Origin of the sequence: Pseudomonas sp. 5P_5.1_Bac1 (genome assembly GCF_025466015.1) — a bacterium.
Lineage (GTDB): Bacteria > Pseudomonadota > Gammaproteobacteria > Pseudomonadales > Pseudomonadaceae > Aquipseudomonas.
Genome location: NZ_JANLNX010000050.1, coordinates 113665 through 170401, shown reverse-complemented (window position 1 = coordinate 170401; position 56737 = coordinate 113665). Strand labels below are relative to the sequence as shown.

Annotated in this window: 55 protein-coding genes and 1 pseudogene (2 of these 56 running past the window's edge); 35 read left to right on the top strand and 21 right to left on the bottom strand. The window is 63.3% G+C overall.

Annotated elements, in window-relative coordinates:
- Nucleotides 1–649 carry the 5' portion of a glucokinase gene (locus NTD82_RS10530; RefSeq protein ID WP_095154264.1) on the bottom strand. It extends 308 nt beyond the left edge of the window, so only the first 649 of its 957 coding nucleotides appear in the window; it begins with the start codon at nt 647–649; its stop codon lies off the left edge, out of view.
- Nucleotides 646–2472: a phosphogluconate dehydratase gene (edd, locus tag NTD82_RS10525; protein WP_110968135.1), complete on the bottom strand. Its 1827-nt coding sequence runs from the start codon at nt 2470–2472 to the stop codon at nt 646–648. The genes NTD82_RS10530 and edd overlap by 4 nt, the downstream gene beginning before the upstream one ends.
- Nucleotides 2473–2692: 220 nt before the next feature.
- Between edd and gap the strand changes: the two genes are divergently transcribed.
- From gap to NTD82_RS10485, 9 genes and pseudogenes are all read left to right on the top strand, one after another.
- The gene (gap, locus tag NTD82_RS10520) at nt 2693–3694 is read left to right on the top strand and encodes a type I glyceraldehyde-3-phosphate dehydrogenase (RefSeq protein ID WP_095154266.1); all 1002 of its coding nucleotides are present in this window, start codon (nt 2693–2695) and stop codon (nt 3692–3694) included.
- A 126-nt stretch (nt 3695–3820) separates the two neighbouring features.
- Nucleotides 3821–4339 (top strand): RNA polymerase sigma factor, encoded by a 519-nt coding sequence (locus NTD82_RS10515; protein WP_262128697.1) that lies wholly within the window; start codon nt 3821–3823, stop codon nt 4337–4339.
- A gap of 74 nt (nt 4340–4413) precedes the next feature.
- Nucleotides 4414–5376 (top strand): FecR family protein, encoded by a 963-nt coding sequence (locus NTD82_RS10510; protein WP_262128696.1) that lies wholly within the window; start codon nt 4414–4416, stop codon nt 5374–5376.
- Nucleotides 5377–5636: 260 nt separating this feature from the next.
- Nucleotides 5637–8213 carry a TonB-dependent receptor gene (locus NTD82_RS10505; protein ID WP_095154268.1) on the top strand — a complete coding sequence of 859 codons (2577 nt, stop codon included), beginning with the start codon at nt 5637–5639 and terminating at the stop codon, nt 8211–8213.
- A gap of 143 nt (nt 8214–8356) precedes the next feature.
- Nucleotides 8357–8965: a biliverdin-producing heme oxygenase gene (locus NTD82_RS10500; RefSeq protein ID WP_262128695.1), complete on the top strand. Its 609-nt coding sequence runs from the start codon at nt 8357–8359 to the stop codon at nt 8963–8965.
- A 58-nt stretch (nt 8966–9023) separates the two neighbouring features.
- A complete protein-coding gene (locus tag NTD82_RS10495; protein WP_095154271.1) occupies nt 9024–9449 on the top strand; it encodes a YbaN family protein in 426 nt (141 codons plus the stop codon).
- 95 nt (nt 9450–9544) lie between these two features.
- Nucleotides 9545–10825: pseudogene (locus NTD82_RS29285) on the top strand (HAMP domain-containing protein); the annotation flags it as partial.
- Nucleotides 10826–10927: 102 nt separating this feature from the next.
- Nucleotides 10928–11683, top strand: coding sequence for a methyl-accepting chemotaxis protein (locus NTD82_RS29280; protein ID WP_371864268.1), 756 nt, complete (start codon nt 10928–10930; stop codon nt 11681–11683).
- A 54-nt stretch (nt 11684–11737) separates the two neighbouring features.
- The gene (locus tag NTD82_RS10485; RefSeq protein WP_262128693.1) at nt 11738–13108 is read left to right on the top strand and encodes a CoA transferase; all 1371 of its coding nucleotides are present in this window, start codon (nt 11738–11740) and stop codon (nt 13106–13108) included.
- Between the two features lie 115 nt (nt 13109–13223).
- Here NTD82_RS10485 and arcD (NTD82_RS10480) read toward each other — a convergent pair whose 3' ends face one another.
- Nucleotides 13224–14651 carry an arginine-ornithine antiporter gene (gene arcD / locus NTD82_RS10480; RefSeq protein ID WP_262128692.1) on the bottom strand — a complete coding sequence of 476 codons (1428 nt, stop codon included), beginning with the start codon at nt 14649–14651 and terminating at the stop codon, nt 13224–13226.
- 413 nt (nt 14652–15064) lie between these two features.
- On the opposite strand from arcD (NTD82_RS10480), the gene arcD (NTD82_RS10475) reads away from it, so the two are divergent.
- The 6 genes from arcD (NTD82_RS10475) (at nt 15065) to NTD82_RS10450 (ending at nt 21924) form a co-directional block, all read left to right on the top strand.
- Entirely contained in the window at nt 15065–16492 is a 1428-nt protein-coding gene (gene arcD, locus NTD82_RS10475) for an arginine-ornithine antiporter (RefSeq protein WP_095154275.1), read from the top strand.
- A gap of 32 nt (nt 16493–16524) precedes the next feature.
- Nucleotides 16525–17781 carry an arginine deiminase gene (arcA, locus tag NTD82_RS10470; RefSeq protein WP_095154277.1) on the top strand — a complete coding sequence of 419 codons (1257 nt, stop codon included), beginning with the start codon at nt 16525–16527 and terminating at the stop codon, nt 17779–17781.
- Between the two features lie 69 nt (nt 17782–17850).
- Entirely contained in the window at nt 17851–18861 is a 1011-nt protein-coding gene (locus NTD82_RS10465) for an ornithine carbamoyltransferase (RefSeq protein WP_095154279.1), read from the top strand.
- Between the two features lie 103 nt (nt 18862–18964).
- Nucleotides 18965–19894 carry a carbamate kinase gene (arcC, locus tag NTD82_RS10460; RefSeq protein ID WP_095154281.1) on the top strand — a complete coding sequence of 310 codons (930 nt, stop codon included), beginning with the start codon at nt 18965–18967 and terminating at the stop codon, nt 19892–19894.
- Between the two features lie 57 nt (nt 19895–19951).
- Nucleotides 19952–20314, top strand: coding sequence for a DUF5064 family protein (locus NTD82_RS10455; protein ID WP_262128691.1), 363 nt, complete (start codon nt 19952–19954; stop codon nt 20312–20314).
- A 101-nt stretch (nt 20315–20415) separates the two neighbouring features.
- Nucleotides 20416–21924 carry a sigma-54-dependent transcriptional regulator gene (locus NTD82_RS10450; protein WP_095154285.1) on the top strand — a complete coding sequence of 503 codons (1509 nt, stop codon included), beginning with the start codon at nt 20416–20418 and terminating at the stop codon, nt 21922–21924.
- 138 nt (nt 21925–22062) lie between these two features.
- On the opposite strand, the gene NTD82_RS10445 is transcribed toward NTD82_RS10450, so the two are convergent.
- Nucleotides 22063–22203 carry a hypothetical protein gene (locus NTD82_RS10445; RefSeq protein WP_262128690.1) on the bottom strand — a complete coding sequence of 47 codons (141 nt, stop codon included), beginning with the start codon at nt 22201–22203 and terminating at the stop codon, nt 22063–22065.
- Here NTD82_RS10445 and gcvH point away from each other — a divergent pair.
- From gcvH to NTD82_RS10415, 6 genes are all read left to right on the top strand, one after another.
- On the top strand, nt 22202–22585 hold the full coding sequence (gcvH, locus tag NTD82_RS10440; RefSeq protein ID WP_262128689.1) for a glycine cleavage system protein GcvH: 384 nt from the start codon (nt 22202–22204) through the stop codon (nt 22583–22585). The two genes, NTD82_RS10445 and gcvH, sit on opposite strands and share 2 nt — an antisense overlap.
- Before the next feature lie 11 nt (nt 22586–22596).
- Nucleotides 22597–25452 (top strand): aminomethyl-transferring glycine dehydrogenase, encoded by a 2856-nt coding sequence (gene gcvP, locus NTD82_RS10435; RefSeq protein ID WP_095154289.1) that lies wholly within the window; start codon nt 22597–22599, stop codon nt 25450–25452.
- 70 nt (nt 25453–25522) lie between these two features.
- On the top strand, nt 25523–26899 hold the full coding sequence (locus NTD82_RS10430) for an L-serine ammonia-lyase (RefSeq protein WP_262128688.1): 1377 nt from the start codon (nt 25523–25525) through the stop codon (nt 26897–26899).
- Nucleotides 26900–26926: 27 nt separating this feature from the next.
- On the top strand, nt 26927–28051 hold the full coding sequence (gcvT, locus tag NTD82_RS10425) for a glycine cleavage system aminomethyltransferase GcvT (protein WP_262128687.1): 1125 nt from the start codon (nt 26927–26929) through the stop codon (nt 28049–28051).
- A 348-nt stretch (nt 28052–28399) separates the two neighbouring features.
- Nucleotides 28400–28612, top strand: a complete 213-nt coding sequence (locus NTD82_RS10420) for a cold-shock protein (RefSeq protein WP_095154295.1) — start codon at nt 28400–28402, stop codon at nt 28610–28612.
- A gap of 92 nt (nt 28613–28704) precedes the next feature.
- The gene (locus tag NTD82_RS10415; RefSeq protein WP_095154297.1) at nt 28705–29193 is read left to right on the top strand and encodes an RDD family protein; all 489 of its coding nucleotides are present in this window, start codon (nt 28705–28707) and stop codon (nt 29191–29193) included.
- A 138-nt stretch (nt 29194–29331) separates the two neighbouring features.
- On the opposite strand, the gene lptG is transcribed toward NTD82_RS10415, so the two are convergent.
- Entirely contained in the window at nt 29332–30393 is a 1062-nt protein-coding gene (gene lptG, locus NTD82_RS10410; RefSeq protein ID WP_262128686.1) for an LPS export ABC transporter permease LptG, read from the bottom strand.
- Entirely contained in the window at nt 30386–31501 is a 1116-nt protein-coding gene (lptF, locus tag NTD82_RS10405; protein WP_262128685.1) for an LPS export ABC transporter permease LptF, read from the bottom strand. The genes lptG and lptF overlap by 8 nt, the downstream gene beginning before the upstream one ends.
- Before the next feature lie 289 nt (nt 31502–31790).
- Between lptF and NTD82_RS10400 the strand changes: the two genes are divergently transcribed.
- From NTD82_RS10400 to rlmF, 5 genes are all read left to right on the top strand, one after another.
- The gene (locus NTD82_RS10400; protein ID WP_095154303.1) at nt 31791–33284 is read left to right on the top strand and encodes a leucyl aminopeptidase; all 1494 of its coding nucleotides are present in this window, start codon (nt 31791–31793) and stop codon (nt 33282–33284) included.
- A gap of 51 nt (nt 33285–33335) precedes the next feature.
- The gene (locus tag NTD82_RS10395) at nt 33336–33764 is read left to right on the top strand and encodes a DNA polymerase III subunit chi (RefSeq protein ID WP_095154305.1); all 429 of its coding nucleotides are present in this window, start codon (nt 33336–33338) and stop codon (nt 33762–33764) included.
- Nucleotides 33765–33769: 5 nt separating this feature from the next.
- Nucleotides 33770–34135 (top strand): DNA polymerase III subunit chi, encoded by a 366-nt coding sequence (locus tag NTD82_RS10390; RefSeq protein WP_095154307.1) that lies wholly within the window; start codon nt 33770–33772, stop codon nt 34133–34135.
- A gap of 135 nt (nt 34136–34270) precedes the next feature.
- Nucleotides 34271–37117: a valine--tRNA ligase gene (locus tag NTD82_RS10385; protein WP_262128684.1), complete on the top strand. Its 2847-nt coding sequence runs from the start codon at nt 34271–34273 to the stop codon at nt 37115–37117.
- A 114-nt stretch (nt 37118–37231) separates the two neighbouring features.
- Nucleotides 37232–38188, top strand: a complete 957-nt coding sequence (gene rlmF / locus NTD82_RS10380; RefSeq protein WP_262128683.1) for a 23S rRNA (adenine(1618)-N(6))-methyltransferase RlmF — start codon at nt 37232–37234, stop codon at nt 38186–38188.
- A gap of 71 nt (nt 38189–38259) precedes the next feature.
- Here rlmF and NTD82_RS10375 read toward each other — a convergent pair whose 3' ends face one another.
- Nucleotides 38260–38541: an HU family DNA-binding protein gene (locus tag NTD82_RS10375; RefSeq protein ID WP_095154313.1), complete on the bottom strand. Its 282-nt coding sequence runs from the start codon at nt 38539–38541 to the stop codon at nt 38260–38262.
- Between the two features lie 409 nt (nt 38542–38950).
- Here NTD82_RS10375 and yejK point away from each other — a divergent pair, with 409 nt between their 5' ends.
- Entirely contained in the window at nt 38951–39958 is a 1008-nt protein-coding gene (gene yejK / locus NTD82_RS10370; RefSeq protein ID WP_095154315.1) for a nucleoid-associated protein YejK, read from the top strand.
- Nucleotides 39959–40084: 126 nt separating this feature from the next.
- Complete coding sequence (locus NTD82_RS10365) at nt 40085–40363, top strand: hypothetical protein (RefSeq protein WP_262128682.1); 279 nt, start codon at nt 40085–40087, stop codon at nt 40361–40363.
- Here the strand turns inward: NTD82_RS10365 and NTD82_RS10360 are convergent.
- Together NTD82_RS10360 and NTD82_RS10355 are read right to left on the bottom strand one after the other, a co-directional pair.
- The gene (locus NTD82_RS10360) at nt 40360–40647 is read right to left on the bottom strand and encodes a GIY-YIG nuclease family protein (RefSeq protein ID WP_262128681.1); all 288 of its coding nucleotides are present in this window, start codon (nt 40645–40647) and stop codon (nt 40360–40362) included. The two genes, NTD82_RS10365 and NTD82_RS10360, sit on opposite strands and share 4 nt — an antisense overlap.
- Nucleotides 40648–40744: 97 nt before the next feature.
- Nucleotides 40745–41212, bottom strand: coding sequence for a nuclear transport factor 2 family protein (locus NTD82_RS10355; RefSeq protein WP_095154319.1), 468 nt, complete (start codon nt 41210–41212; stop codon nt 40745–40747).
- Between the two features lie 231 nt (nt 41213–41443).
- Here NTD82_RS10355 and NTD82_RS10350 point away from each other — a divergent pair, with 231 nt between their 5' ends.
- Complete coding sequence (locus NTD82_RS10350; RefSeq protein WP_262128680.1) at nt 41444–42772, top strand: DUF2599 domain-containing protein; 1329 nt, start codon at nt 41444–41446, stop codon at nt 42770–42772.
- 4 nt (nt 42773–42776) lie between these two features.
- Here NTD82_RS10350 and NTD82_RS10345 read toward each other — a convergent pair whose 3' ends face one another.
- The 12 genes from NTD82_RS10345 to NTD82_RS10290 form a co-directional block, all read right to left on the bottom strand.
- The gene (locus tag NTD82_RS10345; RefSeq protein WP_262128743.1) at nt 42777–44054 is read right to left on the bottom strand and encodes a CynX/NimT family MFS transporter; all 1278 of its coding nucleotides are present in this window, start codon (nt 44052–44054) and stop codon (nt 42777–42779) included.
- A 13-nt stretch (nt 44055–44067) separates the two neighbouring features.
- Nucleotides 44068–44718 (bottom strand): FadR/GntR family transcriptional regulator, encoded by a 651-nt coding sequence (locus NTD82_RS10340; RefSeq protein WP_262128679.1) that lies wholly within the window; start codon nt 44716–44718, stop codon nt 44068–44070.
- 163 nt (nt 44719–44881) lie between these two features.
- Nucleotides 44882–45928: a histidinol-phosphate transaminase gene (gene hisC, locus NTD82_RS10335; RefSeq protein ID WP_262128678.1), complete on the bottom strand. Its 1047-nt coding sequence runs from the start codon at nt 45926–45928 to the stop codon at nt 44882–44884.
- A gap of 2 nt (nt 45929–45930) precedes the next feature.
- On the bottom strand, nt 45931–47256 hold the full coding sequence (hisD, locus tag NTD82_RS10330; protein WP_095159622.1) for a histidinol dehydrogenase: 1326 nt from the start codon (nt 47254–47256) through the stop codon (nt 45931–45933).
- Nucleotides 47257–47381: 125 nt separating this feature from the next.
- Nucleotides 47382–48017 (bottom strand): ATP phosphoribosyltransferase, encoded by a 636-nt coding sequence (hisG, locus tag NTD82_RS10325; protein ID WP_095159621.1) that lies wholly within the window; start codon nt 48015–48017, stop codon nt 47382–47384.
- 99 nt (nt 48018–48116) lie between these two features.
- A complete protein-coding gene (gene murA, locus NTD82_RS10320) occupies nt 48117–49382 on the bottom strand; it encodes a UDP-N-acetylglucosamine 1-carboxyvinyltransferase (protein WP_095159620.1) in 1266 nt (421 codons plus the stop codon).
- 25 nt (nt 49383–49407) lie between these two features.
- Nucleotides 49408–49647, bottom strand: a complete 240-nt coding sequence (locus NTD82_RS10315) for a BolA family protein (RefSeq protein WP_095159619.1) — start codon at nt 49645–49647, stop codon at nt 49408–49410.
- A gap of 115 nt (nt 49648–49762) precedes the next feature.
- On the bottom strand, nt 49763–50068 hold the full coding sequence (locus NTD82_RS10310) for a lipid asymmetry maintenance protein MlaB (RefSeq protein ID WP_095159618.1): 306 nt from the start codon (nt 50066–50068) through the stop codon (nt 49763–49765).
- Complete coding sequence (locus tag NTD82_RS10305; RefSeq protein ID WP_095159617.1) at nt 50065–50715, bottom strand: phospholipid-binding protein MlaC; 651 nt, start codon at nt 50713–50715, stop codon at nt 50065–50067. Before NTD82_RS10305 ends, NTD82_RS10310 begins: the two co-directional genes overlap by 4 nt.
- 9 nt (nt 50716–50724) lie before the next feature.
- A complete protein-coding gene (mlaD, locus tag NTD82_RS10300) occupies nt 50725–51192 on the bottom strand; it encodes an outer membrane lipid asymmetry maintenance protein MlaD (protein ID WP_095159616.1) in 468 nt (155 codons plus the stop codon).
- Nucleotides 51192–51989 carry a lipid asymmetry maintenance ABC transporter permease subunit MlaE gene (gene mlaE, locus NTD82_RS10295; RefSeq protein ID WP_095159615.1) on the bottom strand — a complete coding sequence of 266 codons (798 nt, stop codon included), beginning with the start codon at nt 51987–51989 and terminating at the stop codon, nt 51192–51194. Before mlaE ends, mlaD begins: the two co-directional genes overlap by 1 nt.
- Nucleotides 51990–52799 (bottom strand): ATP-binding cassette domain-containing protein, encoded by an 810-nt coding sequence (locus NTD82_RS10290; protein ID WP_095159614.1) that lies wholly within the window; start codon nt 52797–52799, stop codon nt 51990–51992.
- Between the two features lie 291 nt (nt 52800–53090).
- Between NTD82_RS10290 and NTD82_RS10285 the strand changes: the two genes are divergently transcribed.
- From NTD82_RS10285 to NTD82_RS10260, 6 genes are all read left to right on the top strand, one after another.
- Complete coding sequence (locus tag NTD82_RS10285; protein ID WP_095159613.1) at nt 53091–54065, top strand: KpsF/GutQ family sugar-phosphate isomerase; 975 nt, start codon at nt 53091–53093, stop codon at nt 54063–54065.
- On the top strand, nt 54065–54586 hold the full coding sequence (locus tag NTD82_RS10280) for a KdsC family phosphatase (RefSeq protein WP_177454494.1): 522 nt from the start codon (nt 54065–54067) through the stop codon (nt 54584–54586). Before NTD82_RS10285 ends, NTD82_RS10280 begins: the two co-directional genes overlap by 1 nt.
- A gap of 8 nt (nt 54587–54594) precedes the next feature.
- Complete coding sequence (gene lptC, locus NTD82_RS10275) at nt 54595–55167, top strand: LPS export ABC transporter periplasmic protein LptC (RefSeq protein WP_262128677.1); 573 nt, start codon at nt 54595–54597, stop codon at nt 55165–55167.
- Complete coding sequence (gene lptA / locus NTD82_RS10270) at nt 55154–55678, top strand: lipopolysaccharide transport periplasmic protein LptA (RefSeq protein ID WP_095159610.1); 525 nt, start codon at nt 55154–55156, stop codon at nt 55676–55678. Before lptC ends, lptA begins: the two co-directional genes overlap by 14 nt.
- Nucleotides 55678–56403, top strand: a complete 726-nt coding sequence (gene lptB, locus NTD82_RS10265; RefSeq protein ID WP_095159609.1) for an LPS export ABC transporter ATP-binding protein — start codon at nt 55678–55680, stop codon at nt 56401–56403. The genes lptA and lptB overlap by 1 nt, the downstream gene beginning before the upstream one ends.
- 177 nt (nt 56404–56580) lie before the next feature.
- Nucleotides 56581–56737: the beginning of an RNA polymerase factor sigma-54 gene (locus NTD82_RS10260; protein ID WP_095159608.1), read on the top strand. It continues 1337 nt past the right edge of the window; only the first 157 of its 1494 coding nucleotides appear in the window; the start codon lies at nt 56581–56583; the stop codon falls past the right edge of the window.

Sequence of the window (56737 nt, the reverse complement as noted above, 5' to 3'; positions counted from 1 at the left end):
CGGGTGTGGTCAGCGTCGGCGTGTGGCCGTCGAGGGTGCAGATGGCCTGGTACAAGCGCAGCAAGCCGCCGCCGCTGAGTACGGTTTCGGCGCTGACGTGGCCGGTCTGTTCGGCAATGACTTCGCGGATCGCCGCCTCCCGTGCGTTGCCCACCGGCAGGTCGACATGCCCGCCCTCGCCCGGCATCGCCAGCCAGCGCCCCTCTTCGAGGCGCAGCAGGCTGCCGACACCGAGGCCGGTGCCCGGACCGATGATCAGCGCCGGGCGCGTCAGGTCCGCCTCGCCTTCACAGACCGTGGTGCGCTCGTTGTCGCGCAGCCGGGTCATGCCCAGGGCCATGGCCGAGAAATCATTGATCAGCAGCAGATGCGGCACCTGCAACGTCGCGCAAAACGCCTCGCGGCTCAGGCGCCAGTGGCTGTTGGTGAAACGGAATTCGTCGCCGGACACCGGCCCGGCCACCGCAAGACACACGGCATCCAGCTCACCACGGGCAATGCCCTGTTCGGCCAGGTACACGCCGATGGCCTGTTCGGGGCTGGTGTAGTCCGCCGTCGCAAAGACCCGCACGGCGTGCAGGGCATCGTCGCGCCACAGGGCGAAACGGGCATTGGTACCGCCGATATCACCGACCAGCGCGACCTTCATTTGCAACCCTCCAGTGCCGAGGTGAAGGCGCTGGCGCCCTTCTCCGCCGGGCTCAGTGCCTGACGCAGGAAACCGAACAGTTCGCGGCCGCAGCCCAGGTCATTGCCCAGCGGTGCCGCCGGCAGTTCGCGGCTGGCCAGTTCTTCTTCCGAGACCCGCACGAGCAACGTGCCGCTGTTGCCATCGACGCGCACGATATCGCCGTCGCGCACCCGCGCCAGCGGCCCGCCGTCATAGGCTTCGGGGCAGACGTGAATGGCTGCGGGGATCTTGCCCGAGGCGCCGGACATGCGCCCGTCGGTGACCAGCGCGACCTTGAAACCACGGTCCTGGAGCACCCCGAGGAACGGCGTCATCTTGTGCAGTTCGGGCATGCCGTTGCAGCGCGGGCCCTGGAAACGCACCACGGCGACAAAGTCCCGCTCCAGCTCACCGGCCTTGAAGGCGTCGGCCAATTCCTGCTGGTCGTGGAACACCCGCGCCGGCGCTTCCACCACTTGGTGCTCGGCGGCCACTGCGGAAACTTTCATCACCCCGCGGCCGATATTGCCTTCCATCACCCGCAAGCCGCCTTCCGGCGAAAACGGCCGCGCCACCGGACGCAGGATCGATTCGTCGAGGCTCTGCGCCGGCCCCTCGCGCCAGACCAGGCGCTCGCCGTCGAGAAACGGCTCCTGGGTGTAGCGGCGCAGGCCGTGGCCGGCGATGGTGTTGACGTCTTCGTGAAGCAGCCCGGCGTCGAGCAGTTCGCGGATCAGGAAGGACATGCCGCCCGCGGCCTGGAAGTGATTGATATCGGCCTTGCCGTTGGGATAGACGTGGCACAGGGTCGGCACCACCTCGGACAGCTCGGCCATGTCCTGCCAGGTCAACTGGATGCCAGCGGCCTGGGCAATGGCCGGGATGTGCAGGGTGTGGTTGGTGGAACCGCCGGTGGCGTGCAGCGCGACGACCGAGTTGACCAGCACCTTCTCGTCGACGATCTCGCCCAGCGGCGTGAACGCGCCGTTGGCCTTGGTCAGGCGGGTGACCTGCTGCGCGGCCTCGACGGTCAGGGCATCGCGCAGCGGCGTGTACGGATTGACGAAGGACGCGCCCGGCAAGTGCAGGCCCATCACTTCCATCAGCAACTGGTTGGTATTGGCGGTGCCGTAGAAGGTGCAGGTGCCGGGGCTGTGATAGGACTTCATCTCCGATTCGAGCAACTGCTCGCGGGTGGCCTTGCCCTCGGCGTAGCGCTGGCGCACTTCGGCTTTTTCCTTGTTGGAAATCCCCGAAGGCATTGGCCCACCGGGGACGAACAGCATCGGCAGATGGCCGAAACGCAGCGCACCCATCAGCAGGCCGGGGACGATCTTGTCGCAGATCCCCAACAACAGCGCCGCATCGAACAGGTTGTGCGACAGCGCGATGGCGGTGGACATGGCGATCACTTCGCGGCTGGCGATGCCCAGTTCCATGCCCGGCTCGCCCTGGGTGACGCCGTCGCACATGGCCGGCACCCCGCCGGCGAACTGACCCACCGAGCCGACGTCGCGCAGGGCGCGCTTGATCTGCTCGGGGTAGTGCTCGTAGGGCTGGTGCGCGGACAACAGGTCGTTGTAGGCGGAAATGATGGCGACGTTGGCGGCGTTGGTCAGGCGCAGGCTCTGCTTGTCCTCGGTGCCGCAGCCGGCCACGCCGTGGGCGAAGTTGGCGCATTGCAGGCGGGCACGCATCGGGCCATCGCTGGCCGCGCCACGAATCAGTTGCAGGTAGCGTTCTCGGGTGGGACGACTACGGGCGATCAACCGTTCGGTGACCTCAAGGATGCGCGGATGCATGAACTGGACTCCAGGCTAAACGGTGGTTGCAAACACTGCGGCGGTTTCCCTTCCAAACGATTGCGGCCTAGGCTCAAGAAGAGGGGGCAATCAAGGTATCCACCGATCATAGGTAGTATTTAAAACAAAATATTGCCGACACTGCAGCTTGTTTTCTGGCTGTTACTGAATAATCTAGTTATTCAAACAACAAAAATCAGCGCGACGCATGAGGTGTCCCATGACCATCCGGATCGCAATCAATGGCTTTGGCCGTATCGGCCGCAACCTGCTCCGCGCACTCTATACCCAAGGCTACCGCCAGGGCCTGCAAGTCGTCGCCATCAACGACCTCGGCGACAGCGCCATCAACGCCCACCTGCTCCAGTACGACAGCGTCCACGGCCACTTTGCTGGCACCGTGGAATTCGATCAGGAGAGCCTCACGGTCAATGGCGACCGGATCGCCGTCAGCGCCATCCGCAACCCGGCGGAGTTGCCGTGGAAAGCCGAGGCCGTCGATGTGGTGTTCGAATGCACCGGGCTGTTCACCGACCGCGCCAAGGCGGCCGGCCATCTTGCCGCCGGGGCGCGCAAGGTGATCATCTCGGCGCCGGCCAAGGGCGCGGATGCCACTGTAGTCTATGGCGTCAACCACGACATCCTGCGCGCCTCGCACCAGATCATCTCCAACGCCTCCTGCACCACCAACTGCCTGGCCCCGGTGGCCCAGGTGCTGCACCGCGAACTGGGCATCGAGCAAGGGCTGATGACCACCATCCACGCCTACACCAACGACCAGAGCCTGACCGACGGCTACCACAGCGACCCGTTCCGCGCCCGCGCCGCGACCCAGTCGATGATCCCGAGCAAGACCGGCGCCGCCGAAGCGGTGGGCCTGGTGTTGCCGGAACTGGCCGGCAAACTGACCGGCATGGCGGTGCGGGTGCCGGTGATCAACGTGTCGCTGGTGGACCTGACCGTCACCCTCGCCCGCGAAACCACCGCCGAGGAGGTCAACGCGCTGTTCAAGGAAGCCAGCCGCAACTCACCGATCCTCGGCTACAACGACCTGCCGCTGGTGTCGTGCGACTTCAACCACAACCCGCTGTCGTCCATCTTCGACGCCAACCACACCAAGGCCAGCGGCAAACTGCTCAAGGTGATGGCGTGGTACGACAACGAGTGGGGCTTTTCCAACCGGATGCTGGATAACTGCCTGGCGCTGTGGAGCGCGCGGTAGACGGGGCTTTGCGGGTGTCAGCCGGGGAATTTTCATACGACGACTGACACCCTTGTCGTACTTCGTGCTTGACCAACGGGGTTGATGATAAGCATTATCATTAGCAAATTCCGCTCGGGTATCGCCGTGAGCCAGTCCCACTTCAACTCCGTTTTCCTTGCCCAGCGGGTCACCCTGCTGCGCACTTTGCAGCGCATGGTGGACAACCCCAGCACCGCCGAAGACCTGCTTCAGGAAACCTACCTGCGGGTCACCCGCGCCCTTGGCGAGCGGCCTATCGAACACCTGGAGCCCTTCGTGTTCCAGACCGCGCGCAACCTTGCCCTCGATCACCTGCGCGCGCGCCGGGTGCAGTCGCGCACCGTGGTCGATGACGTGCCCGAACAAATCCTGCACAACGTCGCCGCTCCCGTGGGCAGCGCCGAAGACGCCGCCCATGCCGCGCAACTGCTCAAGCGCCTGAGCAGTTCGCTGGCGCAACTCACCCCGCGCCAGCAGCGCATCTTCATCCTCAGCCGCCTGCACGGCGCCAGTTACCTGGAGATCGCCGAGCAACTGGACGTCTCGGCCAGCACCGTGCAGAAGGAACTGAAACTGATCATGGCGATCTGCATGGGTGTGGCCGATCGACTCAACGGTAACTGATGGCCGCTTGCCTGATCCGTCGTTAGCCCCGATCATGACGTCCATCTACGCCCGCCTCGCCGCAAGGATCACCCGTGACAGACCACCCCTCTCATAGCCCTTCGCCGCCGGACCCGGCTGCCTGCGACAGAGCCATGGGCGAGGCCCTGGACTGGCTGATCCGCCTGCAATGCGCCAGCGCCGAAGACACCCAGGCCTTCGAAGCCTGGCTCGAAGCCGACCCCGCCAACGCCCCCGCCTACGTCGAAGCCGAAGCATTGTGGAACGGCAACACCCTGCGCCAGGCTGCGGGCCAGTTGCATGAAAAACGCAAACCTTCGCCTCTCGCCCGCCTGCGTCCACACTGGAAACCGCTGGCGACGGCGGCGGTGTTGTTGGTCGGCGTGTTTACCGTCGGCAACCTGCCCGTGCGTTTGCAAGCCGATCACCTCACCGTGGTCGGCGAGCGCCAGCGCGTGCAACTGGACGATGGTTCGCGGGTGCTGCTTAACACCAACTCGGCGTTCTCCAGCGACATCGACACCCGCCAGCGCGTTGCCCGCCTGTATCAGGGCGAAGCCTTCTTCGAAGTGACTGCCGGGCGTACCCAGCCGCTTGAACTGCAGGCCGGGCCGTTGCGTGCCAGCGTGCGCGACAGCGATTTCGCCGTGCGCTATCTCAATGGCGAAGCCCAGGTGCGGGTCCAGCGCGGCGATGTCGACCTGCTCGCCAGCAGCGACCAGCGCATTCGCCTGAGCAGCGGCGACAGCATCCGCGTCGGCCCCAACGGTTTCAGCCAGCGCGAACGCGCCGACCTGCAGAAAGACCTGGCCTGGGTCGAAGGCCGGCTGATCTTCGAGAACTGCCCGCTGAGCCAGGTGCTCGCCGAACTGCGCCGCTACTACCCCGGCTGGATCATCAGCACCAACGGCGCGCTCGATCAGGTCGCGGTGACCGGCAATTATCGCCTCGACCAGCCGCTCGAAGCCGTGCGTTCCCTGGCCCATATCACCTCGGCGCAGGTCCGGGAATTTCCTGCCGTTGTGATCCTCAACTGATCCGCTGATTTTTTAGGGTTGGGCTTTGGGGGGTCTAGGTGGCCACGCTGCCGGCCCCTTCCGCCGCCACGGCAGGTTCAACCACCCACCGTGTGGGGTGGCCTTCGCGAGCAAGCTCGCTCCTACAGCGTCATCAGAGAACAGAAACCTTTTTTTACGCGATCCCCTGCCGTCACACGTCTCGTTATAGCCAATGCAACTGATTCTTATTTTTGAGTCGGACGCATCCTATAACAACGCGCGACAGGGAGCGCTTTTCGATGTCTACCGGATCCACCCGTCGAGTCACCCCACGTACACCAGGCCTGCAGCGTTGCACGCTGTCCCTGTTGACCCTGGCCATGCTCGCCAGCGGCGCCTGCAGCCTGCCGGCCCTGGCCGCCGAACCGGCGCAAGCCCCGGCCCAGCGCATGGGTGACTACCGCTTCGCCATCGCCCAGCAACCACTGGTTTCGGCACTGAACGCCTTCACCGCGGTCACCGGCTGGCAGATCGGCCTGTCCGCCGAACTGGCCGAAGGCGTCGCCTCGCCGGGCGTGCAAGGCTCCCTGTCGCCCGAGCAAGCCCTGCAGCGCCTGCTGACCGGCACCGGCCTGAACTACCGCAAGCTCAGCAACAACAACGTGGTGATCGAGCGCACCCGATCCCAGGCCATCGCCCTGCAACAGGTGACCGTCAGCGCCACCCGCAGCGCCCAGGACGTCAGCCAGGTGCCCAGCACCGTCACCGTGCAGACCCGCGAACAGCTCGACCGGCAGAACGTCAACAGCATCAAGGATCTGGTGCGCTACGAACCGGGCGTGTCGGTCAGCGGCACCGGCCAGCGCAGCGGCCTGAACGGCTACAACATCCGCGGCATCGACGGCGAGCGAATCCTCACCCAGATCGACGGCGTGGCCATTCCCGACAGCTACTTCTTCGGCCCGTACGCGCAAACCCAGCGCAATTACGTCGACCCGGAAATCGTCAAGCGCGTGGAAATCCTCCGCGGCCCGGCCTCGGTGCTCTACGGCAGCAACGCCATCGGCGGCGCGGTGAGCTATTTCACCCTCGACCCGGACGACATCATCAAGCCCGGCCAGGACGTCGGCGCCCGCCTGAAAACCGGCTACAGCTCGGCCGACAACAGCTGGCTCAAATCCGGCACCGTGGCCGCCCGCCAGGGTGACTTCGACGGCCTGCTGCACCTGAGCCGTCGCGACGGTCACGAGACCGAGTCCTACGCCGACCACGGCGGTACCGGCCTGAACCGCACCGCCGCCAACCCCGAGGACGTGCAAACCACCAACGTGCTCGCCAAGCTGGGCTGGAACTACGCCGACGACGCACGCCTGGCGCTGACCTACGAGCACTACAAGGACGACCGCGACCTCAACCAGAAAAGCGCCGTCGGCGGCCCGTTCACCCCGAGCCCGCTGAACTTCTACCAGAACCGCACCGGCAGTGACGTGGTCACCCGCGAGCGCATCGGCATCGCCAACGAGTTCGGCCTCGACAGCCTGCTGGCCGACCACGTGAAGTGGAGCCTTAACTACCAGATCGGCAAGACCGACCAGCGCACCGAAGAAATCTACCGGCCGATGGTCTACACCCTGTACCGCGATCGCAAGACCACCTACAAGGACCGTCAGTGGATCCTCGACGCCCAGTTGGACAAGGCCTTCAGCCTTGGTGAAACCGAACATCTGCTGACCTATGGCGCGACCTTCAAGCAGAACAAGGTCACCGGCTCGCGCAGCGGCACCGCCACCTGCCTGACCACCGGTTTCGGCTGCGTCGCCGGGCGTCCGCTGGCGTCCAGCGCGCTGGTCGAAGTCAGCGACTTCCCGGACCCGACCGTCAACACCTACAGCGCCTTCGCCCAGGATGAAATCCGCTGGAACCAGTGGACCTTCCTGCCGGGCGTGCGCTACGACCAGACCCGCCTCAAGCCTCGCGCCACCGACGAGTTCCTGCGCGGCATCGCGTCCACCAACGAGCCGGTCAACCTGGAAGAAAAGAAATGGCACCGCGTCTCGCCCAAGTTCGGCGTGACCTACGCCTTCAACGACAACTACACCTGGTACGGCCAGTACGCCGAGGGCTTCCGCACCCCGACCGCCAAGGCGCTCTACGGTCGCTTCGAAAACCCGGGCCAGGGCTACAGCGTGCAGGGCAACCCGAACCTGGAACCGGAGAAGAGCAAGAGCTACGAAACCGGTCTGCGCGGCAACTTCGACGCGGGCAACTTCGATGTGGCGGTGTTCTATAACAAGTACCGCGATTTCATCAACGAAGACGCGGTGCAGGGCTCTGACATCAACAAGGACTTCGAAGCCAACAACATCAAGAACGCCACCATCAAGGGCGCGGAGTTCAAAGGCCGTCTGAACCTCGATCACTTCGGCGCACCTGCCGGCCTGTACACCCAGGCCTCGCTGGCCTACGCCTGGGGCAAGAACGAAGACACCGGCCAGCCGATCAACAGCGTGAACCCGCTGACCGGCGTGTTCGGCCTGGGCTACGAGCAGGAGCAGTACGGTGCACTGGTCAGCTGGACACTGGTCAAGCGCAAGAACCGGGTCGACGACCAGAGCTTCTTCGCCCCGGACGGCACCAGCAAACAGTTCCGCAGCCCGGGCTACGGCGTGCTCGACCTGACCGGGTTCTACAAGGTCACCGACGACGTCACCGTCAACGCCGGCCTGTACAACCTGACCGACAAGAAATACTGGCAGTGGGATGACGTCCGCGGCTACGACGGCCTGGGCGAAGCTGCCGCCACCGCGCCGGCCAACATGGATCGCCTGACCATGCCGGGTCGCAACTTTGCGATCAATCTGGTGTGGGATATCTGATCTGAGGTAATTCGAGGCCATACCGGCCTCATCAAGCCGGCCCCGCCAAAAAACCTCACCCCGCAAAGGTGAGGTTTTTTTACTGTCGCGCGTCTCCTTGCACGTCTAGTTACAAGGCCCGCCCCATTCGCAAGGAATTCTCAATGACAGCCAACACCGAACGCGCCGCCCTGCGCTCGCAACGCCTGAACCAGGTTACCCACGCACCGCACGCCGAACTGGACGCTCTGGTCAAATCCCACGCACCGTTCGAAACCCGCGAGAACTTCGCCCGCTTCGTGGTCGCCCAGTACCTGTTCCAGAACGAACTGAAAGCGCTGTACACCGATCCGAAACTGATCGCCATTTTCCCTGACCTGGCCGACCGCTGCCGCGCCGACGCCGCACGCCTGGACCTGGCCGACCTCGACACCGCCGTGCCCGCCGATTTCCCTGGCGCCCTGCAGAACCCGAGCCTGGGCGCCGCCCTGGCCTGGCTGTTCGTCTCCGAAGGCTCCAAGCTCGGCGCCGCCTTCCTGATCAAGCGCGCCGCCGCCCTTGAGCTGTCCGACAGCTTCGGCGCCCGTCACCTCGGCGAACCTGCTGGCGGCCGTGCCGAAGGCTGGAAGAGCTTCACCCGCACCCTCGACAGCCTGGAACTGAGCCCGGAAGAAGACGCCGCCGCCGAACAGGGCGCGGTCGCCGCCTTCGAGCGTTTCACCCAGTTGCTGAAACACGCTTACGCAACTGCGCCTAAAGCCGAACTGGCCTAAGTGTGCGCCGGCCATCATCATGATGGCCGGATCACCCAACCGTGCCGTCGACGAGCCCATGACCCAGCCACTCCGCTCCAAACTGTCCCGTCTGCTCTATGGCCTGCTGGCCTACGTCAGCCTGGGCATCGGCCTGATCGCCATCGTCGTGCCCGGCCTGCCCACCACCGAATTCATTCTCCTCGCCGCCTGGGCCGCCACCCGCAGCTCGCCGCGCTTGAGTGCCTGGCTGGAAAACCACCGGCTGTTCGGCCCGATCCTGCATAACTGGCGCAACGGCAAGGTGATCCAGCGCCGCGCCAAAGTCAGCGCCACCCTCAGCATGCTGCTCTGCGCCACCGTGATGCTGGTGTTCCTCGAGCACCGCTGGCCGGTGTTTCTCGCCATCGGCGGCATGAGCCTGGGCAACCTGTGGATCTGGTCGCGCCCGGAATCGGTACCCATTGACCTGAAAAACCGCTCGTCGGCGCGCGCTCACGGCTAAAGTTTCCGGGCCGATGGCCTGATACCGCTAAGAGGGACCTGGCGAATCGAACCGTCAGGCTTAAAAAAATAATTGCCCATTTAGCGAGTACGTCCATGTTCGACACGCTCTCCATCCGCCTGAAAATCATCCTGCTGTCCGGGATAAGCCTGTTGGGCGTGGTCGCCCTGATCGTTGGTATCAACCTCTACCAGTCACGCCAGAACGATGCTCTGGTGGGCGAGGCCAGCAGCGCCATGCTCACCCGCAACGTCCAGGCCCTGCTGCTGGCCCGCGCCAGCGAAAAAGCCGAGTTGCTGCAACGCACCTTCAGCGACAGCCAGACGGTGGCCACCGCGCTCGCCGACCAGGTTCTCGACCTGCGGCGCCTGGGTCAGCGCCAGTCGATCCCGGCCGGTGACCTGCGCCAGGCGATCAACCAGGCATTGCGCACCACCTTCGAGCGCAACCCCGAGCTGCTCGGCGTCTGGATGGCCTTCGAGCCCGATACCCTCGACGGTCGCGACAGCGAATTCGCCAACGACGAGGCCCGCCTGAGCGGCGCCAGCGGCCGCTTCGGCAGCTACTGGAGCCGGGCTCAGGGCAGCGCCCTGAACACGGTCATCGGCAACACCGAACTGAACAACACCGAGCTCACCCTCAGCGGCTCGCCGTTCAACGTCTGGTACACCTGCTCCCGCGACAGCGGCAAACCCTGCCTGCTGGAGCCCTATGCCGATACGGTCGGCGGCAAACGGGTGCTGATGACCAGCATCACCCTGCCGCTGGTGGAAGGTGGCAAGGTCATCGGCGTGACCGGCGTCGATATCGCTCTCGACTCGCTGCAAAGCGCTGCGGTGAAAGCCCAGCAATCGCTGTTCAACGGCGCCGGGCACCTGACCATCGCCTCGTCCAGCGGTGTGCTGGCAGCCAACAGCAACGATCCCGCGCTGGTCAGCAAGAAAATCGAAGACGCCTTCGGTGAACACGGCAAGCAACTGCTGCAGGCGTTCGCCAGCGGCCAGCCGCAAGTGTTCGAACGCGACGCGAATGTGCGCGCCCTGTTCCCGGTGCAGCCGATCAGCGACAGCAAGCCCTGGGGCATCGTGATCGACCTGCCGCGCAACGTACTGCTGGCCGACGCCATCAGCCTGCAGAAAACCCTCGATGACGCCCGCACCGCCGGCACCCTGAAGGTGCTGCTGTTCGCCACCCTCGCCGGCCTCGGCGGGCTGTTGCTGATGTGGCTGACCGCTACCGGCGTGACCCGCCCGATCAATAGCGTGGCGCACATGCTCGAAGATATCGCCAGCGGCGAAGGCGACCTGACCCAGCGCCTGAACTACAGCCGTCGCGATGAGCTGGGCCGCCTGACCCAGGGCTTCAACCGCTTCCTCGACAAGCTGCAACCGACCATCGCGCAGATCAAGCAGAGCATCACCCAGGCCCGCGCCACCGCCGACCAGTCTTCGGACATCGCCCGCCGCACCAGCGAAGGCATGCATGTGCAGTTCCGCGAAATCGATCAGGTAGCCACCGCCTCCAACGAGATGAGCGCCACCGCCCACGACGTTGCCAACAGCGCCTCCAGCGCCGCTGAAGCCGCCCGTGGCGCTGACCGTTCGGCCCGCGAAGGCATGGCGATCATCGAGCGCAGCACCCGCGATATCGCTCACCTGGCCGACACCGTCAGCCTGGCGGTGGGCGAAGTGGAAACCCTGGCCAGCACCAGCGAGCAGATCGGTTCGGTACTGGAAGTGATCCGCAGCATCGCCGAGCAGACCAACCTGCTGGCCCTCAACGCCGCCATTGAAGCGGCCCGCGCCGGCGAGAGCGGTCGCGGCTTCGCGGTGGTCGCCGACGAGGTGCGCAACCTGGCCAAGCGCACGCAAGACTCAGTGGAAGAAATCCGCCATGTGATCGAGCGCCTGCAAACCCACACCCGCGACGTCGTCGCGACCATGCACGCCAGCCACGAGAAAGCCCAGGAAAACGCCGGCCAGATCACCCACGCAGTTAAGGCGCTGGACCGCATCAGCGAAGCGGTGACGGTGATCAGCGACATGAACCTGCAGATCGCCAGCGCCGCCGAAGAACAGAGCGCGGTGGCCGAGGAGGTCAACCGCAACGTCTCGGCAATCCGCAGCGTGACCGAGACCCTGACCCATCAGGCCGACCAGTCGGCGCAGGTCAGCAGCCAGCTCAACAGCCTGTCGTCGCAGCAGATGAAGCTGATGGATCAGTTCAAGGTTTGACCGACGCGCCGGGATGTACTGCACTTGTCCCTTCGACTCAAGGAGGGACAAACGATGCTGAACAGGCTCGGCACCATCGCCCACGACCTCGCCCTGGCGCCTCCCACGGAGGACGCCGTGCGCTTTTGCGCCGCGGGCGCCCTGCCCTCGGCCTTCGCCGTGACCGAAATAGCCGCCGTGAGCATCGCCGCAGCAGGGATCGCTATCGCCGATCTCCTGGAACAGCAGACCGGCGAATACCCCAGCGTCCAGGTAGACCGCCGCCTGAGCGCCTTCTGGTTCGCCAGCAGCCTGCGCCCGCGCGGCTGGCAGGTGCCACCGTTGTGGGACCCGATCGCCGGCGACTATCAGACCCGCGACGGCTGGATCCGCCTGCACACCAACGCCCCGCACCATCGCGCCGTGGCGGAACGGGTGCTGGGCCCTGCCAGCGACCGCGAAGCCATGGCGCGGCAGGTGCTGGGCTGGTCGGCGGGGGAACTGGAAGACGCCATCGTCGAGTCTGGCGGCTGCGCGGCGCAGATGCGCGGTTGCCAGGACTGGTCGAACCATCCGCAGGGGCTGGCGGTAAACGCCGAGCCGCTGATTCATCGCCAGACCTTCGCCAGCGACAGCCGCAGCCTCTGGACTGGAAACCCCGGACGGCCGCTGGCCGGGGTGCGGGTGCTGGACCTGACGCGGATCCTCGCCGGCCCCACCGCCACCCGCCTGCTGGCCGGTTTCGGCGCGGATGTATTGCGTATCGACCCGCCCGGCTGGGACGAACCCGGCGTCGCCGCCGAAGTCACCCTGGGCAAGCGCTGCGCGCGGCTGGACCTGCACTCGACTGCCGACCGGGCCGTGTTCGAACGGCTGCTGAGTGAGGCCAACATCCTGATCCACGGCTATCGCGCCGATGCGCTGGAGCGCCTGGGTTACGGCGACGAACAGCGGCGCCGGTTGAACCCCGGCCTGATCGACGTCAGCCTCAACGCCTACGGCTGGACCGGGCCCTGGCGGTTGCGGCGGGGTTTCGACAGCCTGGTGCAGATGAGCACCGGCATTGCCCGCGAAGGCATGCGCTGGCAGCAGGCAAGTCGCCCGGTGCCGCTACCGGTGCAGGCGCTGGATCATGCCACCGGCTACCTGATGGCCGCCGCGGCGATTCGCGGCCTGAGCGAGCGCCTGGCCAGCGGAGCGGGCAGCCAGGCGCGGCTATCGCTGGCGCGGACGGCGAAATGGCTGGTAGAACAGGGGACGGTGTCGGCGGATTTGCCGTTGGCAGCGGAGACGGTGGATGACCTCGATGCGTGGCCGGAGCACACCGCCTGGGGCCCGGCGCGACGGCTCAAGCCGCCGCTGCTGGTGACCGGCGCACCGCTGAAATGGGATCGGCCGGCTTCGGGGTTGGGGTCGGTTGAAGCCGGATGGTCCGACAGTTGCTGATCGCGAGCAAGCTCGCTCCTACACGCTCAGAGGTCCTGTGGAGGCTATGCCCCAACTACTTCCGGTGTAGGAGCGAACGTGTCGGGGCGCCTAACCGTCGCGATAAGGCCAAACCTCACAGACTCAACACCCCGCTATACAACCCGAACGCCGCCAGCCCCGCCCCCGCCAGCACCGCCGCAAAGATCAGTTTTTCCCAGCCGGTGAACAGCGGCTGGCCCTGTTCTCTCTTGGCCCTGGCGAACAGGATCACCCCCGGCGCATACAGCAGCGCCGAGAGCAGCAGGTATTTCAGCCCACCGGCATACAACAGCCAGACCGCATACAACAGCGCCACCAGGCCCACCGCCAGATCCTTGCGCCGCGCGCCGGCGAATCCCTCGTACGTTTCGCCCCGCAGCGCCAGCAGCACGGCATAGGCCGCCGACCACAGGTACGGCACCAGGATCATCGACGAGGCGAGGTAGATCAGGCTGGTGTAGGTCCCGGCGGAGAACAGGGTGATCAACAAGAACACCTGGATCATGCAGTTGGTCAGCCACAACGCATTGGCCGGCACCTGGTTGGCGTTTTCCTTGGTGAGGAAGCGCGGCATGGTCTTGTCCCGCGCCGTGGCAAAGAGGATCTCGGCACAGAGCAAGGCCCACGACAGCAACGCCCCCAGCAGCGACACCGCCAGCCCCAGGCTGATCAGCAAGGCGCCCCAGGGCCCGACGATATGCTCCAGCACCGAAGCCAACGACGGGTTGTGCAGCGCCGCCAGTTCCGGCTGGGTCATCACCCCCAGCGACAGCACGTTGACCAGCACCAGCAAGGCCAGCACGCCGAGAAAGCCGATCACCGTGGCCTTGCCGACGTCCGAGCGCTTCTGCGCCCGGCCTGAATAGATACTCGCGCCCTCGATGCCGATGAACACGAACACCGTCACCAGCATCATGTTGCGCACCTGGTCAAGCACGCCGCCAAAGCTCGGGTTGCTCAGGCCCCAGATGTCGCGGGTGAAGATGTCCATGCGAAACGCCACGGCGGCAATGATGATGAACAGGATCAGCGGCACGACCTTGGCCACCGTGGTGACCTGGTTGATGAACGCCGCCTCCTTGATCCCGCGCAGCACCAGGAAATGCACCGACCACAGCAGCAGCGAGGCGCAGCCGATGGCCAGCGGTGTGTTGCCTTCGCCGAAGGCCGGGAAGTACAGGCCGAGGGTGCTGAACAGCAGCACGAAATAACCGACGTTGCCCAGCCAGGCGCTGATCCAGTAACCCCACGCCGACGAGAACCCCATGTAGTCGCCGAAGCCGGCCTTGGCGTAGGCATACACGCCGGAGTCGAGTTCCGGCTTGCGGTTGGCCAGGCTCTGGAACACGAAGGCCAGCGCCAGCATGCCGATGGCGGTAATGCCCCAGCCGATCAGCACCGCGCCGACATCGGCACGTGCAGCCATGTTCTGCGGCAGGGAAAAGATCCCGCCGCCGATCATCGACCCCACCACCAATGCCACAAGTGCACCCAAGCGCAACTTTTGTCCCGGTTCGGACATTTAAATCCCCTATTTTTTCGTAGTTTTCCAGCAAATAAGCCTGTACAGATTTTTTTACTAACTTGTGGTTATAAGCAAACTAATTTAATAACCCTTACCTCTAAAGAACGCACACTTATCGGAGAGTTTTGTGCACTAATTCCGCTTCATCAAGTAAATAAGATTTTTTCTCGCTAAAAGGTTGCGAATTCATGGAAAGGGGCTAGTTTCAACTCTCGCGAGCCGACCGAGCGATCACTCTATATTCGCAGAGGCGGCGTAGCACAAGGCTTCCGGAAAGATGACGGCATCTATCGGTGGCTCTTTCAGTCATTCACCAACAATGGAATGTACCAATGAACTGACCTGAGTCAGCATCCGATTCGAACAATCGTTTTATTGTTGAGCCTCTCTCTTCTGAAATGGAGCAAACCATGTCAGACACTCCCGGAAAACTTCGACTGGGTGCGCTGGTCGCACTTGTAGTCGGCTCCATGATTGGTGGCGGGATCTTCTCATTACCGCAAAACATGGCTGCCAGTGCCGATGTCGGCGCCGTTCTGATTGGCTGGGCGATTACCGCCGTCGGCATGCTGACCCTGGCCTTCGTGTTCCAGACCCTGGCCAACCGCAAACCCAACCTGGATGGCGGGGTGTATGCCTATGCCAAGGCCGGTTTCGGCGACTACATGGGCTTCTCGTCAGCCTGGGGTTACTGGATCAGCGCCTGGCTGGGTAACGTCGGTTACTTCGTGCTGCTGTTCAGCACCCTCGGCTACTTCTTCCCGATCTTCGGCGAGGGCAACACCCCGGCGGCCATCGTCGGCGCCTCCGTGCTGCTCTGGGCCGTGCACTTCCTGGTGCTACGCGGGATCAAGGAGGCGGCGTTCATCAACCTGGTGACCACCATCGCCAAGGTCGTGCCGCTGGCGCTGTTCATCCTCATCGCGCTGTTCGCCTTCAAGCTGGACATTTTCACCGCTGACATCTGGGGCAGCATGAACCCGGACCTGGGCAGCGTGATGAATCAGGTGCGCAACATGATGCTGGTCACCGTGTGGGTGTTCATCGGCATCGAAGGCGCGAGCATCTTCTCGGCACGGGCGGAAAAGCGCTCCGACGTGGGCAAGGCCACCGTCATCGGCTTCATCACTGTGCTGCTGTTCCTGGTGCTGGTGAACGTGCTGTCGCTGGGCATCATGACTCAGCCCGAGCTGGCCAAACTGCAGAACCCGTCGATGGCCGCCGTGCTTGAGCACGTGGTCGGTCACTGGGGCGCGGTGCTGATCAGCGTCGGCTTGATCATCTCGCTGCTCGGGGCCCTGCTGTCGTGGGTGCTGCTGTGCGCGGAGATCATGTTCGCCGCCGCCAAAGACCACACCATGCCGGAGTTCCTGCGCCGCGAAAACGCCAACCACGTGCCGGCCAACGCCCTGTGGCTGACCAACGCGATGGTGCAGATCTTCCTGGTCATCACCCTGTTCTCGGCCAGTACTTACCTGTCGCTGATCTACCTCGCCACCTCGATGATCCTGGTGCCTTACCTGTGGTCGGCGGCGTATGCGGTACTGCTGGCGGTGCGTAGCGAGACTTACGAGAACGCCCTGGCCGAACGCAAGAAAGACCTGATCATCGGCGGCATCGCACTCATCTACGCGATCTGGCTGCTGTACGCCGGTGGCGTCAAATACCTGCTGCTCTCGGCCCTGCTCTATGCCCCTGGCGTGATCCTGTTCGCCAAGGCCAAGCGCGAGATCGGCCAACCGATTTTTACCAACGTGGAGAAATTGATCTTCGCCGCTGTGATCGCTGGCGCCCTGGTGGCGGCCTACGGTCTGTATGACGGCTTCCTGACTCTGTAACCCCCGTATTCGCAATTTGGAGGAAAGAAACCATGTCCACGGAAAAAGTTAAGTACGGTGTCCATTCCGAAGCCGGCAAACTACGCAAAGTGATGGTTTGCTCCCCAGGCCTGGCGCATCAGCGCCTGACGCCGAGCAACTGCGACGACCTGTTGTTCGACGACGTCATCTGGGTCAACCAGGCCAAGCGCGACCACTTCGATTTCGTCACCAAGATGCGTGAGCGCGGTGTCGAAGTGCTGGAAATGCACAACCTGCTGACTGAAACCATTCAGAACCCCGAAGCACTGAAGTGGATTCTGGACCGCAAGATCACCCCTGACACCGTCGGTGTCGGCCTGACCAACGAAGTGCGCAGCTGGCTGGAAGGCCTGGAACCACGCCGTCTTGCCGAGTTCCTGATCGGCGGCGTCGCCGGTGAAGACCTGCCGGAAAGCGAAGGCGCCAGCGTCATCAAGATGTACCGCGACTACCTGGGCCACTCCAGCTTCCTGCTGCCGCCGCTGCCCAACACCCAGTTCACTCGCGACACCACCTGCTGGATCTACGGCGGCGTGACGCTCAACCCGATGTACTGGCCAGCGCGACGTCAGGAAACCCTGCTGACCAGCGCCATCTACAAATTCCACCCCGAGTTCGTCAACGCCGACTTCGAAATCTGGTACGGCGACCCGGATAAAGACCACGGTCAGGCCACCCTGGAAGGCGGCGACGTCATGCCGATCGGCAATGGCGTGGTGTTGATCGGCATGGGCGAGCGCACCTCGCGCCAAGCCATCGGCCAGCTCGCACAGTCCCTGTTCGCCAAGGGCGCAGTAGAGAAAGTCGTGGTCGCCGGCCTGCCGAAATCCCGCGCAGCAATGCACCTGGACACCGTGTTCAGCTTCTGCGACCGCGACCTGGTCACGGTCTTCCCGGAAGTGGTCAAGGAAATCGTGCCGTTCGTCATTCGCCAGGACGCCAGCAAGCCTTACGGCCTGGACGTTCGTCGCGAGCACAAGTCGTTCATCGAAGTGGTTGCCGAGTCCCTCAACCTGAAAGAGCTGCGCGTCGTCGAAACCGGCGGCAACAGCTTTGCCGCCGAACGCGAGCAATGGGATGACGGCAACAACGTGGTGGCGCTGGAGCCCGGCGTGGTCATCGGCTACGACCGCAACACCTACACCAACACTCTGCTGCGCAAGGCCGGCATCGAAGTCATCACCATCAGCGCCGGCGAGCTGGGCCGTGGCCGCGGCGGCGGTCACTGCATGACCTGCCCGATCGTCCGCGACCCTATCGATTACTAAACGTCCATCACCCTGGCCGCGCTTATCCGGCGCGGTCGGGGCCGATCACCGAATCCAAGGAGAATCACCATGGCGTTCAACATTCACAACCGCAACCTGCTCAGCCTTGAACATCACACCGAGCGCGAGTTGCGTTACCTGCTGGACCTGTCCCGCGACCTGAAACGGGCGAAATACACCGGCACCGAGCAGCAGCACCTGAAGGGCAACAACATCGCCCTGATCTTCGAGAAAACCTCGACCCGCACCCGCTGCGCCTTCGAAGTGGCCGCCTATGACCAGGGCGCCAACGTCACCTACATCGACCCGAACTCCTCGCAGATCGGCCACAAGGAAAGCATGAAGGACACCGCGCGGGTGCTCGGGCGCATGTACGACGCCATCGAGTACCGCGGCTTCAAGCAGGAAGTGGTCGAAGAACTGGCCAAGTTCGCCGGCGTGCCGGTGTTCAACGGCCTGACCGACGAGTACCACCCGACCCAGATGATCGCCGACGTGCTGACCATGCGTGAGCATGCCGACAAGCCGATCCACGACATCAGCTACGCCTACCTGGGCGACGCCCGCAACAACATGGGCAACTCGCTGCTGCTGATCGGCGCCAAGCTCGGCATGGACGTGCGCATCGCCGCGCCGAAAGCCCTGTGGCCGCATGACGACCTCGTCGCCCGCTGCAAGAAATACGCGGAAGACAGCGGCGCCCGCATCACCCTGACCGAAGACCCGAAAGCCGCGGTCAAGGGCGTGGACTTCGTGCACACCGACGTCTGGGTATCGATGGGCGAGCCGGTTGAAGCCTGGGGCGAACGCATCCAGCAACTGCTGCCGTACCAGGTCAACGCCGAGCTGATGAAAGCCACCGGCAACCCGCGGGCCAAGTTCATGCACTGCCTGCCGGCGTTCCACAACTCCGACACCAAGGTCGGCAAACAGATCGCCGAGCAGTACCCGCACCTGTCCAACGGCATCGAAGTCACCGACGACGTGTTCGAATCGCCGGCCTGCATCGCCTTCGAGCAAGCGGAAAACCGCATGCACACGATCAAGGCGATCCTGGTTTCGACGCTGGCTGACCTGTAAACAGCAATCGCGAGCAAGCTCGCTCCTACAGGGATCGACACACACAGCCCCCGGTAGGAGCGAGCTTGCTCGCGAAAGGCTCCAGAGAAAAAGGACACACATCATGCGCATCGTTGTTGCACTAGGCGGAAACGCGCTGCTGCGTCGTGGCGAACCCATGACGGCCGACAATCAGCGCGCCAATATCCGCATCGCCACCGAACAGATCGCCAAGATCCATCCCGGCAACCAACTGGTCATCGCCCACGGCAACGGCCCGCAAGTGGGCCTGCTGTCGTTGCAGGCGGCGGCCTACACCTCGGTCACGCCCTACCCGCTGGACGTTCTCGGCGCTGAAACCGAAGGCATGATCGGCTACATGATCGAACAGGAACTGGGCAACCTGCTGGACTTCGAAGTGCCCTTCGCCACCCTGCTCACCCAGGTCGAAGTGGACGCCAAGGACCCCGCCTTTCAGAACCCCACCAAGCCCATCGGCCCGGTCTACAGCAAGGAAGACGCCGAGCGCCTGGCCAAGGAAAAAGGCTGGGCCATCGCCCCCGACGGCGACAAGTACCGCCGCGTGGTGGCCAGCCCGAAACCCAAGCGCATCTTCGAAATCCGCCCGATCAAATGGCTGCTGGAAAAGAGCAGTATCGTGATCTGTGCCGGTGGCGGCGGCATTCCGACCATGTATGGTGCGGACGGCAAGCTGCAGGGCATCGAAGCGGTGATCGACAAGGACTTGTGCTCGGCGCTGCTGGCCGAGCAACTGGAAGCCGATCTGCTGGTGATCGCCACCGACGTCAACGCTGCCTACATCGACTTCAACAAGCCGACGCAGAAAGCCATCGCCCAGGCCCATCCAGATGAACTGGAACGCCTGGGCTTCGCCGCCGGGTCCATGGGCCCGAAAGTCCAGGCCGCTTGCGATTTCGCCCGTCACACAGGCAAAGTCGCGGTGATCGGCTCGCTGAGCGATATCGAAGATATCGTCAAAGGCAAAGCCGGTACCCGGGTCAGTACGGCCTCGCCAGGCATCAGCTATCGTTGAAGCTCCGGGCGGGCCTGCTGGCGGGCCCGCCTGTTTCAACTGTTCAAGGAGCCTGTCATGGCACAATTCGAACCTGGTCATCTGCACATCGAACGAAAAGCGCTGACCAAGGATGACTACAGCTACAACTACTGCGTCGATTACGAAGCGGTTCAGGACCCCAAGGAAGGCAAGAGCATCACTTTTCGGCTGCACGGCATCATCCAGGACAAGACGGTGGACGAGACCTTCTCCGTCAACAAGAACAACTGGTACAACTTCGCCGGCATCATCGAAGACGTCGCGCATAAACACGGCATTCCGGTGAAAGGCATCGTCACCTCGGTACATAAAACCCATTACGATGCGATGTTCGAAGACATCCGCGACAAGCTCGGCGTAAGGTCCGGCGACCCGATCAACCCCGATTCGCTCGCCTGATTCTCCCTGTGGGGCTGGCTGGCCAGTTCCCACCCTGCCCGTGCCAGCCGGTTGAATAACAGGGCATAATCGCCGCTTTCCAGCCGAACCTCTCCCACCTCATGCGCATCCACGTCAGCTTCATCGACCGCGTCGGCATCACCCAGGAAGTCCTCGCCCTGCTCGGTGCCCGCCATCTCAACCTGGATGCCGTGGAGATGGTGCCGCCGAACGTCTACATCGACGCGCCGACCCTGAGCCCCGCCGTTCTCGAAGAACTCCACGATGCCCTGCTCAACGTCCACGGCGTGCAGACCGTACGCGTGGTCGACATCCTGCCGGGCCAGCGCCGTCACCTGCAGCTCGATGCGCTGCTGGCAGCCATGAGTGATCCGGTCCTGACGCTGGACAGCGCCGGCCACATCCTGCTCGCCAACCCGGCGCTGATCGCGCTGTGCGGCCAGGAACCGGCCGGACGCTCCATCGCCGAACTGTTCGACGCCCCGGGGCTGCTCGACACCCTGATCGAGCAGGGCTTCCATCTGCCCATGCGCGAAGTGACGCTCAACGGCCAGACCCTGCTGCTGGACGCCACACCGATCACCGATGCCGGCGCGCTGGTCACCCTGTACCCGCCCAACCGCATCGGCGAACGCCTGTCGGCCCTGCACCACGACCACGCCGAAGGCTTCGACGCCCTGCTCGGTGACTCGCCACCCATCCGCACCCTCAAGACCCGCGCCCTGCGTGTCGCGGCCCTCGATGCGCCATTGCTGATTCACGGTGAAACCGGCACCGGCAAGGAGCTGGTGGCCCGCGCCTGTCACGCTATCAGCAGCCGTCATGCGGCGCCGTTTCTCGCCCTGAACTGCGCGGCCCTGCCGGAGAACCTCGCCGAAAGCGAGCTGTTCGGCTACGCCCCCGGCGCCTTCACCGGCGCCCAGCGCGGCGGCAAGCCGGGGCTGATGGAACTGGCCAACCAGGGCACGGTATTTCTCGACGAAATCGGCGAGATGTCGCCGTACCTGCAGGCCAAGCTGCTGCGCTTTCTCAGCGACGGCAGTTTCCGCCGGGTCGGCGGCGACCGCGAGGTCCGCGTCAACGTGCGCATCCTCAGCGCCACCCACCGCAACCTGGAAAAGATGGTCGGCGAAGGCACCTTCCGCGAAGACCTGTTCTACCGCCTCAACGTGCTCAACCTCGAAGTCCCGCCGCTGCGCGAACGCGGCCAGGACATCCTGCTGCTGGCCCGCTACTTCATGCAGCAGGCCTGCACGCAGATCCAGCGCCCGCTTTGCCGGCTGGCCCCGACCACCTACCCGGCGCTGCTGGGCAACCGCTGGCCGGGTAACGTGCGGCAACTGCAGAACGTGATCTTCCGCGCCGCCGCCATCAGCGAAAACAGCCTGGTGGACATCGGCGACCTGGATATCGCTGGCACCGCAGTGGCCCGCGAACACGACGGCGAAGTCGCCAGCCTGGAACAGGCGGTGGAAGACTTCGAACGCAACCTGCTGGAAAAGCTCTACGCCAGCTACCCCTCGACACGGCAACTGGCCAGCCGCCTGCAAACCTCCCACACCGCCATCGCCCACCGCCTGCGCAAGTACGGAATCTCCGGCAAAGCCTGAGTTCGTATCGAAAACGCTACAGCGGAACGAATTCGCTACACAGGGTAATAACCACGCCACCGAAGGGGTTTGATCCCGTTCGGCTTTTATCCGGCAAAAGCCCCGTAGCGATTTCGTTACACGCCACGTTGAAAACGGTCAATTAAATTCAGTCAAACTGTTGATTTTATTGAGCTTTTTAATAATGGCCGCAAACTTGCTATGGAAACTCCAGCCAGAGCCCGCACAGCGGGCCATCACCGCATCCGGCCGCGGCAGCGGCCCCTGAGGAGTTTCCATGAGCGAGTTGCGTTTTACCGAAGATCACGAATGGCTGCGCGCCGAAGCCGACGGCAGCGTCACCGTGGGTATCACCGCCTACGCCCAGAACGCGCTGGGTGACGTGGTCTATGTGCAACTGCCGGAACTGCAGCACTACGCCAAGGGCGCCGAAGCCTCCACCGTGGAATCGGTGAAAGCCGCCAGCGGCGTGTACATGCCACTGGACGGCGAAGTGGTCGCGGTCAACGAACTGCTGCAAGACAGCCCGGAACTGGTCAACGAAGACCCGCTGGGCGAAGGCTGGTTCTTCCGCTTCATCCCGGCCGACGCCGGCGCCATCGCGCAACTGCTCGACCAGGACGCCTACGACCGCCTGCTCAACGCCAACGCCGACGCTTGAGGAAATCCGCCATGACCATCAACCTCGGCACCGCCAACGAATTCATCGCTCGCCACATCGGCCCGCGCCAGGCCGATGAGCAGCACATGCTCGCCACCCTCGGCTTCGACTCGCTGGACGCCATGAGCGCCGCGGTCATCCCCGACAGCATCAAGGGCACCAGCGTGCTGGAACTGGGCGAAGGGCAAAGCGAGGCCGACGCCCTCGCCGCACTGAAAGCCATCGCCGGCCAGAACCAACTGTTCAAAAGCTACATCGGCCAGGGCTACTACAACTGCCACACCCCGGCCCCGATCCTGCGCAACCTCCTGGAAAACCCGGCCTGGTACACCGCCTACACCCCGTACCAGCCGGAAATTTCCCAAGGCCGCCTGGAAGCGCTGCTGAACTTCCAGACCCTGATCAGCGACCTCACCGGCCTGCCGATCGCCAACGCCTCGCTGCTCGACGAAGCCACCGCCGCCGCCGAAGCCATGACCTTCTGCAAGCGCCTGAGCAAGAACAAGAGCAGCCACGCCTTCTTCGCCTCCGTGCATTGCCATCCGCAGACCCTCGACGTCCTGCGCACCCGCGCCGAGCCATTGGGTATCGAAGTGGTGGTGGGCGACGAACGCGAACTGACCGACGTCAGCCGCTTCTTCGGCGCCGTGCTGCAATACCCGGCGAGCAACGGTGAAGTCTTCGATTACCGCGAGCTGGTGGAACGCTTCCACGCCGCCAACGCCCTGGTCGCGGTCGCCGCCGACCTGCTGGCCCTGACCCTGCTGACCCCGCCGGGTGAATTCGGCGCCGACGTCGCCATCGGCAGCGCCCAGCGCTTCGGTGTCCCGCTGGGCTTCGGTGGCCCGCACGCCGCCTACTTCTCCACCCGCGATGCGTTCAAGCGCGACATGCCGGGCCGCCTGGTCGGCGTGTCCATCGACCGCTTCGGCAAGACCGCCCTGCGTCTGGCCATGCAGACCCGCGAGCAACATATCCGCCGCGAGAAAGCCACCAGCAACATCTGCACCGCCCAGGTGCTGCTGGCCAACATCGCCAGCATGTACGCCGTCTACCACGGTCCGCAGGGCCTGAAGCAGATCGCCGCGCGCACCCACCACCTGACCGCGATCCTCAAGGCCGGCCTGTCCGCCCTGGGCGTCGCCGTCGAGACTGGCAGCTTCTTCGACACCCTGACCCTGGCCACCGGCAGCGCCACCGCCGACCTGCACCAGCAGGCCAGCGCACAAGGCATCAACCTGCGCCAGATCGACAGCGCCCGCCTCGGCCTGTCGCTGGACGAAACCAGCGGTCAGGCTGACGTTGAAGCCCTGTGGGCACTGTTCGCCAACGGCCAGGCCGTTCCGGACTTCGCCGCCCTCGCCGCGAGCACCGGCGCGCAACTGCCGGCCGGCCTGCTGCGCCAATCGGCGATCCTCGAACACCCGGTGTTCAACCGCTATCACAGCGAAACCGAGCTGATGCGCTACCTGCGCAAACTGGCCGACAAGGACCTGGCGCTGGACCGCACCATGATCCCGCTGGGCTCCTGCACCATGAAGCTCAACGCCGCCAGCGAAATGATCCCGGTGACCTGGGCCGAATTCGGCAACCTGCACCCGTTCGCCCCCGCCGCGCAAAGCCAGGGCTATCTGCAACTGACCTCGGAACTGGAAGCGATGCTCTGCGCCGCCACCGGCTACGACGCCGTGTCGCTGCAACCGAACGCCGGTTCCCAGGGTGAGTACGCCGGCCTGCTGGCCATCCGCGCCTACCACCAGAGCCGTGGCGATGACCGCCGCGACATCTGCCTGATCCCGTCCTCGGCCCACGGCACCAACCCGGCCACCGCCCACATGGCCGGTATGCGCGTGGTGGTGACCGCCTGCGACGCCCGCGGCAACGTCGACATCGACGACCTGCGCGCCAAGGCCCTGGAACACCGCGAAAACCTCGCCGCACTGATGATCACCTACCCGTCGACCCACGGCGTGTTCGAAGAAGCCATCGGCGAGATCTGCGCGATCATTCACGACAACGGCGGCCAGGTGTACATCGACGGCGCCAACATGAACGCCATGGTCGGCCTCTGTGCACCAGGCAAGTTCGGCGGCGACGTCTCGCACCTGAACCTGCACAAAACCTTCTGCATCCCGCACGGCGGTGGCGGTCCGGGCGTCGGCCCGATCGGCGTCAAGTCGCACCTGGCGCCGTTCCTGCCGGGTCACGCACACATGGAAAACAAGCAGGGCGCGGTCTGCGCGGCGCCGTTCGGCAGCGCCAGCATCCTGCCGATCACCTGGATGTACATCCGCATGATGGGTGGCGCCGGCCTCAAGCGCGCTTCGCAGATGGCGATCCTCAACGCCAACTACATCGCCCGTCGCCTGGAAGAGCACTATCCTGTGTTGTACACCGGCAGCAACGGACTGGTAGCGCACGAATGCATTCTCGACCTGCGCCCGCTGAAGGAAACCAGCGGTATCAGCGTCGATGACGTGGCCAAGCGCCTGATCGACTTCGGTTTCCACGCCCCGACCATGTCCTTCCCGGTCGCCGGCACGCTGATGATCGAACCGACCGAAAGCGAGTCCAAAGAAGAACTGGATCGCTTCTGTGAAGCGATGATCCGCATCCGCGAAGAAATCCGCGCGGTGGAAAACGGCAGCCTGGACAAGGACGACAACCCGCTGAAAAACGCCCCGCACACCGCCGCCGAACTGGCCGGCGAATGGCCACACGGCTACAGCCGCGAACAGGCGGTGTACCCGCTGCCGTCGCTGGTGGAAGGCAAGTACTGGCCGCCGGTGGGTCGTGTGGACAACGTCTTCGGTGACCGCAATCTGATTTGCGCCTGTCCGTCGATCGAGAGCTATCAGGACGCTTGAGTCCACTCGCAGGTCTTGTCGCCGCGGTTTGGCGATAAGACCCCACATCACTCCCCTGGAGGATCCTGCCATGTCACTCAGCGTCTTCGACCTGTTCAAGATCGGCATCGGCCCCTCCAGTTCCCACACCGTCGGACCGATGCGCGCCGCCGCGCGTTTCGCCGAAGGATTGCGGCGTGACGGCCTGCTGGCCGACACCCACAGCGTCAAGGTCGAGCTCTACGGCTCGCTCGGCGCCACCGGCAAAGGCCACGGCAGCGACAAGGCCGTGCTCCTCGGCCTGGAAGGCGAACACCCCGACACGGTCGATACCGAGAGCATCCCCGCCCGCCTGCAGGCCATCCGCAGCAGCGGCCAACTCAGCCTGCTCGGCGAGCACCGCATCGAATTCCACGAAAAACAGCACCTGGCGATGATTCGCAAACCGCTGGATTTCCACCCCAACGGCATGATCTTCCGCGCCTTCGATGGCGCCGGGCTGCAGATCCGCAGCCGCGAGTACTACTCGGTGGGCGGTGGCTTCGTGGTCGATGAGGATGCCGCCGGCGCCGACCGTATCGTCGAGGACCAGACCCCGCTGCCCTACCCGTTCAAGACCGCCCGGGAATTGCTCGCCCATTGCACCGCGCAGCAGCTCTCGATCAGCCAGGTGATGCTGGCCAACGAGGCCGCCTGGCGCCCGGAAAGCGAAACCCGCGAAGGGCTGTTGAAGATCTGGCAGGTGATGCAGGACTGCGTGGCTGCGGGTTGCCGCAACGAGGGCATCCTGCCCGGCGGGCTGAAGGTCAAGCGCCGTGCCGCCGCGCTGTACCGGCAGCTCTGCGCCAACCCCGAAGCCAGCCTGCGCGATGCCCTGTCGGTACTGGACTGGGTCAACCTCTACGCCCTCGCGGTGAACGAGGAAAACGCCTTCGGCGGTCGAGTGGTCACCGCCCCGACCAATGGCGCCGCGGGCATCGTCCCGGCGGTGCTGCATTACTACATGCGCTTCATCCCGGGCGCCAGCGACGACGGCGTGGTGCGCTTCCTGCTCACTGCCGCCGCCATCGGCATCCTCTACAAAGAAAACGCCTCGATCTCCGGCGCCGAAGTCGGCTGCCAGGGCGAAGTGGGCGTGGCCTGTTCGATGGCCGCCGGCGCCTTGTGCGAAGTCATGGGCGGCAGCGTGCAGCAGGTCGAGAACGCCGCCGAAATCGGCATGGAACACAACCTGGGCCTGACCTGCGACCCCATCGGCGGTCTGGTCCAGGTGCCCTGCATCGAGCGCAATGCCATGGGCTCGGTGAAGGCGATCAATGCGGTGCGCATGGCCTTGCGCGGTGACGGGCAGCACTTCGTGTCACTCGACAAGGTTATCCGCACCATGCGCCAGACCGGCGCCGACATGAAAAGCAAATACAAGGAGACCGCCCGCGGCGGTCTGGCCGTCAACATCATCGAATGCTGACACCCCTTTGAAACCCAGGAGTCATACATGTCCACCGAAACACTGCTGAAAACCCCGCTGCACGCCCTGCACCTGGAACTGGGCGCGCGCATGGTGCCGTTCGCCGGCTATGACATGCCGGTTCAGTACCCGTTGGGCGTCATGAAGGAACACCTGCACACCCGCGAGCAGGCCGGCCTGTTCGACGTCTCGCACATGGGCCAGATCCGCCTGCTCGGCGCCAATGCCGCCAAGGCTCTGGAAAGCCTGGTGCCGGTGGACATCATCGACCTGCCGGTGGGCATGCAGCGCTACGCCATGTTCACCAACGAACAAGGCGGCATCCTCGACGACCTGATGGTCGCCAACCTCGGCAACGACGAACTGTTCCTGGTGGTCAACGCCGCCTGCAAGGACCAGGACCTGGCCCACCTGCGCAAGCATATCGGCGCGCAGTGCGAGATCCTGCCGCTGTTCGAAGAACGCGCGCTGCTGGCCCTGCAAGGTCCGGCCGCGGTCAAGGTGCTGGAGCGCCTGGCGCCGCAGGTGGCAAGCATGACCTTCATGCAGTTCGCCCGCGTGCAACTGCTGGGCGAAGACTGCTTCGTCAGCCGCTCCGGCTACACCGGTGAAGACGGCTTCGAGATTTCCGTACCGGCGGACAAGGCCGAAGCCCTGGCCCGCCGCCTGCTGAGCGAGCCGGAAGTGGCGGCTATCGGTTTGGGCGCGCGCGACTCGCTGCGCCTCGAAGCCGGCCTGTGCCTGTACGGCCACGACATGAACAGCGAAACCACGCCGGTCGAAGCCAGTCTGCTCTGGGCCGTGTCCAAGGTCCGCCGCGCCGAGGGTGCGCGGGCCGGTGGTTTCCCGGGTGCCGAACGGATCTTCGCCCAGCAACAGTCCGGTGTCGCACGCAAGCGGGTTGGCCTGCTGCCACAGGAACGCACGCCAGTACGCGAAGACGCCGAAATCGTCGACGAAGCAGGCAACATCATCGGTCGTGTGTGCAGCGGCGGCTTCGGTCCGACCCTCGGCGCACCCGTCGCGATGGGCTATGTGGATAACGCGCATACGGCACTCGATACGCCCGTCTGGGCAATCGTGCGCGGCAAGCGTGTAGCGATGAAAGTCAGCAAGATGCCGTTCGTTGCACAGCGTTATTACCGCGGCTGATTGGCGAGGACAAAAAGTGTCATCGTGCGTTCGGGATATTCGATTTCGAACGCACTACCAAACTTTCGAACATGACGCTGGCAGTGCCCCGAAAAGAGGCCGTAAAAAACTGCCGGAAGTTGCCCAGAAGCCCTGAAAGCGGGGGGCTGCGGGGCTTGTTTTTTTCGAGAGAGTTAGCGTAGAGTCACTGCACTGTGTTTGCGTGGGTCGCATAGTTCGTGACCTGGACAGTAGCCTGAGATTCGCTACAACCCGTTCGACGTCTCTTACTTTCCTGCAACCCAGCCCAGTACTCTTTCATTCTGAAAGAAGCTGTTATTAATTCTAAGTTTCAAAGGAAATAAGACAATGTCCCAACGTCAGAGCGGTACCGTCAAGTGGTTTAACGACGAGAAAGGTTTTGGTTTCATCACTCCTGAAAGCGGTCCGGATCTGTTCGTACACTTCCGCGCTATTCAAGGTAACGGCTTCAAGAGCCTGAAAGAAGGCCAGAAAGTCACCTTCATCGCCGTGCAGGGCCAAAAAGGTCTGCAGGCTGACGAAGTTATCGCGGAAGCCTGATTCCCGATAAAAGCCCCTGCTGGCAACAGCAGGGGCTTTTTTGTGCCCGCAATTCCGTAGAATGGGCGTTTTTGCGCAAGGAGCCTTACCGCATGCCCAAGCAAATGCTTCAGCCTCAGGGCGAGTTTCCCGTAGCCGGACTGGGCCGTCGGCTGGCTGCAATGTTCTATGACTTCCTGCTGTGCACCGCCTTGTTGATGGTCACCACCCTCGTCTACAAGATGATCCAGATGTCCATCATCGGCGAAACCCAAATGCGCACGATGACCGAAGCCGGCGCCCTGGACGGCGATCCGCTGCTGTCCACCGTATTGCTGTTCGTGCTGTTCGGCTTCTTCGCCAAGTTCTGGACCCACGGCGGCCAGACCCTGGGCATGCAGGTCTGGGGCATACGGGTACAGAATGCCGACGGCTCGGCCATCGGGCTCTGGCAGGCGCTGCTGCGCTTCGTGGTGTCGATCGCGTCCTGGCTGTGCCTGGGCCTGGGTTTCTTCTGGGTGCTGATCGACAAGCGCAAGCGAAGCTGGCACGACATCTACTCGGAAACCCAGCTGGTACGGGTCCCGAAGCGCAAGAAGTGAGGCACAAAAAAGCCGACCCCACGGAGCAATGCCAGTCAGTTAACCCTATTCGCGGGCAAGCTCGCGATGGGCCTCAACTGATTTAGCTGCCTGGCATTGCCCTACGGGTCGGCTTTTTCTTGTCCGGGGGAAAGCTCGTCAGCCAGCCCGGCGCAACAGCCACACGCCAGCCAGCGCACAAATCCCTGCCGGCAACAGCACCGCCAGCAGCGGCGGGAAGCCGAACACCTGGCTCGACGGCCCCAGCAGGTCCTGGGCAATGCGGAACACGAAGCCCACCAGCACGCCGGTGAACACTCGCTGGCCCAAAGTCACCGAGCGCAGCGGGCCGAAGATGAAGGAAATCGCCATCAACACCAGCGCCGCAGTCACCAGCGGTTGCAGCACCTTGGTCCAGAACGCCAGCCAGTAGCGATCGTTGTTCAGGCCCTGGTCGGACAGGTAGTGGATGTAGTCCCACAGCCCGGTGATCGACAGCGATTCCGGCGCCAGCACCACGGTGCTCAGCAATTGCGGGGTCAGGGCAACATCCCAGCGTTCTTCGGCGCTCTTCACCACTTCGGTGTGGTCGCCGCGGAACAGGGTGCTGGTCACGTCGGTGAGCTGCCAATGGTCTTCCTGGTATTGCGCCTTGCGGGCAAAGCTGGAGGACAGCAGGTGACGCTCATTGTCGAAGTGATAGCGGGTCACACCCAGCAGCAGGCCGTTGGGCTGCACAGTGTTGATGTGCACGAACTCCTCGCCCTGGCGGTGCCACAACCCACGCTTGGAACTCTGCGCATCACCGCCGCCTTGTGCCAGCGAGCGCTCGGCCTGGGCCTTGTTCTCGGTGACAGGCGCCAGGTACTCGCCGATCAGCACGCCCGCCAGCATCAGCACCAGCATCGGCTTCATTACTGCCCAGACGATACGGCCAATGGAGACGCCCGCCGCACGCATGATGGTCAGTTCACTGTTGCTGGCCAGGCTGCCGAGGCCGATCAGGCAACCGATCAGGCCCGCCATCGGCAGCATGTCGTAGAGGCGGCGCGGCGCGGTCAGGACCACGAAACTGCTGGCATCCAGGAGAGTATAGGTATCGCTGATGTCGCCCATCTCGTCGATGAAGGCGAACAGCGACGCCAGGCCGAGAATGATCCCCAGCACGGCGAGGATCGCCATGAACACGCTTTTGCCGATGTAGCCGTCGAGTTTATGCACGGGCCACCTCCGCACGACGCGAGCGCATCTTCAGGCGCAGCGGTTCCCAGTACATCAGCCCCAGGCCGATCAGCAGGAATAGCCCGTGCACCGGCCACAGGCCCAGGGCGATCGGCATCTTGCCTTTCTCCAGGGCGCCACGGGCGGCAATCAGAATCGTCAGGTAAGCCATATACAGAAGAATCGCCGGCAGCAGCTTGAGGAAACGGCCCTGCCGCGGGTTGGCCCGCGAAAGGGGTACCGCCATCAGGGTCACGATAAACACCAGCAGCGGCAGCGACAGGCGCCACTGCAACTCTGCCCGCTCGCGCAGGGCATCGCTCTTGAACAGTTCTGACGTCGGGATCGCCTCGCGCTCGGTGATGTCCGAGCTGACTTCCGGCTTGGGCAGCAGCACGCCATAGGTGTCGTACTTGATCGCGCGGTAGTCGGCCTGGCCCGGGTTACCGTCGTAACGGTAGCCATTTTCCAGAATCAGGTAGCGATTGCCGTCGGCCTGCACTTCCTGACGACCCTTTTCGGCCACCAGCACGCTGATGCCGCGGTCCTTGGTCTTGTCCTGAGAGAAGCGCTTCTCGGAAATGAACACACCGCCCAGTCGCACGCGGTCGTCGGAGAGTTGCTCGGTGTAGGTCACCCGCGTCCCGTCGCGCAGCGTCTGGAAACGCCCCGGCACCAGGGTGTCGAACTCGGTCAGGGCATCTTGCTGGTTGATGATCTGCGCCACCTGGGTAACGCCCTGCGGAGCAAGGCTCAGGCTCAGCCAGGCTACCAGCAGCGCAATCAGCGCGGCCGGTGCCATGGTCATGGCCAGCAGACGCTGCTGGCTCATGCCGGTGGCGGAAAGCACGGTCATCTCGCTTTCCAGGTACAGGCGCCCGTAGGCCAGCAGGATGCCAAGGAACAGCCCCAGCGGCAGGATCAACTGCAGGAAACCGGGAAGCCGGTAGCCCATGATCATGAACAGCACGCCCGGGTCGAGCATGCCCTGCGCGGCCTGGGCCAGGTATTTGATGAAGCGCCCGCTCATGATGATGACCAACAGCACAGCGCTGACGGCACTCAAGGTCACCAGGACCTCGCGGGACAGATAACGGAAGACGATCAAACCAGCCACTCCTGGGTTGTCAGGCTCGGACAGCCGAACAAGGAAAACGTTGCAACCAAGATAGTTGCCGGTCCGCAAGACGGACCCGGACAGTGAAGTCGGCGCATTATCCTGTGATTGACCGTGCCTGTCACTTCGCGCCGCGCGATGCTTGAAAACGGGGTTGTCACAGGCGCCGCGCCGGGCTCAAACTGGCGGCTTTATGTCTGGCCCGCCGCCGCGCCGCCAGGCTGCTTCGAGCGCTCGCAGAGAATTGCGCGCACTGACCGTTCATTCCGGGGACCCTGACATGGAATTGGTTGTAAAAAGCGTAGCCGCAACATCCTTGAAAACCGCCACCCTGGTACTGGGTGTAGGCGAAGGCCGCAAGCTGGGCGCCCACGCAAAGTCCGTCGATGAAGCCAGCAATGGCGCCCTGAGCACTCTGCTCAAGCGCGGCGACCTGGCCGGCAAGGTCGGCCAGACCCTGCTGCTGCAAAGCCTGCCCGGCGTGAAGGCCGAGCGCGTTCTGCTGGTCGGCACCGGCAAGGACGACGCGCTGAGCGATCGTAGCTGGCGCAAGCTGGTCAACAGCGTGCTGAACGTTCTCAAGGGCCTGGGCGGCAGCGATGCGGTACTGGCCCTGGACGAAGTCGCCGTCAACGGCCGCGACGCCCACTACGGCAAGGCCCGCCTGCTGGCCGAAACCCTGCTCGACGGCGAATACGTCTTCGACCGCTTCAAGAGCCAGAAAGCCGAACCCCGCGCCCTGAAGAAAATCACCCTGCTCATCGACAAGGCCGGCCTGGCCGACACCGAGCGCGCGGTCAAGCACGCCACCGCCATCGCCAGCGGCATGCGCCTGACCCGCGACCTGGGCAACCTGCCGCCGAACCTGTGCCACCCAAGCTACCTCGCTGAAGAAGCGAAGAACCTCGGCAAGGCCTTCAAGAGCCTCAAGGTCGAAGTCCTCGACGAGAAGAAGATCAAGGACCTCGGCATGGGCGCGTTCTACGCCGTCGGCCAGGGCAGCGACCAGCCGCCACGCCTGATTGTCCTCAACTACCAGGGCGCGAAGAAAAGCGAGAAGCCGTTCGTGCTGGTGGGCAAGGGCATCACCTTCGACACCGGCGGCATCAGCCTCAAGCCCGGTGCCGGCATGGACGAAATGAAGTACGACATGTGCGGTGCCGCCAGCGTCTTCGGCACCCTGCGTGCCGTCCTCGAGCTGCAACTGCCGATCAACCTGGTGTGCCTGCTGGCTTGCGCCGAGAACATGCCGAGCGGCGGCGCCACCCGTCCTGGCGACATCGTCACCACGATGAGCGGGCAGACCGTGGAAATCCTCAACACCGACGCCGAAGGCCGTCTGGTGCTGTGCGACACCCTGACCTACGCCGAGCGCTTCAAACCGCAGGCGGTGATCGACATCGCCACCCTGACCGGCGCCTGCATCGTCGCCCTGGGCAGCCACACTTCCGGCCTCATGGGCAACAACGACGAGCTGGTGGAGCAACTGCTCAGCGCCGGCAAGCGTGCCGATGACCGCGCCTGGCAACTGCCGCTGTTCGACGAGTACCAGGAGCAACTGGACAGCCCGTTCGCCGACATCGCCAACATTGGCGGCCCGAAGGCCGGCACCATCACCGCAGGCTGCTTCCTGTCGCGCTTCGCCAAGGCCTACAACTGGGCGCACCTGGACATCGCCGGCACCGCCTGGATCAGCGGCGGCAAGGACAAGGGCGCCACTGGCCGTCCGGTCCCGCTGCTGACCCAGTACCTGCTCGACCGCGCCAACGCCTGATGCGCAGCCAACCGGTCGCGCCCACGGGCGTGACCGGTTGGCAACACAGCCATGAGCCAAGTCGATTTCTACATCCTGCCCAGTCCCTCGCCTGCCGTGCGCCTGGATTTCGCCTGCAAACTCTGCGAAAAGGCCTGGCGGCTGGGGCACCGGGTCTATCTGAATTGCAGCGACGCCGCCCAGCGCGACGAACTCGACGCCCGCCTGTGGGCGTTCAAGGGTGAGGCTTTCGTGCCCCACAGCCTCGCCGAGGAAGATGCTGCGGCCGCGGTGGCGCTGGGAATCGGTGACGACCCCGGCGAGCACCAGGACCTGCTGGTCAACCTTGACCTGAAAGTCCCGCCGTTCGCCTCGCGCTTTGCCCGGATCGCCGAGATCGTGGTCGAGGACCCGGCCATCCGCCAGGCGACCCGAGAGAGTTTCCGTTTCTACCGCGAACAGGGCTATGCTCTGCAAGACCACCGCTTACCGCGATTCTGACGACGATGGACAAACGCCCTCCCTTGCCCCAATCCGCCCACCTGCTGGATGACCTGGAATCGATCAGGCAACTGTTGGGTGATGACACCCTGCAACCGCCGCTGCTGACCGAAACCGTGGAAGAACAGATCCCGCTGTTGCTCGAACCGGCCGAAGAACTCGCGCCGCCAGCACCTGCTGCACCGGTGAACGAGCCCGATCCACAGGCCCGCCGCCAGGACACCCTGCTGCACCTGGATGCCGAGCTACGCGCTGCCGCCCAGTTGATCATGCAGGACGTGATCGACGACTTCGCCCCGCACATTGAAAACGAGATCAAGCGCCGCCTCGACGCCCGCCTCGAACGCCTGCTGAACCAGCAACCCTCCTGATACCTGCGCAGTTGCGGACAGATACGACACCCGTCCGCAACCGCGCACGTCCTGCTTGTAGCTTGTCGCTTGAAGCCTGCAGCTTGGTTATACTTCCCGGCTTTCCCGAATAAATGCCATAGGGTCCCCCCGCGCATGGATAAGACCTACCAGCCGCACGCTATCGAAACTTCCTGGTACAACACCTGGGAGTCCGAGAACTACTTCGCCCCGCAAGGCGCCGGCGAGTCGTACACCATCATGATCCCGCCGCCGAACGTCACCGGCAGCCTGCACATGGGTCATGGCTTCAACAACGCGATCATGGACGCCCTGATCCGTTTCCGTCGCATGCAGGGCCGCAATACCCTCTGGCAGCCCGGGACCGACCACGCCGGCATCGCCACGCAGATGCTGGTCGAGCGCCAGCTCGAAGCCAAAGGCCAGAATCGCCACGACCTGGGCCGGGAAAAATTCCTCGACAAGGTCTGGGAATGGAAGGAGCAGTCCGGCGGCAACATCAGCCGGCAGATCCGCCGCCTGGGTTCTTCGGTGGACTGGAGCCGCGAGCGCTTCACCATGGATGACGGCCTGTCCGACGCGGTCAAGGAAGCCTTCGTGCGCCTGCATGAAGACGGCCTGATCTACCGCGGCAAGCGCCTCGTCAACTGGGACACCAAGCTGCACACCGCGATCTCCGACCTCGAAGTGGAAAACCACGACGAGAAAGGCCATCTGTGGAACCTGCGCTATCCGCTGGCCGACGGCGCCAAGACTGCCGAAGGCAACGACTACCTGATCGTCGCGACCACGCGTCCGGAAACCATGCTCGGCGACGCCGCCGTGGCGGTGAACCCGAACGACGAGCGCTACCAGGCACTGATCGGCAAGTTCGTCGAACTGCCACTGATCGGCCGCCGCATCCCGATCATCGCCGACGACTACTGCGACCCCGAGTTCGGTACCGGCTGCGTGAAGATCACCCCGGCCCACGACTTCAACGACTATGAAGTCGGCAAGCGCCACAACCTGCCGCTGCTGAACATCTTCGACAAGAACGCCGTGGTCCTGGCGGCCGCCCAGGTGTTCAACCTCGACGGCAGCGTCAACGAATCCGTCGACGCCACCCTGCCCGCCCAGTACGCCGGTCTCGACCGCTTCGTCGCGCGCAAGCAGATCGTCGCCGACTTCGACGCCCTGGGCCTGCTGGTCAGTGTCGATGACCACGCGCTGAAAGTGCCGAAGGGCGACCGCTCCGGCACCATCATCGAGCCGTGGCTGACCGACCAGTGGTACGTTTCCACCAAGCCGCTGGCCGAACCGGCCATCGCCGCCGTGGAAGACGGACGCATCCAGTTCGTGCCCAAGCAGTACGAAAACATGTACTTCTCCTGGATGCGTGACATCCAGGATTGGTGCATCAGCCGTCAACTGTGGTGGGGCCACCGCATCCCGGCCTGGTACGACGAGTCCGGCAAGGTCTACGTCGGCCGCAGCGAAGAAGAAGTGCGGGCGAAGAACAACCTCGGCGCCGACGTGGTCCTGAACCAGGACAACGACGTCCTCGACACCTGGTTCAGTTCCGGCCTGTGGACCTTCTCCACCCTGGGCTGGCCGCAGCAGACCGAATTCCTCAAGACCTTCCACTCCACCGACGTGCTGGTCACCGGCTTCGACATCATTTTCTTCTGGGTCGCCCGGATGATCATGCTGACCATGCACCTGGTGAAGAACGAGGACGGCACGCCGCAGGTTCCGTTCAAGACGGTCTACGTCCATGGCCTGGTCCGCGATGGCCAGGGCCAGAAGATGTCCAAGTCCAAGGGCAACGTCCTTGACCCGCTGGACATCGTCGACGGCATCACCCTCGACGAACTGCTGGAGAAACGCACCAGCGGCCTGATGCAACCCAAGCTGGCCGAGAAAATCGCCAAGCAGACCAAGGCCGAGTTCCCGGAAGGCATCGCCAGCTACGGCACCGACGCCCTGCGCTTCACCTTCTGCTCGCTGGCGTCCACCGGTCGCGACATCAAGTTCGACATGGGCCGCGTCGAGGGCTACCGCAACTTCTGCAACAAGATCTGGAACGCCGCCCGCTACGTGCTGGACAAGGGCGAGGACTGCGGCCAGAACGGCGAAGCCTACGAACTGTCGCTGGCAGACCGCTGGATCATCTCGCAACTGCAGCGCACCGAAGCTGAAGTGACCCGCCAACTGGAGCAGTTCCGCTTCGACCTGGCGGCCCAGGCGCTCTACGAGTTCATCTGGAACCAGTATTGCGACTGGTATCTGGAACTGTCCAAGCCGGTCCTGTGGGACGAAAACGCCCCGGTCGAACGTGCCCGCGGCACCCGTCGCACCCTGGTGCGGGTCCTGGAAGTGGCGCTACGCCTGGCCCATCCGTTCATGCCGTTCATCACCGAAGAAATCTGGCAGCGCCTGGCGCCGCTGGCCGGCATCGACGGCAAGACCATCATGCTGCAGCCATGGCCTGAAGCGAACGAAAGCCGCATCGACGCCGCCGCCGAAAGCGACATCGAGTGGGTCAAGGAGCTGATGCTGGGTGTGCGTAACATCCGTGGCGAAATGAACATCGGCCCGGGCAAGCCACTGCAACTGTTCCTGAAAAACGCCAGCGCTGAAGACCAGCGTCGCCTGAGCGAAAACGAAGCGCTGCTGAGGAAGCTGGCGAAGATCGAATCGTTCACCGTGCTCGGCGAGCAGGACGAAGCACCGCTCAGCGCTACCGCGCTGGTGGGCGACCTGCAAGTGCTGGTGCCGATGGCTGGCCTGATCGACAAGGACGCCGAACTGGCGCGCCTGAGCAAGGAAATCCAGCGTCTGCAAGGCGAAGTCCAGCGCGTCGGCGGCAAGCTGTCCAACGCCGCCTTCGTTGACAAGGCTCCGCCTGCCGTCATCGACAAGGAGCGCGCCAAGCTGGCCGAAGCCGAACAGGCCCTGGCCAACTTCACCGAGCAGCACGCGCGGATTGCCGCCCTGTAACGACAGAGGAAACCTGTAGGAGCGGGCTTGCCCGCGATGCGTAGTCTCATGCACCTCATGTGTGCCTGATTAAACGACATCGCGGCCAAGCCCGCTTTTCTGCATTCAGCGACCATGAACAAACCCGACAAACCCACCCTGCACCCGCGCAACCGCCACCAGGGCCGCTACGACTTCCCCGCCCTGATCAAGGCGCACCCTGACCTCGCCCGCTTCACCATCACCAACCCTTACGGCAAGCCGAGCATCGACTTCGCCGATCCCGAGGCGGTGCGGGTGTTCAACCGGGCGCTGCTCAAGGCGCAATATGGCATCCAGTTCTGGGATATTCCTGCTGACTACCTGTGTCCGCCGATTCCGGGTCGTGCCGACTACCTGCACGCCCTGGCCGACCTGCTGGCCGAGGACAACGGCGGCGAGATTCCCCGTGGCGTGCAGGTTCAGGCTCTGGATATCGGTGTCGGCGCCAACTGCATCTACCCGCTGCTGGGCAATGCGGATTATCGCTGGCGCTTCGTTGGCTCGGACATCGACCCGGTAGCGCTGGCCGCGGCCGGCGCCATCGTCCAGGCCAATGGTCTCGGCAAGTTCATCAGCCTGCGCCAGCAGGGCAATCGCAAGCACATCCTCACCGGCCTGCTGGCGGCGGATGAGCGCTTCGACCTGAGCCTGAGCAACCCGCCCTTCCACGCCTCCCGCGAAGAAGCCACCCGTGGCAGCCAACGCAAGTGGCGCGCCTTGGGCAAGGCTGATCCCAAGCGCAAGCTGCCGGTGTTGAACTTCGGCGGCCAGAACAATGAGCTGTGGTGCGAAGGCGGCGAGATCCGTTTCGTGACGCAACTGGTCAACGAGAGCAAGGCGCTCGGCCAACAGGTGCTGTGGTTCAGCAGCCTGGTGTCGAAAGCCTCGAATCTGCCCGGTATCGAGGCGGCGCTGAAAAAAGCCGGCGTGCAGGAGCAGAGAGTGCTGGAAATGGGCCAGGGGCAGAAACAGAGCCGTCTGGTGGCCTGGACCTTCCAGGACGCGCCAGCGCGCCAGCACTGGCGTCAGCAACGCTGGAACAGCAAGTAACGGCCTTTCTGCAGGCGTAAAAAAACCGCGTCAGGTTCGCACCCGGCGCGGTTTTTTTGTGCTGTTTACAATTACTTGTTTACAGCGTCGGTCAGCACTTTGGCTGGCACGAACTTGACGACTTTCTTGGCAGCGATTTCGATGGCAGCGCCAGTCGAAGGGTTGCGGCCGGTACGGGCAGGACGCTCGGAGATTTTCAGCTTGCCAATGCCTGGCAGAGTGATTTCGCTACCGTTTTCCAGTTGATCAGCAACGATCTGGCCCAGTTGCTCCAGTGCGTTACGCGCGGTGGTTTTCGGCGCGTCGATTGCTTCAGCGATATCGGCGATCAGTTGGTCTTTGGTCAATGCCATGGTGGTGTTCCTTCCCTAATCAAATTCAGTGGGTTTGCAGAGTGCTGCGTCAGCCATCGGGTCCGGCCCCGCGAATGGTCGGCGGGTCGGGTACTTCCATTTGCCAATCGCGTATGTAGATACACAAAAATGCGTTTGGTTCGACGGGACGCCAGCGAACTGCCAGCAATGCGCCGCACAGGGGGCGCAAGACCGGGCAAAACTACCACAGGAATAGATAAATATCCGCCTCGCACGGGCCAAATGTTCAGGTTTTTCGGGGGTTTACACAAAATATCGCAAAAAACAGAACAAAAACCGAACCCACCACCCCGTCACCCACTCGGCGACCCCGTCATCCGCCCCGGCTGAGTTACACTTGGCAACTTTGCCGAGCCCTGCGCCGGCCCTTCACCGAGCCGAGAATTCCATGCCGATCCGTCATTGCATCGTCCACTTGATCGACAAGAAGCCCGATGGCAGCCCCGCTGTGTTGCACGCCCGTGATTCCGAGCTGGCCGAATCGACCGCCATCGAAAACCTGCTGGCCGACCTCAACGACAGCTACAACGCCAAACAGGGCAAGGCCTGGGGATTGTTCCACGCCGAATCCGGGGCCCATCCGTTCAGCGGCTGGCTGAAGGAATACCTCGACAGCGACAAGACCTTCACCGACTTCAGCCGCATCGCGGTGGAGCATCTGCAAAAGCTGATGGAAGAGTCCAACCTGTCGGTGGGCGGGCATGTGCTGTTCGCGCACTACCAGCAAGGCATGACCGACTATCTGGCAATCGCCCTGCTGCACCACAGCGAAGGCGTGGCGGTAAACGCCGAGCTGGATGTCACCCCGTCCCGCCACCTGGACCTGAGCCAATTGCACCTGGCGGCGCGCATCAACATCTCCGAGTGGCGCAACAACCAGAACTCGAAGCAGTACATCTCGTTCATCAAGGGCAAGAACGGCAAGAAGGTCTCGGACTACTTCCGCGACTTCATCGGCTGCCAGGAAGGCGTCGATGGCCCCGGTGAAACCCGCACCCTGCTCAAGGCCTTCAGCGACTTCGTCGAAAGCGAGGACTTGCCCGAGGAAGCCGCGCGGGAGAAAACCCAGACCCTGGTGGACTACGCCACCAGCCAGACCAAGGCCGGCGAGCCGGTGACCCTGACCGAACTTTCGGGGCTGATCGACGAAGAACGCCCGCGCGCCTTCTACGACCACATCCGCAACAAGGACTACGGCCTGTCGCCGGAGATCCCCGCCGACAAACGCACCCTGAACCAGTTCCGCCGCTTCACCGGCCGTGCCGAGGGGCTGTCGATCAGTTTCGAAGCGCATTTGCTGGGGTCGAAGATCGAGTACGACGAAGAAGCCGGCACCTTGATCATCAAGGGCCTGCCGACCCAACTGACCGATCAGTTGAAACGGCGCAAGGACTGAGCCCAAGGGCAGCTTCCGGCCAACGCAGAGCTTGGTGACGATGCCGTCGCCAAGCTGAACACCCGCTACAACGATGTCCGCCCAAGTTGCGAATCGGATCCTGCCTACACCTGTAGCGGCGTGGTTTTGCGGGCGCTCGATCCTGACTGGCAATACGGGCCCTGGAGCATCAGCCCGGGGGCCATGAAGAGTGGCGGGATTTCGGCGTCTTACCTGCGCAAGGACGCCAAGTTCAGGACACTGTCCTGGAACCTCAGCAGCGGCATCATTCTGGACAACACTGCTGACAACCCGAAAGACCAGGTGGATTACAGCGTACTTTGCTCATTCCCGATCGACGCCGGCGCCAGCAACCGCACGCAGAATGGTTGCGCAGATTCAAGCGATACGCCCGACCTCATTTAGCCCTGCGCTGCGAAGGAAGCCACAAGCGCTTCCTTCGCGCTCTTCCGCAATGCCTTGATCAGGCGCTCATGGCGCAGCGCCTGCGATTTGTCCGGCCAGGCCTCGACATAAACAAGCGCCACCGCCGGGCTGGTGCTGAAGTAACGGGCACCGCGTCCCTGTTGGTGCGCCGCGAAACGGCGCTCGGGATTGTCGCTGATGCCGCAGTACAACGAGCCATTGGCAGCGCGCACCAGGTAGACGTACCAGGGCTTGTCAGGTGTCGCGGTGGCATGTTCGGTCACAGGTTGTCGGATCTGCTGTGGAAAAGCCGCCAGCTTAATACCCGCAGCCGCAGTCTGAAATGGCCCGAGGAAATATCCGCCCCAGGCACGGCAACACCTAACCGCGCTGGAATGCCTTCAAACCCTTGAGCGCTTGCTGGCGAACCTTGTTGTGCAGGAACGGCGTCCAGCCCAATAGCACGCCCGGTGCGCCCAAGGCCTGGCGGGACCAGCGCCAGAAATCGAAGGCATCGTCGTGCTGGCAGATCTTGCCGTCGCGGATCACGAAACTGGCGTGGATATCGTTGACCACAATGCGTCCGGTCTGGCTGAACAGGTACGTGGCAACCCAATGGGCCGAGCCGCCTCGCTCATCGGCGCACACATTGTCGAAGCTCAGGGAAAAGTCCTTGGCCCGGCTGGTGAGCATCCGCCACATGTCACCGGCATCCCGGCCACGCAACGTGCCGAAGGCCGGGTCGCTGAAGACAATATCGTCGCTGTAGCAGGCAACCATGGCCTCGGCATCCAGGCGCTGGAAAGCCTGGTAGAAACGGGTAATCAGCTCACTGTTGGCATCGCTCATGACGGGCATCTCCCCCAAAGGATCAGCGTTGCACGATAGACCGGTTGCTGGCTTCAGGCCAGCAGCATTGACCGGATGAATGCCTGCCCCTGTTGGCGCTCTCTACATCCACTCGTCAGAACTGATATTTCTGTCAGTAGTCGGCGAAACGTCCCGCTTCCTATCCTCACCCAGCCTTCCCGCAAAAGACCGGATCACCCAGTCAAAGGCCTGCGAAAGAGGGACTCGCCCATGCGTGCCAGCAGCATTCTGTTCGTACTCTCGACCTTGGGCGTCAGCCTGTGGGTACAGGCGCAGGAGACTGATCCGCAACGGTCACCCCAGGCCACCGTGGAGCGGATCAACCGTAACTACAACACCCTGGAAAATGCCTGCAAGGAAGTCGGCAGCGGCGCGCCTCGCGGCCACTACTATTGCAGCGGCGTGACCTTGCGGATGGTCAACGACGGCCCCTTCTACCCCTGGGACTACAGCCCCTACGCCGTCAAGACCGGAGCCACCTCATGGACCTGGCTGCGTCGCGACCTGAGCATCAACACCCTCGTCCATCCTGCCGGGATGATCATGCGCAACCCCGTGGACGCCCAGCAGCTAGGCGCAGCGGTCAAGCAGGAAGGCTTCGTCTGCGTCTACCCGTTCGATGCCGGCACCGGGCCGGATCGCAAATGGCATGGCTGCGGCGATTACGGCAAGGGACAACCCTCCACTGCCGGCCAGAGCGGTGCTGCCAACCTGAATGCCACGACCGCCTACGGAACATGTCCCGAACAGGGTGTGAAAAATCTGACCGAGTGGCAGAAAGCCTACGGCAACACCACGGTCCAGCGTGTGCAGTGCTCGTTCAACGCCGACGACCCGGCGCAGTGGGATGAAATGATCCAGATCCATGAGTCACGGGCGAAAGCCAACAACACCGCGCCCCTAGCGGTGCGCACCCTCACCAATGAATTCATGATGCGCAACGCTTCTGAATCCTCGGATGGTTCCGACACCACGAAGTACATCGACGCCTTCGTCTACAACCCGAACAGCAACTTCAACTACTCCACCTACGGTGACACCAAGCCGCAAAAGCCCGAGGACGGCCTTACCAGTGCGCGCAATTTCCAGAAAAAACTGGCTGCCGTGGGGTTCATCGTGCCTATCTTGCGTGTCGACTTCACCAAACCCGCCACCGCGCGCTTCGCCTATGTCGAGAGTGACCAGGCCATTGCCCAGCAGACGGTACCTGCCAACACGCCCGGCAGATACATCGAGTCCAGCCAATGGACCAGCTACACCAACGCCACCACGAAAAAGGTGGAATGGTCGCTGAAGGTCATTCCGACGGCCTATGGCCGCAACATCGGTGAAAGTGAAACCGACGCCCTGTATCAGGAACTACTCGCCCGCAACGGCAATGACCCTGAATGGCGCGACAACGAGCAGCAGGTCGGCAGCATGCGCCGCCAACTGGTGTGCCTGCTGGTCAAGTTTCCACAGAAGCCGGAGTGGTATATCGAGCCCTCGCGGCCCAATGTGAGCCACGCGGCGGCCGTCAAGGCTAACTGCAATCCGTGAGAGGTCAGATCCGCTCGCTGATTGCCCCCACATGCAGCGCGCGGCCCGCCTTGAGGCCGAAGACGATCGCGCCACCGCCCAGCACCGCGAAGATCCAGCCCACCGCGGCCCAGCCTCCGGTCAGGTCATGCACCAGCCCGACCGCGAACGGCCCCGCCGATGCAAGCGTGTAGCCCACGCCCTGACTCATGCTCGACAGGTTGGCGGCGACATGGGCATCTCGCGAACGCAGCACGATCAGCGTCAGCGCCAGGGCGAAGGTGCCGCCCTGGCCGATTCCCAACACCACCGCCCAGCCCCACAACCCACCAAGGGGCGCATACAGGCAGCCGAACAGGCCGGCGAGCGTCAGCGCCATCACCACGACGATCGCCAGACGCTGGTCCTTGCCGCGGGTTGCCAGCATCGGTGCGGTCAGGGCGCTGACCAGTTGCACGATCACCGAGCCTGACAGTACCAGCCCGGCTTCGGTCGGGCTGAGACCGCGGCCAATGAGGATCGATGGCAGCCAGCCGAATACGATATAGGCCAGCGACGATTGCAGGCCCATGTACAGGGTCACTTGCCAGGCCAGCGGGTCGCGCCACAAGCCGCGCACCCGATACGCCACATGATGCGCGCCATGCCCCTGACGCGCCTGAGGCAACCAGAACAGTGCGGCCACCACCGCCGGCACTAGCCAGAAGCCAAGGCCGAGGGTCCAGTTGTCGCCGAAGTAGTGACTCAATGGCACGGTGGCACCGGCGGCCAGCGCCGCGCCCAGGCACAGGGCCATGGTGTAGATGCCCATCAGTGTCCCGGCATGGGCCGGGAAGTCGCGCTTGACGATGCCCGGCAGCAGCACGCCGATCACACCAATACTCGCCCCGGCGATCAGGCTGCCACCGAACAGCCCGACGCTGCCGAAGCTACTGCGCAAGGCAATGCCGCCCGCCAGGCACAACAGGATGAACAGGACCACCCGCTCACTGCCAAAACGCCGCGCCAGAACCGGCGCCAACGGCGCGAACAGGCCCAGGCAGAGGACCGGCAGGGTCGTCAGCAAACCGGCCTGGGAACCGCTGAGGCCGAGGCTCGCGGAAACATCCCCGAGCAACGGCGACATGCTCGACAGCGCCGGGCGCAGGTTCAACGCCACCAGCACCAGGCCCAGCAGCAACAGCCACGGCTTTGGCAAGCCTACGGGCGGCTGGAGATCGCCGTCGTCGGCTTCGGCATCAATCAAAAGTTCGTCAAGCACCGGCCCGTGGGGCGCGGGCTTGTGGGAAAGGTCTTGGCCCATGGCAGTCTCGAAGTCAGGGTTCATTGATCAGTGTCCGGCTCAGGGCCTTGGCCCGCTCCGGATCTTGGCGTTCGACGGCGTCGAGGATCGCTTCATGCAGATCGAACACCGCCTGGTTGCGCGGCGACCTGCTCATGCTGTGTTCCAGCTTCATCGCCACCACGCTGGAGAAGTAGCGATACAACTCGCTTAACGCCGGGTTGTGCGCGGCATCCACCAGACGCTGGTGGAAGGCCAGATCGCAGCAGATGTAATCGCCCAGATCACCGTGAAAGTGATTGCCGCTGGCGCGCAGGGCTTCATGCAGGCCGAGCAGGTCTTGCTCGGTACGCCGCAGTGCCGCGAGGCCGATCGCTTCGGCTTCCAGCAGGTGCCGCGCCTCGCGCGCGTGCTCCAGGCTGCAACTTGACAGCGCCTGGACCGCCGGCAACGGGTCCGAGGCGGTCTTCAGGTAGCTGCCGTCGCCCTGGCGCACCTCCACCAATCCACTGAAGGCCAACACGCGCACCGCCTCGCGCACAGTGTTGCGGCTGATGCCGAGGTCGGCTGCCAGTTCAGGCTCGGTCGGCAGGCGCTGGCCAACCGTCCAGGCGCCGCTGGTGATGCGCTGGCGGAGTTGTTCGACGGCTTGTTCGACGAGGGAACGCTTGATGAGCTGGGTCATAAAAGGGCTTACATCCAATCATCGGATGAATTTAAGGAAGGCAAGAGTAACGGGTTGTTTCAGTGGAAAGCAAATGGAGATGAGCCATCGCGAGCAAGCTCGCTCCTACAGAGACGGCGGGGGTGTCCTGTAGGAGCGAGCTTGCTCGCGAGGCGATGCCAGATCAGTTCAACGCGTCAAGCAACGCCTGATTCTGCTCTTCAGTACCGATGGTGATACGCAGGAACTGGCTGATCCGCGGCAGCTTGAAGTGACGCACGATCACCCCTTGCTCCCGCAGTTTGCCCGCCAGTTCGCCGGCATCCTGCTGCGGATGGCGGGCGAAGATGAAGTTGGCCGCCGACGGCAGCACGTCGAAACCACGTGCAGTCAGTTCGCCCACCAGCTTCTCGCGGCTGGCGATGACCTTGTTGCAGGTTTCTTCGAAATACTCGCGGTCGTCGAAGGCCGCCGCCGCGCCAACAATGGCCAGGCGGTCCAGCGGGTAGGAGTTGAAGCTGTTCTTGATCCGCTCCAGCGCCTCGATCAGGTCGGGATGGCCCACCGCCAGGCCGACCCGCAGCCCCGCCAGGGAGCGCGACTTGGACAGGGTCTGGGTCACCAGCAGGTTCGGGTAGCGATCCACCAGGCTGATGGCGGTCTCGCCACCGAAGTCGATGTAGGCCTCATCCACCACCACCACCGACTCGGTGTTGGCCTGAAGCAACTGCTCGATGGCGTCCAGCGCCAGCAGGCAGCCGGTCGGCGCATTGGGGTTGGGGAAGATGATCCCGGCATTGGGCTTGCGGTAGTCCGCGACGCGGATCTGGAACTGCTCGTCCAGCGCCACCGGCTCGAAGGGAATGCCGTACAGGCCGCAGTAGACCGGATAGAAGCTGTAGCTGATATCCGGGAACAGCAGCGGCGCGTCGTGCTGGAACAGGCCGTGGAAGATGTGCGCCAGCACTTCGTCCGAGCCGTTGCCGAGAAACACCTGGCTTGGCTGCACGTCGTAGTAACGGGCAACGGCCTGCTTGAGCAGGTCGCTGTTCGGGTCCGGGTACAGGCGCAGGTTGTCGTTCAGCTCGGCGCGCATGGCGTCGAGCGCCTTCGGCGACGGGCCATAGGGGTTCTCGTTGGTGTTGAGCTTGACCAGTTTGGTCAGCTTCGGCTGCTCACCCGGGACGTAAGGCACCAGGTCCTTGACGAAGGGGCTCCAGAATTTACTCATGTTCAGTTGCCCTCTTGGTCGGCAAGGATGCGGTATTCGGCACTGCGCGCGTGGGCGCTGAGGGATTCGCCGCGGGCCAGGACCGAAGCGGTCTTGCCCAACTCGGAAGCGCCCTGTTCGGAGCAGAAGATGATCGACGAGCGCTTCTGGAAGTCATACACCCCAAGCGGCGAGGAGAAACGCGCGGTGCCGGAGGTCGGCAGCACGTGGTTCGGCCCGGCGCAGTAGTCGCCCAGCGCTTCGCTGGTGTGGCGGCCCATGAAGATCGCACCGGCGTGGCGAATCTGCGGCAGCCAGGCTTGCGGATCGGCGACCGACAACTCCAGGTGTTCCGGAGCGATACGGTTGGCGACTTCGATCGCCTGCTCCATGTCACGGACATGGATCAGCGCGCCACGACCGTTGATCGAGGTACGGATGATCTCGGCACGGTCCATGGTCGGCAGCAGCTTGTCGATGCTGGCAGCCACGCGGTCGAGGAACTCGGCGTCCGGGCTGACCAGGATCGACTGGGCGTCCTCGTCGTGCTCGGCCTGGGAGAACAGGTCCATGGCGATCCAGTCCGGATCGGTCTGGCCATCGCAGACCACAAGGATTTCCGAAGGGCCGGCGATCATGTCGATGCCCACCTGGCCAAATACATGGCGCTTGGCGGTGGCGACATAGATGTTGCCCGGGCCGACCACTTTGTCCACCTGCGGCACGCTCTCGGTGCCGTAAGCCAGGGCCGCAACCGCTTGGGCGCCGCCGATGGTGAAGACCCGGTCGACGCCGGCGATGCACGCCGCCGCCAGCACCAGCTCATTGATCTCGCCACGCGGAGTCGGCACCACCATCACCACTTCCTTGACGCCAGCGACCTTGGCCGGAATGGCGTTCATCAATACCGACGACGGGTACGATGCCTTGCCGCCCGGTACGTACAGGCCAGCGCGGTCCAGAGGGGTGACTTTCTGGCCGAGGACGGTGCCGTCGGCTTCGGTGTAGGTCCAGGAATCCTGCTTCTGCCGCTCGTGGTAGATACGCACGCGCTCGGCAGCCTTTTCCAGGGCCTGGCGCTGTTCCGGGGTAATCCGGGTCAGGGCCAGTTCCAGGCGCTCGCGACCGAGAATCAGGTCATCGATGGATTTGGCGTCGACGCCGTCGAAACGCTGGGTGAACTCCACCAGCGCCGCATCGCCGCGCTCGCGCACGGCCTTGATGATGTCGAGGACCCGCTGGTTGACCGCGTCGTCGGACACGCTTTCCCAGCTCAGCAGATGATCCAGATGTCGGGCGAAATCCGGGTCAGCGGCATTGAGTCGGCGAATTGCAGTGGACGTGGTCATAGCTAAGGCCTCGGTAATTGGCGAATGCTCAGGCGCCCTTAAGCTACCAGTCCATACGCGCGGGCACCCGAGATAATTGGCTATGACGCGGATAGACGGGCGCGACCGAACGTCGCGCGCAGAGGTCAGTCGCGGTGTCGCGATTCCACCGCCTGACGCAGGGTGTCGATCAGGCTCTGGATGCGGGCGTGCTGCATCTTCATGGATGCTTTGTTGACCACCAGGCGGGAGCTGATGGTAGCGATGACTTCCTGGGGTTCCAGGCCGTTGGCGCGCAGGGTGTTGCCGGTGTCGACCACGTCGATGATCTTGTCGGCGAGGTTGACCAGCGGTGCCAGCTCCATCGAACCGTAGAGCTTGATGATATCGACCTGACGGCCCTGTTCGGCGTAGTAGCGCTTGGCAACGTTGACGAACTTGGTCGCCACGCGCAGGCGGCCCTTCGGCTCCGGCGCGCCGATGGCACCCGCAGTCATCAGCTTGCAGCAGGCGATCTTCAGGTCCAGCGGCTCATACATGCCCTGGCCGCCGTATTCCATCAGCACGTCCTTGCCGGCCACACCCAGATCGGCGGCACCATGCTCGACATAGGTCGGCACGTCGGTGGCCCGCACGATCAGCAGGCGTACATCGTCCTGGGTCGTGGGGATGATCAGTTTGCGGCTTTTATCCGGATTCTCGGTCGGGACGATGCCCGCTTCCGCCAGCAGCGGCAGGGTATCGTCGAGAATGCGGCCCTTGGACAGCGCGATGGTCAACATGGGAAACGTCGGTCCTTATGCGGCTTAAAGCCGCCGGCCCATGCAGGCAACCGGCGGCGTTCAATTCAATTCGTGGCGCGTCCTTGCGCCGCAGGCAGACTAGCCCGGTACGCGGCGGATCTTCGCGCCCAGCATCTGCAGTTTTTCCTCGATGCACTCGTAACCACGGTCTATGTGGTAGATGCGATCGATCAGGGTGTCGCCTTCGGCGACCAGCGCCGACAGCACCAGGCTGGCGGAAGCCCGCAGGTCGGTGGCCATTACTGGCGCGCCCTTGAGGGTCTTGGTCCCGGTGACGATGGCGGTGTTGCCCTCGACCTGGATCTGCGCGCCCATGCGGTGCATCTCGTAGACGTGCATGAAGCGGTTTTCGAAGATCGTCTCGATCACCGCGCCAGTGCCTTCGGCAATGGCGTTGAGCGAGATGAACTGCGCTTGCATGTCGGTCGGGAACGCCGGGTACGGAGCGGTACGCAGGTTGACGGCTTTCGGCCGTTTGCCGTGCATGTTCAGCTCGATCCAGTCTTCACCGGTGGTGATCTCGGCGCCGGCTTCCTTGAGTTTTTCAAGGACGGCTTCGAGGATGGTCGGATCGGTGTCCTTGACCTTGACGCGACCGCCAGTAACGGCAGCAGCAACCAGGTAGGTACCGGTCTCGATACGGTCGGGCATTACGCGGTAGGTGGCCGAACCCAGGCGCTCGACGCCATCGATGGTGATGGTGTCGGTGCCAGCGCCCTGGATCTTGGCGCCCATGGCGATCAGGAAGTTGGCCAGGTCGACCACTTCAGGCTCGCGCGCGGCGTTCTGCAGCACGCTGCGGCCTTTGGCCAGTGCAGCGGCCATCATGATGTTCTCGGTACCGGTCACGCTGACGGTATCGAAGAAGAAGTGCGCACCGCGCAGGCCACCTTCAGGCGCCTTGGCCTTGATGTAGCCGCCTTCGACCTCGATCTTCGCGCCCATGGCTTCCAGGCCGCGAATGTGCAGGTCAACCGGACGCGAGCCGATGGCGCAACCGCCAGGCAGGGCGACTTCGGCTTCGCCGAAACGGGCAACCATCGGGCCCAGCACCAGGATCGAGGCGCGCATGGTTTTCACCAGCTCGTACGGCGCGACCAGGGTCTTGATGGTGCGTGGATCGATTTCCACCGCCAGCTTCTCGTCGATCACAGGCTCGATGCCCATGCGACCGAACAGCTCGATCATGGTGGTGATGTCGTGCAGGTGCGGCAGGTTGCCCACGGTAACCGGGCCGTCGCACAGCAAGGTCCCGGCCAGAATCGGCAGGGCCGCGTTCTTGGCACCGGAGATGCGGATCTCGCCGTCAAGACGAGCGCCGCCAGTAATAATCAGTTTGTCCATTTGGATTCTCGCCGCCACAGGTGGCTCAGGTGCGCTCAGCCCAGGCTGCGCTGCTGAAAAATTTCATGGTGACCGCGTGGATGCTGCCATCGGTGATCCACGGGTTAAGGTGAGCATAGATCTGCTGCTGACGCTTGACCGGGCTCAATGCCGCCAGCTCGTCGCTGATTACGTTCAATTGGAAGTTGCAGCCTTCGCCTTCAACTTCGACCCGGGTGTCCGGCAACTTTTCTTCAAGGAAGTTCTTAACTTCTACGGCCTGCATGCTCAACCTCGATCGGCGCCCTGTGCGCGCGGGTCGGCCATCATACAAAAAAGCCCCTCGCCTGCGAACCCCGTAAGCGAGGACTCTGACAGAGGGGCCACGATTCGCGTGGTCGTCACTGCAGCGTCAGCAGCTCGTCCAGACCGTAGACTTCAGCGATTTCCCGCATGCCGTGGGGCATGCCGCGGACTTCAAACTGCTTTCCGGTCGCCTGGGCATCACGCATGAAGCCCAGCAACAACGACAGTCCGACACTGCTGGAGCGCTCGACACCGGTGCAATCGAGCACCAACTGGCTGGACGGGCTCGATGCAATCAGCGCCTTGCCCTGCTCGCGCAGGACCGGGCCGGACCGGTAATCGAGGGTGCCGGCCAGGCTCAATACGCCCGGCTCGGCCAATTGCACCGTGCCGCCACTCATTGCGCCTGCTTCTCCGCCGCGTCCGCAGTGGCTTCCTTGGCCTTGGCAACTTCGCCAGCCCAGCCGTCGATGGTCTTGTCCAGGTCGTTGCCATTGCGGCTCATGGCATCGGCGAACTGATCGCGGAACAGCTTGCCGATGTTGATGCCGTTGACGATGACGTTACGCACTTTCCATTCGCCGTTGAGCAGGGTCAGGGTGTAGGACACCGGATAGACGGCGCCATTGTTGCCCTTGACCGTCATATCGACGCTGGCGCGCCCGTCGCCGTCGTTTTTCTCGTTGCCGACGGTGATGCCCTGGTTGTTGTACTCCAGCAAGGCATTGCCATAGAACTGCATCAGGCTGCGCTTGAAGTTTTCCTGGAAGCGCTGCATCTGCTCCGGGGTCGCCTTGCGCGAGTACTTGACGGTCATGATGCTTTTCGAGATGCCGTCGGCATCCACCACCGGACCCAGGTTGGCATTCAGTGCCTCGTAGAACGCACCAGGATTGGTCTTGTACTGCTCCTTGTTGGCCTTGAGGTCGGACAACAATTGCGTGGTGGTGGTCTGGATCACTTCTTTGGGCGACTGGGTCGCCGCAACGGCCAGCAGTGGCATGGCCGCCAGCAACACCAGCAAGCCGCGTCGCAGGATGGAAATCATGGAAACTCCTTATTTAGCTTCTTTGCCTACGGTATTGAGCAGGAACTTGCCAATCAGATCTTCCAGTACCAGCGCCGACTGAGTGTCATGAATGACACCGCCGTCCTTGAGCACGGCTTCTTCCCCGCCGACGCTGATGCCAATGTACTTCTCGCCGAGCAGCCCGGCGGTCAGGATCGATGCAGTGGAGTCGGTAGGCAGGTTGTCTACGCTTTTTTCCAGTTGCAGGGTCACCCGACCGGTATAGGTATCGCGGTCCAGATCGATGGCCGTGACCTTGCCGATGGTCACACCGGCCATGGTCACTTTTGCTCTGACAGTCAAACCGGCGATATTGTCGAAATTTGCATAAAGTTTATACGTATCGCTGCTGGGGCTGGCGGACAGGCCGCTGACACGCAGGGCCAGCAGGAGCAGCGCCAGGATCCCGGCCAGGAGGAACAGGCCGACACCGATTTCCAGGGTGCGGTTTTGCATCAGAAATCTCCAAACATCAAGGCGGTCAGAATAAAGTCCAGTCCCAGGACTGCCAACGAGGCATAGACCACGGTTCTGGTGGTGGCTCGACTGATCCCCTCTGAAGTGGGCTCACAGTCATAGCCTTGGAATACGGCAATCCAGGTAACGACGAAGGCAAATACGACGCTCTTGATAACGCCATTGAGCACGTCGTCGGTGAAGGACACGCTGTTCTGCATATTCGACCAGAACGAGCCTTCATAAACGCCCAGCCAGTCCACCGCGACCCACGAACCGCCCCAGATCCCGACGACGCTGAAGATCATCGCCAGCAGCGGCAAGGAAATGAAACCGGCCCACAAGCGTGGCGCGACGATGTACTTGAGCGGGTCCACGCCGATCATTTCCAGGCTGGAAAGCTGCTCGGTGGACTTCATGTTGCCAATCTCGGCAGTCAGCGCCGAACCGGCACGCCCGGCAAACAGCAAGGCAGTCACCACCGGCCCGAGTTCACGCAGCAGCGTGAGGGCGACCATCTGCCCCACGGCCTGCTCCGAGCCGTACTTGGCCAGGATGCTGAAGCCTTGCAGCGACAGCACCATGCCAATGAACACACCGGAAACCACGATGATCGCCAGCGACATCACGCCAACGGAGTACAACTGGCGAACCAGCAACTGGAAACCACCGCCGATACCGCCGCGCCCCACGAGGGCGTGCAGCAGGAACAGGCAGGAACGCCCCATGACCGCGACCACGTCGATGGCCGAACGGCCAAAACGGCGGATACGTTCGAGTAAGGATTTTCTGCGCATCTAACGCTTCCCCAGGAGATCGGCGCGGTAGTCTGGCGCAGGAAAATGGAAAGGCACCGGCCCGTCGGGGTCACCTTTCATGAATTGGCGAATGCGCGGGTTGTCCGAGTTCATCAGTTCCTCGGGCGTGCCCTGGCCGAGTACCTGGCCATCACCCACGACATAAATGTAGTCGGCGATGCTCGCGGTTTCCGCCAGATCGTGGGAGACCACGATGCTGGTGATACCCAGGGCGTCGTTGAGCAGGCGGATCAGGCGCACCAGCACGCCCATGGCGATCGGGTCCTGACCGACGAATGGCTCGTCATACATGAGGATCTGCGGATCCAGCGCAATCGCCCGCGCCAGCGCGACACGGCGCTTCATGCCACCAGACAGCTCGTCCGGCATCAGCTCGATGGCGCCGCGCAGCCCCACCGCCTGAAGTTTCATCAGGACGATGTCGCGGATCATTTCCTCGGACAGCTTGGTATGGACGCGCAGCGGGAATGCGACGTTCTCGAACACGTCGAGGTCGGTGAACAGCGCGCCACTCTGGAACAGCACGCCCATGTGCTTGCGGGCGTCGAACAGGTCACTGCGCGACAGGGTCGGCAGGTTCTGCCCCGCGACCCAGACTTCGCCGCTGGCGGGCCGCAGTTGCGCGCCCATCAGACGCAGCAGCGTGGTCTTGCCACACCCCGAAGGCCCCATGATTCCGGTGACCTTGCCCTTGGGAATGCGTATGTCGACATTATTGAAGATGCTGCGCGAGCCGCGTTTGAAGGTCACACCCTTCAACTCGACCGCGTAGGCGTTATCAACGCTCATCTAGACTCCTTGCGATGCAGCCACGTCACTCAGACGCACGCCTCCTTCATGGAGGCACGCAAGTATCGAGCGGGCCGAACTGGTGGCGAACTATAGCATCGCTGGCAGGCCCTTCCCAAGGCCATCGCGATGCCTGTTCAGGCCCTGTACAGGCCATCACGCGCCATTCTGGTGTGGAACCTGCACGCGACAAATCGCTCAAACAGGCGTACGCCGGGTAATCCGCAGGTGAGGCTTTCGTGCATTCCCGCTATAATCCCGGCCTTTTCATCAGGCAACCCGATTTCCGACATGAGCCAATCCACCGACCTGATCCAATCCGCACAGCGCACCATCCGCTACGAAATCGAAGCGGTAGAAGGCCTGCTGGCCCATATCGACGCCGACTTCGTGAAGGCTTGCGAACTGATCCTGGGGAGCAAGGGCCGCGTTGTGGTGGTGGGCATGGGCAAATCCGGCCACATCGGCAACAAGATTGCCGCGACCCTGGCCAGTACCGGGACCACGGCATTTTTCGTCCACCCCGCCGAGGCGAGCCACGGCGACATGGGCATGATCACCCGGGACGACATCATCCTGGCGCTGTCCAATTCCGGCTCCACCGCCGAAATCGTTACCCTGTTGCCGTTGATCAAGCGCCTGGGCATCAAGCTCATCAGCCTCACCGGCAACCCTGAATCGCCATTGGCCAAGGCCGCCGAGGTCAACCTCGACGCCCGCGTCGCCCAGGAAGCCTGCCCACTCAACCTGGCGCCAACCTCCTCGACCACCGCGGCGCTGGTGCTGGGCGACGCCCTGGCCATCGCCCTGCTCGAGGCCCGCGGTTTCACCGCCGAAGACTTCGCCTTCTCCCATCCGGGTGGCGCGCTGGGTCGCCGCCTGCTGCTCAAGGTCGAGAACGTGATGCACGCCGGCGACGAACTGCCTGAGGTTCAACGCGGCACGCTGCTCAAGGACGCGCTCCTTGAAATGTCCCGCAAAGGTTTGGGCATGACCGTCGTGACCGAAGCGGATGGCAGCCTGGCCGGAATCTTCACTGACGGCGACCTGCGCCGCAGCCTGGATCGCAATATAGACGTACACAAGACCCTGATCGAAGAGGTCATGACCGTCCACGGCAAGACCGCCCGCGCCGACATGCTCGCCGCCGAGGCCCTGAAGATCATGGAAGACCACAAGATCAGCGCGCTGGTAGTGGTCGACAAGGCCGACCGTCCGGTCGGAGCCCTGAACATGCACGACCTGCTGCGCGCCGGAGTGATGTGATGAATACCCTGTTGCAACGTGGCAAGGCCATCAAGCTGGCCGTTTTCGACGTGGATGGCGTACTGACTGATGGTCGCCTGTACTTCCTCGAAGACGGCAGCGAATTCAAGACCTTCAATACCCTCGACGGTCAAGGCATCAAGATGCTGATGAACTCGGGCGTGACCACCGCGATCATCAGCGGCCGCAAGACCCCGGTGGTCGAACGCCGCGCGAAGAACCTCGGCATCCCGCACCTGTATCAGGGCCGCGAGGACAAACTGGTGGTGCTGGACGAACTTCTCGGCCAGCTCGGCCTAAGCTATGAAGAGGTCGCCTACTTGGGCGACGATCTGCCCGACCTGCCGGTGATTCGCCGCGTCGGCCTGGGCATGGCGGTCGCCAATGCCGCCGCATTCGTGCGCGAACACGCCCACGGCGTTACCCAGGCCCGCGGCGGTGAAGGTGCGGCTCGCGAATTCTGCGAACTGATCCTGCAAGCCCAGGGCAACCTGGAAGCGGCAAACGCCCATTACCTGTAGAGCCAGCCATGTTCAGCAAGAAAATCCGCAATATCGCGCTGTTCAGCGTGATGGCCGCGCTGCTCGCAGCGGTCGGCTACTGGAATATCGGCCCGGAGAGCTTCCTCGACCAGCCCGTTGCCCAGGTCGACGAAAGCGCTATCGACTACTATGCGATCAACGCCCACAGCGTGCAGTACCTGCCTGACGGCAAGCGGCAATACGAAATGACCGCAGACAAGGTCGAGCACCTCAAGGCCAGCGAGGTCACTTTGCTGACCACGCCCGACCTGCAGATGTATCGCGGCACGGCCTACCCATGGCATGTGCAGAGTGCTCGTGGCGAGGTCAACCCGGACGGCACCGAAGTCGAATTGATCGACTCGGTTCGGGTTGCCCGCACCGACGACCAGAACCGCACAACCATCATTACCTCCAGCCGCATGACGGTATTCCCGCAGAAGCAATATGCGCAAACCGAGCAAGACGTTAGAATCGACGGCGCCGGTGGCGTGACTACGGGCAAGGGAATGAAAGCGTATTTGAAAGACGGCAGGATGGACCTGCTGTCCAACGTAAGAGGACAGTATGAGGCTCGTTAAAACCCTCCCCTTTTTGCTCAGCCTGAGCGCAGCACTGGGAAGCGCGAGTGTCTGGGCCCTGCCTAACGACCGCGATCAACCCATTCGCATCCAGGCCGACGACGCCCAACTGGACGACAAGCAAGGTATCGCCACCTACCGTGGTGACGTGATCATCACTCAAGGTTCGATGATGATCAAAGGCAACACCGTGACCCTGACTCGTGCGCCAAACGGCGACATCGATGTGGTGACGTCGGTGGGCACCCTGGCCTATTTCGAACAGCAGCAGGACGCCGCCAAGCCGGACAAGATGCAAGGCTACGCCAAGCAGATCCAGTACCAGGCACAAAAAGACCTGGTAGTGCTGACTGACCAGGCCAAGGTCGTCAACGCGGGCAACACGACCGAAGGCGAGAAGATCGTCTACAACACCAAGACCCAGGTCGCCACCGCCGGTCGCGGCGGCAAGGTTTCGACGCCACGTCCGCGTATCGACATGGTGATCCAGCCGAAGAAGAAGGCCGAGTAATGGCAACCCTTAAAGCCCAGCACCTGGCCAAGAGCTACAAGAGCCGACAAGTCGTGCGTGACGTCAGCCTGTCGATCGACAGCGGACAGATCGTCGGCCTGCTCGGCCCTAACGGCGCCGGCAAGACCACCTGTTTCTACATGATCGTCGGCCTGGTCCAGGCCGATCAGGGCCGCGTGCTGATCGACGATCTGGACGTCAGCCACCAGCCAATGCACGGCCGCGCACGCGCCGGCATCGGCTACCTGCCCCAGGAAGCCTCGATCTTCCGCAAGCTGTCGGTGGCCGACAACATCATGGCGATCCTGGAGACCCGCAAGGAACTGGATCGCGAAGGGCGCCGCAAGGAGCTGGAAAGCCTGCTGCAGGAATTCCACATAAGCCACATCCGCGACAACCTCGGCATGAGCCTGTCCGGCGGCGAGCGTCGTCGCGTGGAAATCGCCCGCGCCCTGGCTACCGCACCGAAGTTCATCCTGCTCGATGAACCCTTCGCCGGTGTCGACCCGATCTCGGTCGGCGACATCAAGCAGATCATCCACCACCTGAAAGCCAAGGGCATTGGCGTTCTGATCACTGACCACAACGTCCGTGAAACGCTGGATATCTGTGAAACCGCTTACATCGTCAACGATGGCCAACTGATCGCCGAAGGCGACTCGGAAACCATCCTGGCCAACCAGCTCGTCAAAGAGGTGTACCTGGGCCACGAGTTCCGTCTGTAGGCTCGCGTATCGGAGTGGTCCGAGCGCTGCGATTCAGCCACGATTGCGGCTTAATTGTTACAGCGCTCTAGGCAAACGCTACAGTTTCAGGCATATATCTTGCTTAGAATTGGCGCCCGCGCGCCCCTGTAGTTGATGGCGCATGCGCGCCGGCGAATAAGGTGTTAAGCCCCAGCCATGAAACCATCGCTCGTCCTAAGAATGGGCCAGCAACTGACGATGACCCCGCAGTTGCAACAGGCTATCCGTTTGCTCCAGCTCTCCACACTGGATCTGCAGCAGGAAATCCAGGAAGCCCTGGAGTCCAACCCGATGCTCGAGCGCCAGGAAGAAG

Excerpts from the sequence above, each read along its gene's own strand:
- NTD82_RS10315 (WP_095159619.1), bottom strand. The coding sequence starts at position 49,647 with ATGCAGGCCGTAGAAGTTAAGAACTTCCTTGAAGAAAAGTTGCCGGAC.
- lptB (WP_095159609.1), top strand. The coding sequence starts at position 55,678 with ATGGCAACCCTTAAAGCCCAGCACCTGGCCAAGAGCTACAAGAGCCGA.
- NTD82_RS10340 (WP_262128679.1), bottom strand. The coding sequence starts at position 44,718 with ATGACCCAGCTCATCAAGCGTTCCCTCGTCGAACAAGCCGTCGAACAA.
- NTD82_RS10495 (WP_095154271.1), top strand. The coding sequence starts at position 9,024 with ATGACCCAGCCACTCCGCTCCAAACTGTCCCGTCTGCTCTATGGCCTG.
- NTD82_RS10345 (WP_262128743.1), bottom strand. The coding sequence starts at position 44,054 with ATGGGCCAAGACCTTTCCCACAAGCCCGCGCCCCACGGGCCGGTGCTT.
- NTD82_RS10445 (WP_262128690.1), bottom strand. The coding sequence starts at position 22,203 with ATGGAAACTCCTCAGGGGCCGCTGCCGCGGCCGGATGCGGTGATGGCC.
- mlaE (WP_095159615.1), bottom strand. The coding sequence starts at position 51,989 with ATGCGCAGAAAATCCTTACTCGAACGTATCCGCCGTTTTGGCCGTTCG.
- NTD82_RS10505 (WP_095154268.1), top strand. The coding sequence starts at position 5,637 with ATGTCTACCGGATCCACCCGTCGAGTCACCCCACGTACACCAGGCCTG.
- arcA (WP_095154277.1), top strand. The coding sequence starts at position 16,525 with ATGTCCACGGAAAAAGTTAAGTACGGTGTCCATTCCGAAGCCGGCAAA.
- hisG (WP_095159621.1), bottom strand. The coding sequence starts at position 48,017 with ATGTTGACCATCGCGCTGTCCAAGGGCCGCATTCTCGACGATACCCTG.
- hisC (WP_262128678.1), bottom strand. The coding sequence starts at position 45,928 with ATGAGTAAATTCTGGAGCCCCTTCGTCAAGGACCTGGTGCCTTACGTC.
- NTD82_RS10355 (WP_095154319.1), bottom strand. The coding sequence starts at position 41,212 with ATGAGCGATGCCAACAGTGAGCTGATTACCCGTTTCTACCAGGCTTTC.
- NTD82_RS10390 (WP_095154307.1), top strand. The coding sequence starts at position 33,770 with ATGGACAAACGCCCTCCCTTGCCCCAATCCGCCCACCTGCTGGATGAC.
- NTD82_RS10415 (WP_095154297.1), top strand. The coding sequence starts at position 28,705 with ATGCCCAAGCAAATGCTTCAGCCTCAGGGCGAGTTTCCCGTAGCCGGA.
- NTD82_RS10395 (WP_095154305.1), top strand. The coding sequence starts at position 33,336 with ATGAGCCAAGTCGATTTCTACATCCTGCCCAGTCCCTCGCCTGCCGTG.
- NTD82_RS10375 (WP_095154313.1), bottom strand. The coding sequence starts at position 38,541 with ATGGCATTGACCAAAGACCAACTGATCGCCGATATCGCTGAAGCAATC.
- NTD82_RS10285 (WP_095159613.1), top strand. The coding sequence starts at position 53,091 with ATGAGCCAATCCACCGACCTGATCCAATCCGCACAGCGCACCATCCGC.
- NTD82_RS10455 (WP_262128691.1), top strand. The coding sequence starts at position 19,952 with ATGGCACAATTCGAACCTGGTCATCTGCACATCGAACGAAAAGCGCTG.
- NTD82_RS10430 (WP_262128688.1), top strand. The coding sequence starts at position 25,523 with ATGTCACTCAGCGTCTTCGACCTGTTCAAGATCGGCATCGGCCCCTCC.
- NTD82_RS10400 (WP_095154303.1), top strand. The coding sequence starts at position 31,791 with ATGGAATTGGTTGTAAAAAGCGTAGCCGCAACATCCTTGAAAACCGCC.
- hisD (WP_095159622.1), bottom strand. The coding sequence starts at position 47,256 with ATGACCACGTCCACTGCAATTCGCCGACTCAATGCCGCTGACCCGGAT.
- lptA (WP_095159610.1), top strand. The coding sequence starts at position 55,154 with ATGAGGCTCGTTAAAACCCTCCCCTTTTTGCTCAGCCTGAGCGCAGCA.
- gap (WP_095154266.1), top strand. The coding sequence starts at position 2,693 with ATGACCATCCGGATCGCAATCAATGGCTTTGGCCGTATCGGCCGCAAC.
- arcD (WP_262128692.1), bottom strand. The coding sequence starts at position 14,651 with ATGTCCGAACCGGGACAAAAGTTGCGCTTGGGTGCACTTGTGGCATTG.
- rlmF (WP_262128683.1), top strand. The coding sequence starts at position 37,232 with ATGAACAAACCCGACAAACCCACCCTGCACCCGCGCAACCGCCACCAG.
- NTD82_RS10465 (WP_095154279.1), top strand. The coding sequence starts at position 17,851 with ATGGCGTTCAACATTCACAACCGCAACCTGCTCAGCCTTGAACATCAC.
- NTD82_RS10500 (WP_262128695.1), top strand. The coding sequence starts at position 8,357 with ATGACAGCCAACACCGAACGCGCCGCCCTGCGCTCGCAACGCCTGAAC.
- NTD82_RS10420 (WP_095154295.1), top strand. The coding sequence starts at position 28,400 with ATGTCCCAACGTCAGAGCGGTACCGTCAAGTGGTTTAACGACGAGAAA.
- gcvT (WP_262128687.1), top strand. The coding sequence starts at position 26,927 with ATGTCCACCGAAACACTGCTGAAAACCCCGCTGCACGCCCTGCACCTG.
- gcvP (WP_095154289.1), top strand. The coding sequence starts at position 22,597 with ATGACCATCAACCTCGGCACCGCCAACGAATTCATCGCTCGCCACATC.
- NTD82_RS10305 (WP_095159617.1), bottom strand. The coding sequence starts at position 50,715 with ATGATTTCCATCCTGCGACGCGGCTTGCTGGTGTTGCTGGCGGCCATG.
- edd (WP_110968135.1), bottom strand. The coding sequence starts at position 2,472 with ATGCATCCGCGCATCCTTGAGGTCACCGAACGGTTGATCGCCCGTAGT.
- NTD82_RS10290 (WP_095159614.1), bottom strand. The coding sequence starts at position 52,799 with ATGAGCGTTGATAACGCCTACGCGGTCGAGTTGAAGGGTGTGACCTTC.
- NTD82_RS29280 (WP_371864268.1), top strand. The coding sequence starts at position 10,928 with ATGCATGTGCAGTTCCGCGAAATCGATCAGGTAGCCACCGCCTCCAAC.
- NTD82_RS10385 (WP_262128684.1), top strand. The coding sequence starts at position 34,271 with ATGGATAAGACCTACCAGCCGCACGCTATCGAAACTTCCTGGTACAAC.
- gcvH (WP_262128689.1), top strand. The coding sequence starts at position 22,202 with ATGAGCGAGTTGCGTTTTACCGAAGATCACGAATGGCTGCGCGCCGAA.
- arcD (WP_095154275.1), top strand. The coding sequence starts at position 15,065 with ATGTCAGACACTCCCGGAAAACTTCGACTGGGTGCGCTGGTCGCACTT.
- lptC (WP_262128677.1), top strand. The coding sequence starts at position 54,595 with ATGTTCAGCAAGAAAATCCGCAATATCGCGCTGTTCAGCGTGATGGCC.
- NTD82_RS10485 (WP_262128693.1), top strand. The coding sequence starts at position 11,738 with ATGCTGAACAGGCTCGGCACCATCGCCCACGACCTCGCCCTGGCGCCT.
- yejK (WP_095154315.1), top strand. The coding sequence starts at position 38,951 with ATGCCGATCCGTCATTGCATCGTCCACTTGATCGACAAGAAGCCCGAT.
- NTD82_RS10310 (WP_095159618.1), bottom strand. The coding sequence starts at position 50,068 with ATGAGTGGCGGCACGGTGCAATTGGCCGAGCCGGGCGTATTGAGCCTG.
- NTD82_RS10450 (WP_095154285.1), top strand. The coding sequence starts at position 20,416 with ATGCGCATCCACGTCAGCTTCATCGACCGCGTCGGCATCACCCAGGAA.
- NTD82_RS10350 (WP_262128680.1), top strand. The coding sequence starts at position 41,444 with ATGCGTGCCAGCAGCATTCTGTTCGTACTCTCGACCTTGGGCGTCAGC.
- arcC (WP_095154281.1), top strand. The coding sequence starts at position 18,965 with ATGCGCATCGTTGTTGCACTAGGCGGAAACGCGCTGCTGCGTCGTGGC.
- murA (WP_095159620.1), bottom strand. The coding sequence starts at position 49,382 with ATGGACAAACTGATTATTACTGGCGGCGCTCGTCTTGACGGCGAGATC.
- NTD82_RS10280 (WP_177454494.1), top strand. The coding sequence starts at position 54,065 with ATGAATACCCTGTTGCAACGTGGCAAGGCCATCAAGCTGGCCGTTTTC.
- mlaD (WP_095159616.1), bottom strand. The coding sequence starts at position 51,192 with ATGCAAAACCGCACCCTGGAAATCGGTGTCGGCCTGTTCCTCCTGGCC.